Here is a 57671-nt window from a genome sequence, read left to right as displayed (position 1 = left end):
TGGCGGCGCTCGCGGAGTTCCTGCCGTTCGCGCGGGACATCGGCCTGCGGGTGATCGTCGCGCGCAGCGCGGGCGGCGCCGGGCGCTCGCTGTACGAGCCGTTCATGCAGCGGATGCGCGAGCTGGGCGGCCAGGGCGTGCTGCTGTCCGGCAACCGGGACGAGGGCCCGCTGCTGGGCACCGTCAAGCCGCAGGCGCTGCCGCCGGGCCGGGGCGTGTTCGTCTCGCGCCGGGTGACCAGCGGGCAGATGGTGCAGACGGGCTGGCTGCCGGCGCCCTGAGGGCCGGCCCTCTCGTGACGGAGCGTGTTCGAAGGGGTCGGGTCCTCGGATCCGGCCCCTTCCGGCGTCCCAGGTGCCGAAACGTTACCTAGATCTTTCCGCTGGAGGGCTGCGGTTCCCGTACCCGGCCCGGGGCTTGGGCGGGGCTGTCGAGGCTTCTGGCCGACCTGCCTCCGCATCCGGACAGCACCTTTGAATGCGCGCACGTAAACCGCCGTTCACCTTGGATTCCAGCGCGAGGAAGTGAAAGTAACAAGTCGGACATGCATAGTGATGACGGTTAGTGATCATCAGATCGCATGTTTATGCGCTTCATGGCAACGGATTCCGAAGCCCTTGTGCGATTGACTCGATCATTCCGGCCAAGGTTCCATGGCGGCCCGGGAGCGACAGGACCAGAAACCGAGCCAGTCAGCCAGCGGAGGCGATACCGCTCCCTCTCCAGGACCAGCACAGAGCCGATCGGATGCCTCATGACCGACACGCTTCGCCCGCCCGCCCCCGCGGCCCCCGCCGCGGCCCCCGCAGGCGCGCCCGACGCCCCGCCGCAGCAGCTCAAGCGCTCGATCGGCGTCGTCGGCGGCACACTGCTCACGCTGTCCTGCGTCACCCCGGCCTCCACGCTCTTCGTGATCGTCCCGGAGCTGTTCTCCAGCATCGGCAGCGCCACCGCGCTGGCCATCGCGATCGGCTCGGTGCTCTGCATCGCGGTCGCCTTCTGCTACTCCGAGCTCGGCACCCTGATCCCCAGCGCCGGCGGCGAGTACGCGATGGTCGGCACCCTGGCCGGACGCCTGGCCGGCTGGCTGGTCTTCGTGCTCTCGCTGATCGTGGTGATGATCGTCCCCTCGGTCATCGCCCTCGGCACCGCCGACTACCTCGCCCCCGTGCTGCACGTCGACAAGCCGCTGGCCGGCGCGGCCGTGATGCTCGCCGCCACCCTGGCCGGCCTGCTGGACCTGCGCGCCAACGCCTGGATCACCGGCATCTTCCTGGTCCTGGAGGTCATCGCGGCCGGCGTGGTGTCGGTGCTCGGCTTCGCCCACGCCAACGGCGGGGCGCCCAGCATGCTGCACGGCGTGGTCACCGGCGAGGACGGCGTCACCACCACGGTGAGCATCGGGGCGATCATCGGCGCCCTCGGCATCGCGCTCTTCATCACCCAGGGCTTCTCCACCGCCGTCTACCTCTCCGAGGAGCTGGAGAACCCGCGCCGCAACGTCTCCCGCACCGTGCTGTGGACGCTGGGGATCTCCGCCGCGATCCTGCTCGTCCCGGTCGCCGCCATCACCATGGGCGCCCCCGACCTGGCGACGCTGAGCTCCGGCGACATCTCCGGCATGGTCACCGCCTGGAGCAACTCCGCGGTCGGCACCTTCATCAGCCTCTGCGTCGCGCTGGCCATCATCAACGCCGGCATCGTCATGGTCATCCAGAACTCCCGGGTGCTGTTCGCCTCGGCCCGCGACAAGGCGTGGCCCGGCCCGGTCAACAAGGCCTTCGGCACCCTGGGCCGGTTCGGCTCCCCGTGGATCGCCACCCTGGCCGTCGGCCTGCCGGGCGCCGCGCTCTGCTACGTCAAGGGCGAGCTGCTCAGCGAGATCACCGGCGTCGCCGTCACCGGGATGTACCTGCTGGTCGCGATCGCCGCGCTGCTCTCCCGCCGCAAGCACCACAAGCACGCCGCCGCCTGGCGGATGCCGCTGTGGCCGGCCGTCCCGGTCGTGCTGATCGTGGTCCTCGGCTACGTCATCACCCAGCTGGACGTGGTCCCGCTGCTGTGGACCGGCGGCATCACCGCCGCCGCCACCCTCTACTGGCTGTTCTACCTGCGCCCCCGCCAGGACACCCACTGGGTGATCAGCCTCCCCGAGGACCAGCAGGCCTGATCCCCCCGAACCCCCACCCCTCCCCCACACGGCAGTGCCCCGGGCTCCCCCTGGCCCGGGGCACTGCCGCGTCCGCGGGCTACCGCTTGAGCTTCCACTCCGGGCCGGCCGCGATCGCCTTCAGCTGCTCGACGGTCAGTGCCGGCGCGGTGCGGGTGGACACGGCATTCGGGCCGCCGCTGCTGTAGGCGCTGACCGCCACCCGCAGGCCGTCCGGGTGCAGTGCCTCGGCCGTCCACTTCACCGGGTTGCCCGGCTGCTTGCGGACCTTCACCCGAGTCCCGTCGGGCGTGGTCTCCGACTCCCCGAACGGCTCGGTGTGCCGCGGGCCGCTCCAGTCCTCGACGTTGAGCTCCACCAGCGACGCGCCCCTGCCGTCGTTCACCACGACGTTCGCGAAGGAGTCGCCGGCGTCGGCCTCGCTCCGCTTGAGCCCCGCCGGGAGCAGCCCGGCGACGGTCGCGAGGATCTCCTGCCCGCCGTACGCCCCGCCGGCGCCGCCCGGCCCGTACGGAACCGGCTCCGCCAGGGCGGCGACCACCCGGTCCCAGAACCCGTCGGTGACCACCGCCCTGAGCTGCTCGGGGCTCAGCGGCGGAGTGGCCCGGGAGACCGGCACCCCCTTGCGCTGCGGGGCGTTCCACTCGCTCAGCTCGATCAGCCGGCCGTCCTTGCCGGTCACCCGGGCCGACCACCACTTGGTGTCGCCCCGGGGGCGCGGCTGCTCGTAGCCCTGGAAGAGGGTCAGCGCGCCACCGCCCGGCAGCGGGGTCGTGGTGCAGGCGTCGTAGGGGACCAGCTTCCGGTCGGGGCAGCCGCTGTCCGCCCGGCGCGGGTCGTTCTCGGCGACCCTGGCCACCGAGACGGTGATCACGGCCCTGCCCCGGCCGTCGTCGAGGACCAGCGAGGCCCCGGGGCTCCCGCCGCCCCCCGGCCGGCCGTCGACGTCGGTGCCGGAAGCCTCGGCCTCGCCGACCCGGCCCTCGGGCAGCATCGCCCGGAAGGCGGCGAGCAGCTCCCCGCCGCTGACCGCCGCGGGGCCGGAGGAGGGGGCGGAGGAGGCCGCCGTGGACGGCCCGGGGGCGGGTGCGCCGGAGTCCGGCGCGCTGCCGCTCGCCGCCGGGGCCGGCCCCGAGGCGGCCGGGGAGCCGCCGGTGAGATGGACGGCGCCGGCGCCCACCAGGGCCAGCGCGGCCGCGCCGCCCACCGTGGCGAGGGCCGACCGGCGCCGCCAGCGGCGGCGGCCGCGGGCCAGCCCGCCGGCCGCGAGCCCGGCCGGGCCCTGCGGGGGGAAGGCCTCGCCCGTGCGGGTCATCGCGCGGAGCAGATCATCCTCGAAGCTGTCGGAGGCGGACATGCGTGATCACCGTTTCCTTCGGTCACGGGACAGGGGCCGGTGGCGGACCCCCGCGGCGGGCGGTCGGATCGTGCCGTCAGCGGGCGGTCAGTTCGGCCAGCGAGTCGCCGAGCCGCCCGCGCAACCGCGCCAGCGCCCGGGAGGTCCGGGTGCGGACCGCGCCCGAGGACAGCCTCAGCACCTCGGCGGTCTCCTCGACGCTGCGGTCCTCCCAGTAGCGCAGCACCAGGACCGCCCGGTCCTGGACGGACAGCCCGCCGAGCGCGTCGAGCAGGGTGAGCCGCAGCGCCCCGTCCGCCTCGTGGCCCGCGGACTCGGGCAGCCGGTCGGTGGGGCGCTCGTCGCTGGAGCGGCGGCGCTTCTGGGCGAGGAACACCCGCACCATCACGGTGTGCGCGTAGGCGCCGGGGTTGTCGACCCGGTGGCGCCCGCCGGTCCACGCCCTGCGGCGCCACACCACGTACATCCGGCCGAGGGCCTCCTGGACGAGGTCCTCGGCCCCGTGGGTGTCCCCGCCGGTGAGCAGGCAGGCCGAGCGGTACAACCGTCCGGTGTGCCCCGAGACGAGTTCCAGGAACTCCGCGTCCTTCGCCGCGCGTGCGCCGCCGCTCCGCCCCATCCCCCCACGCCCTCCCCGCTCACCGCCGTCGACACTCCTTCGATGCGGTGACCGGGGCGGGATGTTACAGCCGGGCCCGGAGTTCTTCCCGGCGCCCGGCCGGGGCTCGCGTCAGATGCGCCGGCGGTGGTCGCGGAGCACCACGCCGCCGCCGATCAGCAGGGCGACCAGCAGCACGCCGATGCCCAGGACGTAGGTCGCGGTGCGGCCGTCGCGGTCGGCCTGGGTCTCGCCGAGGCCGAGCGGGCGCGGCACGATCGGCGCGGAGGCCAGATCGACCGGCGGGTCCTCCACCGGGCGGTCGGCCGGTGCGGCGGGCGCGGTGGTCACCGCCTTCACCGGGTCGACCACGCCCCAGCCGATGTACTCGTTCGCCTTGCGGTCGGTGCGCTGCGCGGTCTGCTCGATCCAGGCCCGCACCTGGCTGGGCTTCCAGTCCGGGTGCGCGCCGACCAGCAGCGCCGCCAGCCCGGACACGTACGGCGCGGCGAAGCTGGTGCCGTTGTCCACGCACTGCCCGCCGCGCGGGACGGTGGAGAGCATGTCGACGCCGGGGGCCGCGACGTCCACGAAGTCGCCGTACTGGGAGAAGTAGGTGCGCTCGTTGTTGCGGTCGGAGGCGCCGACGGCGAGCACCGTGCGGAACGCCGCCGGGTAGGTGTCGCCCTTCTGGCCGTCGTTGCCGGAGGAGGCGACCACCACCACGCCGCGGTTCTCCGCGTTGTCGATCGCGGCCTTCAGCTCCTCGTAGCCGACGAACCGGGTGTCGCCGGCGCCGCGCACGTCCTGGGAGATGTTGATGACCTTGGCGCCCTGCTGGACCGCCGAGTTGACGGCCGCGACCAGCGAGTGCACGTCGCCGTTGCCCTCGGCGTCGTTCTGCCGGATCGACAGGACGGTGGCGCCCGGGGCGATCCCGACGAAGCCGGTCCGCTCGCTGCGGGCGGCCGCGATGATGCCCGCGACCTTGGTGCCGTGGCCGACCCGGTCGTCCTTGCCGCCGCCCTCGACCTGCTTGCCCTCCTTGTCCTTGAGCAGCGAACCGCCGTCGAGGACCTTGTTGGCGAGCTGCGGGTTCTGGTCGTCCACCCCGGTGTCGATGACCGCGACCAGCACCCCGGCGCCGGTGACCGTGCCGCCCTGCCAGAGCTCGTCCAGCACCATCCGCTGGAGCGACCACGGCACGGCCTGCACGTCCTGGGCGTTCTTGCCGCACTCCCCCGCGGCCGCGATGCCCGGCCCGTCCGCCGCCGCCGGCACCGTCAGCGGGCCGCCCAGCAGCGCGAGTACGGCCGCCGCCGCGGCCGCCGTCCGGTACCTGACCACCGGCACCCTGCCACCCCTCATGTCGTCCACCTGGTTGCACGCTCGCGCGCCAAAGGCGGGTGCCCGCGAGGGGGCACCCGCCCTACGGCGCGCCGGTCCGGCGCGAGCCGTCAGCCGGTCCAGAGGGTGGCGTTGCGGCTCTCGGTGTTGTGGTAGCTGGTGGCCGCGTTGTCCAGCGACTTGGCGATCTGCTCCAGCACCTGCTGCAGGTGCTCGGCGCGCTGGTCCCACTTGGCCTGGTGGGCCTGGTAGCCCTGCTGGGCGGCGCCCTCCCAGCTCGCGGCGATCTTGGTGACGCCGCCCTTCAGCTCGTCCAGCTGCGCCTTGATGGTCTGCGCGGTCCGGCGGACCTCCGCGCTGGCGCTCTTGATGGTCTCGAAGTTGACGAGAATGTGGTCGGCCACGATGTCTCCTAGTCGAGGCTGCGCGGCACCCCGTCACCCGGGGTGCGCGTCGCGGGGTGAACGGACGGAGCCGAGGCTCAGGCGCCAGCGGCGGCGGAACCGAAGATCGCCTGCTGGTCGGCGTCGGCCTGCGAGTACTTCTGGGTCGTGAGCTCGATCGCGTCCTTGATGGCGCGCAGCGACTTGTTGAGCTCCTGGGCGTCCGTGTTGAACTGGCCCTGGAGGTTGGTGTACGCCGTCGCGGCCTGGCCCTGCCAACCGCTGGTGATGGAACCCACCAGGTTGTTGAGGCCGTTGATCTCGGTGTTGATCTTGTTGATGACCTCGTCCATGTGCTTGGCGAACGCCAGCATCTCCTGAGCGGTCGTCTTGAACTGACCCATGCTCTACCGTCCCCCATGAGACAGACCTCGTGGCCGGGGGTCGTTTTCCGGCCCCCGGGCATCACCGGTGTGATGTCCTGCAGCACTGTAGTCGGCACACGCAGCTCACCCAACACCGGGCGACGGGCAGTTACCAAGCCATGACATCGGGACCAATTCCTTTGCGCCGCGCGGGCAGAGGCTCCCCGGACGCCCCGTCACCCGGCCGGGCACGCTGCCGTCGGCCGGGCGTTCGGGCGGCGGTCAGGCGTTCTGCTGCTGCGCCGCGCTCTTGGCGTTGAGCGCCGGGCCGACCGGGACCAGGTTCGACCACTGCTGCGGCACCAGCGCGGGCTGGAGGCCCTGGTAGCCGAGCCGGGCCTGGTTGCCGCCGCTCTCCTCGGGCTGCGGCGGGCCGGACGGCGTCGCACTCGGCGCGGCGGGGGTCTTCGCCGCCCCGCCCTGGCCGGCCGGCTGCCCCGGCTGGGCCGGCGCGGTGGTCTGGCCGCCCTTGCCGCCCTCGCTGCTGGCCGGCACCGCGTAGCGCAGCCCGGTCTCGGTGATGAGGAAGTCGGTGCCGGACCCCTCCGCGGCGTTGTCCAGCGCCCGGTAGAACAGGCCGTGACCCGGTGTCACATGGGCAGTGGCCGCGCCGTTGCTGTAGCGGACCGGGTAGTCGGGACCGGCCCAGACGCTGCGCTTCGGCGTCCGGCCGTCCTCCGCCACCCCGTCGAAGGTGCTGCAGACCACCGGACGCGCGTCCTTCGGCGCCTTCCAGTTGTTGACCGGCGCGCCGGTGGCCGCCGGCCAGTCGGCGGCGCCCTCGGTCATCAGCGGCACATCGCTGTTGACCAGGGCGTGCTCGGCCGGGGTCAGCTCGTCGACCCGCGGGGTCCGGTTGGCGTCCTGGTTGTACAACGGCTGCAACAGGGGGTTCTGCCGGATGAGTTCCGCCTGGAACGGAGTGATCAGCAGCAGCCGGTCCTTGCCCACCACGTAGTACTTGTCGCCGAACCTGACCAGCCGGCCGATCTTGCGGTCCTCCGCGTTCTGCAGCGGCACGGAGGAGTTTGCGGCCCTGGTGTCCGGCACCAGGCCCTCGATCCTCGGGAAGACGATGTCGCTGCCCGGTGCCAGGGTCTCCAGCCAGTCCTTCTTCACCTTCTGCGGCACGGCGGTCGGCCCGAAGACCGCGCCCATCAGCTGGGTGCGGGTGGCGTCCGAATCGCCCGGGCCGCCGATCGCGTGCCGGCGGCCCTTGTCGTCCACCAGGAACAGCTTCGGCTTCCCCTGGCCCGTGCCCTGGCCGGACGCGGCGACCTGCGGGTCGTCCGCCTGCTGCACCAGCAGCGTCTGGCCGACGTCCAGCTTCCGGTCCTTCGCGGCGAGCGCCTCCGCGTCCGCGCCGCCCGCCACGAACACCGCCTGGCCGACGGTGCTGCCCTGCTCGTCGCCCGGGCGGTCGCAGACCGACCACTTCATCGGCCGGCTCGCGTTCTCCTTGCTCGGCAGCTTGTCCGGCGCGTACGGGATGCCGATCGTCGGACCGTGGTTGGGGTAGCGGTCCAGCACGCCGTCGTCGACCACCACGACCTTGGAGTCCACCGGCAGCACCAGCCGTGCCGAGGCCATGTTCAGCACCTGGTGCAGCCGCTTGGTCTTCCCGTCCCGGTCGGTCAGCACCACGTACCGGGTGGTGCTCTGCTTGCCCTGGACGATGTACTTGCCCTCGTCCCAGCCCACCGGCGCGCTCGGCTTGAACACCCCCCAGACACCGAAGCCGCCGACCACCAGCGCACCCACGATCACGCTCGGCAGGACCGCCTTGACCGGCCGCGGCGCGTCCTCGTCGCTCCCCCCGCCGCCGGGCAGCAGAAAGGCCGCGACCGTGCGCTTGCGGGCGAAGGTGTAGGCGTTCAGCTCGTCGCGGCGCGATGCCATCCTCGTCGTCTCCCCTGTCGGACCGTCCTGCCCCGTGTCCCGCACCCCCCGGGCGAGAACGCGCTCGAACCCTCTACGATGCGGCAGCAGACGGTGAGTACGGTACGGGTACGGTTCACGCACCGGCCAGCCGGGCCGCGACAACCGAACCAGAGAGGGGCACTCGGGGGATGCCAAGCCAGACCGCTCCAGGACGCCGGAGCACGGCACGGGGCAGTGATGAGCGCCGCTCGGCACGACGCGACCGGGCCGGCGCAGGCGGCTCCCCCGCCCCCGGCCGCACCCCGCGCCCGGACCGCTCCGGCGCCGCCGACGGCCGCGTCCCGGTCCGCGTCCACCCCCGCCCCGGACTGCTCGGCGGCCGGCTGAGGCTCCAGCAGCTCGTGCTGGTCGAGGTCGCGGTGGCGCTGGTCGCGGTCGGCTGGACGATCAGCCGCCCGGTCGCCGCCGGCTTCGGCGCCGTCGCCCTGGTGCTGGTCGTGCTCGCGATCGTGCCGCTGCGCGGACGCACCATCCCCGAGGCGCTGCGGGTGCGCGCCGCGCTCGGGGCCCGCCGCAAGCGCGCCCGGGCGCACGTCCCGGCGCCCGGCACCGATCCGGCGCTCGCCCCGGCCCTGGAACTCGAACCCGCCCTGCGCACCTGCACCCACGCCACCGAGACCGACCTCGGCGGGCGGCCGGTGCGCCGGGAGACCGGCATGGTCGGCGACGGCACCTTCCTCAGCGCCGTCCTGCTCGTCCAGGCCAAGGACCTGCCGCTGCGCCCGGCCCGCACCGCCCGGCCGCTGCCGCTGGACGTGCTCTGCTCCGCGCTGCGGGTCGACGACATCACCCTGGAGTCGGTCCAGCTGGTCCAGCACACCCAGCCGGCGCCCGCCCCGCACCTGCCCGAACAGTCGCTGGCCGCCCGCGCCTACCGGGAGCTCGCCGACGGCACGGCCACCCCCGCGCTGCGGCTCACCTGGGTGGCGCTCAAGCTCGACCCGGAACGGGCGGCCACCGCGGTGCGCGCCCGGGGCGGCGGCGAGCAGGGCGCCCGCAAGGCGCTCCAGCGGGTCACCGACCAGCTGGCCGGGCGGCTGAACGGCGCCGGCTTCAACGTCACGGTGCTCGACGAGCGCGAGCTGATCGCCGCCCTCGCCATCTCCAGCTGCGTCAACCCGCTGGCCACGGCCGGCCGCCAGGGCACCGGCAGCGGCGGCGGCAGCGGGCGGCGCACCCAGGAGACCAACCGGTTCTGGCGGGTCGACGACCGCTGGCACAGCACCTACTGGATCTCCCGGTGGCCGCAGCTCGGCCGCCCCGGCGGCGCCCCCGGCCGGATCGCCGTCCCCGACCTGGTCAACCTGGTCACCGGCGCGCCCGCCCTGGCCAGCACCTTCAGCCTGACGGCCGGGCACGGCACCGGCGGTTCGGTGGCCCTCAGCGGCCACGTCCGGGTGACCGGGCGCAGCGAGAGCGAGGCCGTCGACCTCGGCCGGCAGGTGGAGGCCCGGGCCCAGAGCGCCGGGCTCGGCCTGACCCGGCTGGACCTGGAGCAGGCCCCCGGTGTCCTCGCCACGCTGCCGCTGGGAGGTGCTTCCTGATGGCGTACCAGACCCAGCCCGTCGCCGCCCCGCAGAGCGGCGCGGAGCCGCAGCCCCGGGTCCGGCCCCGGCTGCTGCCCGGCTTCGGGCTGCGCGGCCCGCGCCGGGAGAAGCACGTGCTCACCCTCGACGAGCTGGCGGCGGTGTCCTTCCCGGTCGGCGACGACGGCGTGCTGATCGGCGAGGACGTGCACCAGGCACGCCCCGCCGTGCTCGGGCTCTTCCGGCCGAGCGCCCATGACCTGGTGCTGGTCGGCGGCCTCTGGACGGCGCAGGTCATCGCGCTGCGGGCGGCCGCCACCGGCGCGCGGATCGCCGTCGAGACCGCCCGTGCCCACCTGTGGGGCCCGATGGCACAGGCCGCGGGCGGCGGGCAGCCGTGCGTGACGGTCCACCAGCCCGGTCGGCTCGGCCCGCAGGGCGCCTCGGTCGGCTCCCCGGTGCTGGTGGTGCGCGACCTCGGCGCCCGCCCGCCGCGCAGCCGGCTCTCCGCCACGCCCTGGCAGACCGTGCTGACCCTGGTGCCACACCTGGGGCCGAACGCCGTGCGGGTGCTCAACGGCGCCGACCTGGTCGGGGTGCAGCGGGTGATGCCGGAGGAGGCCGAACTGATCGGCCGGGTGCTCTCGCTCGGTGCGGGCGAGGTGGCCGCACTGCCGTCCCTGTCGGACGACCTGACGCTGTGGACGACCCGGATGAACCGTCAGTACGTGCGGATCGTGGCCGGCCAGGCGGAACAGCAGGTCCTGGGCGGTCCGCGGCGCCTGGACTGACCCGCGGGGAGCCGGCCGCGGGCCGCGCCGGGGCCGTCCGCGGCCCGTCCGCGGCCCGTCCGGACTTGCGGCACCGCCTTCAGCCGGGGGTGGCCCACGGCCTAGGCTGTGAGACGGCAACGGCACCGCGAACAGGCGGCGGCGAACACGAGGGAGCCTAGGTGAGCAGCGATCGGGACGGCGTCTACGTCGGCGACAACGCGGCGGAGGACGACGACGACTGGTCCGACGCGCCCGACTACACTCCCCCGTCCTGGTACGTGCAGACGGACGCCGCGAGTGCTCCGGCGCCGGCTCCGGCAGCGGCCGCGCCGGGTGCCCCGGTGACGCCGCCTCCGGGCGGGGCGTCCGCTCCGGCGGAGACGCCGGCGGCCGCGCCCGTTCCGCCGCCGGCGCCTTCACCGGCGCCGGCCGTGGCGGCGCCGGCCGTTCAGGCCCAGGCGCCCGTCCAGGCCGTGCCGCAGCCGCAGCCGGTCGAGGGCGTCGCCGCCGCGCCCGTTCCCGCCCCTGCGCCGGGGCCCGCGCCCACGCCCGTTCCCGCGCCCACCGAGCCGTTCGCCGCGCCGCCGGCCGCGCCCGCCGCCCCGGCCGCGGAGCCCGTCCCGGCGCCCGCTCCGGCCGCCGCCCCGGCTCCCGCGCCCGCCCCGGCTCCCGGTCCGGCGCCGGGCCAGGGCTGGCCGCCGGCCGACCCCTCGGCGCCCCAGCCGTACCCGGCCCCCGCACAGCCGCAGCCCCATCCGGCGGCTCCGGGCCAGCCACAGCCCTACCCGCAGGACCAGGCCGCCTGGGCCGCCGCCCAGCAGGCCCAGCAGGCGGCGCAGCCCCAGCAGGCCCAGCCCCAGCCCGGGCAGCCGCAGCCCGGCCAGGTCGCGCCGCCCGCCGCCGCCGACCCGCGGGCCGGCGGCTGGCCGCAGCCCGGCACCTACCAGCAGCCGGCCCAGCCCCAGCCCGGCCCCCCGCAGTGGGGCCAGCCGCCGGCCGCGCCCGCCGCGTTCCAGCAGGCCGGCGCCCCGCAGCAGACCGCGCACGGCGCGCCGCTCGGTTACACCGCCGCCGTCGAGCTGTCCTCGGACCGGCTGCTGCGCAGCCAGCCGAAGCAGCAGCGCCAGCAGCCGCGCTTCCAGTTCGGCGGCAAGGCGGCGGCCGCGGAGAAGGCCCGCAAGCTGGAGATCATCCGCACCCCCGTGCTCAGCTGCTACCGGATCGCGGTGATCAGCCTCAAGGGCGGCGTCGGCAAGACCACGACCACCACCGCCCTCGGCGCCACGCTGGCGAGCGAGCGCCAGGACAAGGTGATCGCGATCGACGCCAACCCGGACGCCGGCACCCTCGGCCGCCGGGTCAAGCGGCAGACCGGCGCCACCATCCGCGACCTGGTGACGGCCATCCCGCACCTGCGCAGCTACATGGACATCCGTCAGTTCACCTCGCAGGACCTGCACTCGGGTCTGGAGATCCTGGCGAACGACGTCGACCCGGCCGTGTCGACCACCTTCAACGACTCGGACTACCGCCAGGTCATCGACGTGCTGGGCCGCCAGTACCCGATCATCCTGACCGACTCCGGCACCGGTCTGCTGTACAGCGCGATGCGCGGGGTGCTGGACCTCGCCGACCAGCTGATCATCGTCTCCACGCCCAGCGTGGACGGCGCCTCGTCCGCCTCCACCACCCTGGACTGGCTCTCCGCGCACGGCTACGCCGATCTGGTGCAGCGGTCCATCACGGTGGTCTCCGGGGTCCGCGAGACGGCCAAGATGATCAAGGTCGAGGACATCGTCGCGCACTTCCAGACCCGCTGCCGCGGCGTGGTCGTGGTGCCGTTCGACGAGAGCCTGGCGGCCGGCGCCGAGGTCAACCTCGACATGATGCGCCCCAAGGTCCGCGAGGCGTACTTCGACCTGGCCACCCTGGTCGGCGAGGACATCGTGCGGGCCCAGCAGGCCGCCGCCCAGCAGGCGAGCTGGCAGCAGGCGCCCCCGCAGCAGGCGGCCCCGCAGCCCCCGGCGCCGGGATACCCGCAGCCCCAGGGCGGTCCGCAGCCCCAGCCGCCGTACGGCCAGCCGTACCCGTACGGCTACCCGCAGCAGCCCGGCCAGCCCGGCGCCCAGCCCGCACCGGGCGCGCCCTGGGCGCAGCAGCCCGGCCAGACCCCGCCGCCCCCGGCCGGGTACGGCTACCCGCCGCAGCAGGGCGCCCAGCCGCAGCCACCCGTCCCGCCCGCCGCCGCCTCCCAGCCGCCGGTCCCGGAGTGGCAGCAGCCGCCCGCCCCGCCGGCCCCCGGCTACGGCTACGCCCGGCCCGAGGACGGCCGGCAGCCGCCGGCGGGCTACGGCTACCCGCCGCCCGCCCCGCCGCAGCAGTAGGAGCAGGAGCGCGAACGACGAGGGCCCGCCGACCGGGAGGTCGGCGGGCCCTCGTGCCGCTGCGGCGGCGCCGGTCAGCCGGCGTCGGTCAGCTCGCGGGCGCGCTTCACGTCGTCGGCCATCCGGTCCAGCAGCGCCTCGATGGAGTCGAACTTCTCCATCCCGCGCAGGTAGACCAGGAACTCCACCGCCACGTGCAGCCCGTAGAGGTCCAGGCCGACCCGGTCGATGGCGTACGCCTCGACGGTGCGCGCCGTGCCGTCGAAGGTCGGGTTGGTGCCGACCGAGATCGCGGCCGGCATCCGCTCGCCGTCGGCCGTCAGCCAGCCCGCGTACACGCCGTCGGCCGGAATCGCGCTGTGCGGCACGGTCTCCACGTTGGCGGTCGGGTAGCCCAGCTCGCGGCCGCGCTGCGCACCGCGCACCACCACGCCCTCCACCCGGTGCGGACGGCCCAGCACCTCCGCCGCCCCGGCCACGTCGCCGGACCCGACCAGCCGGCGGGTCAGCGTCGAGGAGAACGGCTCGCCGTCGCCCGCGGCGCCGCGCACCTGGAGGTCCACCACCTCGACGCCGCAGTCCGCGGCCCGGCCGAGCTCCGCCAGCAGCGCGACGTCGCCCGCCGCCCGGTGGCCGAAGCGGAAGTTCGGCCCCTCGACGACCAGGCAGGCGTGCAGCGCCTCCACCAGCACCTGCCGGAAGAACTCCTCCGGCGACTCCTGGGAGAACTCGGTGGTGAACGGCAGCACCAGGACCGCGTCCACGCCCAGTTCCTCGATCAGCTCCGCCCGGCGCGGCTGCGGGGCGAGCAGCGGCGGGTGGCTGCCCGGGCGGACCACCTCGCTCGGGTGCGGGTCGAACGTGACGACCACCGAGCGCACGCCCCGCTCGCGGGCGCGCTCGACCACCCGGTTGATGATCAGCTGGTGTCCGCGGTGCACCCCGTCGAACGAGCCGATGGTGACGACGCTGCGTCCCCAGTCATCGGGGATCTCCTCCAGGCCACGCCAGCGCTGCACCTGACCGCTCCTTGTTCCCTACGGTGCGTACCGTCGGTACGCTCAAACGCTCAAAACCCGAACCCCTATAGCGTGCCATGCGCCTCTCCCGAGTTCGGCACCGGAAGGCAACTTGGGCGCAGCACCCGCTGCCGGGGTCCGGCGGCGGGCGTCCGGAGCGCCCCGCCCCCGCCCGTGCGCTCGGCCTCCGCCGCCGCGTACTGCGGGTCCCGCCCGGCCGTCACCAGGGCGCGCAGCCGGTCCAGCCGGGGCCCCACCGGGCGGGCCGGACGCTCGTCCTGCGGCCAGCGCACCAGCAGCGCGGCGAACGCCGCCGAGCGGCTCGCGCAGCGCACCAGCAGCGGGTCGGCGTCCGGCAGCCCGGCCGCCGCCCGCACCAGCACCGCGCGGGCCCGGGCCGGCCGCTCGGCCGCGCAGTGCTCGGCCAGCCCGGCGACGGCGGCCGCCAGCACCTCCGGGTCCCCCTCGGTGGCCAGCAGGGTGTCCAGCAGCTCGCAGCGCAGGGCGTCCGCCACCGGGTCGGGCACCGGGCGGGAGAGCACCTCGGCGAACGGCCGGCGCACGGCCGCCGCGCGGGCCGCCAGGGCACTGCTCAGCAGCACCCGCAGCTCCAGCCGGGCCACCGGCCCCTCCACCACGCCGTGCGCCAGCCGGCGGCCCAGGTAGTCGACGGCGAGGGGACCGGCCAGCTCCGGCCGTTCGCGCAGCAGCCGGGCCGCCAGTTCGGCGGCGCACCGCACGGCCAGCGGCGCCCGGGCGTCGGCCAGCACCCGCAGCGTCCCGGCCACCGGCGCACCGGCCGGTCCCGCGCCGGCCGGCCCGCCCAGCCGGTCCGCCAGCGCCGCGAGGACCGGCTCCGGATCGCTCTCCAGCGCCGGGGCCAGGGCCCGCGCGGTCAGGAACCGGTCCTCGCCGCGCCGGTACACGGCCAGCGCCGCCGCCAGGTGCCCGGCCCGGCTCCGCGCGTCCCGCAGCAGCAGGGCGAGCGCGGCGCCGTGCAGGGCCGGCTCGTCCTCCCGGGCCAGCAGGGCGAGCGCGGTGAACCGCAGCAGTCCGGGGCCGGCGCCGCGGGCGTACGGGGCGGTGCGCAGGGCGTGCACCGCGGCGGCGACGTGCCGTTCCGGCCGGGGGTCGTGGCTCCAGCGGTCCACCGCCCGGCAGAGCGCCGACGGCTCCTCGACGGCCAGCACCGCCAGCAGCGCGTCCGCCCGGGGGTGCGCGGCCCCGGCCAGCGCCTCGGTCAACTCGTCCAGGGCCAGCGCCCGGTGCGCGAACAGCAGGTCGTGCGCCAGGTCGGCGACGACGGCCCCGGGCCGGCCGGGGAGGCCGCGCGGATCGTCGAACCAGGCGCACAGCAGCGGCACGACGCCCGCCGGGTCGGCACGCAGCCGGGCGGCCACCGCGGCGAGGAACGGCCGCTGCGGCCCGTCGGCGGCCACCAGCCTCCGGTACAGGCCGAGTTCCTGCTCCACAGGCAGCCCGAGGGCGGTCCAGAAGGCCGGACCGAACCCGCCCAGCCCCGGCACCGGCAGCCGCTCGAACCCGCCCGCGACGGCCGCCCGTTCGACGATCCGCTCGGCCAACTGCTCCAGCAGCGCCCGGTGTTCGCCGATGCCGGGGCTGTCCGCCAGGCCCGCGGTGAGCAGTGCACAGGCCCACCAGCCGGGCTCGCTGCCCGGCGGGCGCAGGTCCACGGCCCGCCAGAGCCGGTGCAGCCAGGGGTCCAGCGCCGTCGCGCCCCAGGTCTCGCCGATCCTGCGCAGCGCGGCGGCCACCGGGCCGATCCGGTGCCGCGGCACGACGGCGCGGCCGGCGGGCGCTGCGGGCCGCCGGCCGTCGGATGACGGCCCGGGGGTGTCCTCGGCCTCGCCGAGCAGCAGCCGCAGTGCCGCGTCCAGGTCCAGGTGCAGGCCCTGCAGCCAGTCGGCGAACTCCCCGTGCGCGAAGCGGTGACCGGGCCCGGCCGGGACGAACAGCCCCTCCGCCAGCACGGCCGCCGCCCATCCGCCGGCCACCGGGAACAGCTCCTCGAACGCGGCCCGGCCCAGGCCGCCCTCCCCGGCACCGAGCATCCGCCGGGCCGCCTCGTGCACCCGCCCGGCCACCGCCGCCGCCGTCCGCCGCACCCGCCCGGCCGTCTCCCCGGCCGGGCGGACCGCGCCGCGCCGGTGGGCCCCGGGCCGCCGGGCGCGGCCGTCCTCGACGAGCCGCCGGGCCACCCGCAGACAGCACAGGTCCAGGTGGGCGGCGAACAGCTCTCCGCGGCGCACCGGCTCCCCGCGCAGCCCCTCCGCCCACAGCTCCCCGGCCAGCCGGACCGCCAGGGGGTGCCGGGCGTCCGCGCCTTCCGGAGACCCCGGCGGCAGCCCGTACCGTCGGCGCACCCGGTCCGCCGCCCCGGCGGGCAGCGGCCCGAGCCGCCGGACCACCGCCCCCGCCGGCCCGGCCCCCGGCGCCAGCGCCGCCCAGCCCTCCTCCCCGCAGACGGCCAGCAGCCGCGCACCGGCCGCCGTCAGCCACCCCGCCGACGCCCGCAGCCAGTCCGCGTCCAGCGGCACCGGCGCCTCCTCCGGCCCGTCCAGCACCACCAGCAGCGGCCGACCGGCCGCCGCGCACAGGGCCGCCACCGCCGCCGCGCCGGGCGGCGGCACCTCCAGCCCGGCCGCCGCCACCACGAGCGCCCGCTCCACCGCTCCCGCGAGCGAGAGGTCCCCGGCCGTGAGGTCGGCGCCGCGCAGCCACACCGTGGGCCGCGGGCACCGCCCGCCGCCGCGCCGTACGGCCACGGCCGCCGCCTCGGTGCTCCGCCCCGACCCGGGCGCCCCCACCAGCGCCACCATCCCGGTGTCCGCCGCCCCCGTGCCCCCGAGCGCCCCCCACATCCCAGCGTCCGGCCCCGGCCACGCGCCCCCTGCCTGCGCCGCGCTCCCCGTCGCCGACAGCCCGGCCCACTCCACCAGACCGTCGGGGCGGTCCACCCGGTCCGCCGCCAGGGCGGCCACCCGGCCCGGGCCCGCGCTCGCGCCCGCGACCTGGGCGGCCGTCAGCCGGAGCACCCCGGCCAGGTTGAGCGCGCGCCCGTACCCGGGCACGTCCGCCGCATTGCGCGCCAGCACCTCGGCGAGCGCCGGACCGGCCGCGACGGCGCCCCGCACCGGGACGGCGGCCGGCGGCCCCGGCCGTCCGGGCACCCGCAGGCCGGGCGCCACCACGGCGACCACCGCGCCGCTGGCGGCGTCCAGCACCGGGGCCCCGGCCGGGAGCGCCGCCGCGTCCGCCGCCGAGGGCACGTCGAGCAGCAGCACGCCGTCGATCGGGTGGAAACGGCCGCCCTGCGGGTACACCGCCGCGGTGGTCCCGGCGGGGCCGCAGCGCAGCAGCGCCGTCCGCCCGTCCGCCTCTCCCCCGCCCGGCACCGGGACGGGCACCAGCAGGTCCCCGCCGCTCCCGTCCTCCGGCGGCTCCGCGAGGGGCAGCGGCGGGAGGGCCGGGCCGCCGGCCGGGCCGGGGCACAGCAGGGCGAGGCCGTGCCCGGGCAGCGCCCGGACGTGCTCCGGGCCCACCACCCTGGTCCGTCCGCCGCGCAGGTGGAGCACGATCCCGTCCAGGCCCGCGACGGCCTCGTGGGCGGTGAGGACGGTGCCCTGCCGGTCGACGGCGAAGCCGAGCCCGCGCAGCCGCCCCTCGGAGTCGCGGATCCGCAGCAGGGCGCGGCCCGCACCGCCCGCCGGGCCGGCGTCGTCGTCCTCCCCCGCAAAGCCCCTGAAGCCCCGCAGTCCCGGCATGCCCGCAGCCCTCCCCGCAGGGCCGGGCGGCCCGGGAGTGGACTCGTCGCGGCGGCCTGCGCGCCGCCGGGGAGCCTGCCCGGCGCGAGCGCGGACGGACCGCCCCCGCGCCGGTCACGACCGCCGTTCACTCCGCGCGCTCCCCCGTGCGGGTGAAACTCCTGCGGGCCCGCCCCGGCCCCGCGCGGCCCGGTCAGCCGACGAAGACGGCGACCGGCCGGGCCTGGCCGCCCTTCTCCTCCACCAGCGCCAGGAAGGTGCCGTCCGGCCCGTACACCGCGATCGGCCCGTCCACGCCCATCCCGGGCGCCTTCAGCCGGGCACCGTGCGAGAGCTGCTTCGCCTGGGCGGCGTCGAGGTCCCAGCGCGGGAAGGCGGCCGCCGCGGCCTCGCCGATCGGCAGCACCTCCAGCGACCCGCCGGTGCCGCCGGTGACCGACTCCTCCAGCTGTTCCAGGGTGCGCGCCGACTCCACCCCGTACGGGCCGACCCTGGTGCGCCGCAGCGCCGTGAGGTGGCCGCCGACGCCGAGCCCGGCGCCGAGGTCGCGGGCGAGCGCCCGGATGTAGGTGCCGGAGGAGCACTCCACGGTGACGTCCAGGTCGATCACCGGCGTACCGTCCTGCGCCACCGCCGCGCGCTGCCCGTGCACGGTGAACGCGTGGATGGTGGTCGGCCGGGCGGCGAGCTCGAAGTCCTCGCCCTCGCGCACCCGCGCGTAGGACCGCTTGCCGTCGATCTTGATCGCCGAGACCTTGGACGGCACCTGCATGATCTCGCCGGTGAGCGCCGCGATCCCGGCCTCGATCGCCTCGCGGCTCACCGCGTCGGCCGGGGTCGAGGAGGTGACCTCGCCCTCCCGGTCGTCGGTGACGGTGGTCTGGCCGAGCCGGATCGTCGCCTCGTAGGTCTTGGCGGTGAGCATCAGATGACCGAGCAGCCGGGTGGCCCGCTCGACCCCGATGACCAGCACACCGGTGGCCATCGGGTCGAGGGTGCCGGCGTGGCCGACCTTCCGCGTCCCGGCCAGCCACCGCAACTTGGCGACCACCCCGTGCGAGGTGATGCCCTCCGGCTTGTCGACGATGACCAGGCCGTCCGGACCGGTCCCTTTGCGCTTCATCAAGTTCTCTCTGTCAAAGCCCTACACACATCAACCGCACCGCAAAGCTACCGAAGCCGCGCCGCGGCTACCGAACCCGCAGCGCGGCCCGGAAGCGCTCCACCACCACGGCGACGTCCTCCCGGGAGGAGAAGCCGGCCGCGAAGACGTGCCCCCCGCCGCCCAGCCGGGCACAGGCGGCCGCGACGTCCACCGCGCCCTTGGAGCGCGAGGAGCCGCGCAGCGTGCCGTCCGGGTCCTGCTTGAGCACCAGCGCCACCTCGGCCTCGGCCGGGCGGCGCAGGATGTCGATCAGGCCCTCGATCTCCTCGACGGTCACGCCGAACAGCACCAGGTCCTGGTACGGCACCCAGGTCCACACCAGACCCAGCCCGTCCGCCGCCTGCGGCTCGTAGACGGCCCGGTCGAGCGCACCGGCCAGCACCTTGAGGTAGCCGAAGGAGGAGGTGTCCCACAGCTGCCGCGCAATGAGGTCGTGCCGGATGCCGGTGGCCAGCAGCCGCGCCGCCAGCTCGTGCGTCGCCGGGGTGGTGGCCCGGTACTTGAACGAACCGGTGTCGGTGGCCACACCGGTGTAGAGGCAGGTCGCCAGGGCCTCGTCCAGCTCGACGCCGAGCCGGCGCAGCAACTCGTCCACCAGGACGGCGGTGGCCGGGGCGCCCGGGTCGATCAGCTGGTGGGTCCCGAAGCCGGGGTTGGAGGCGTGGTGGTCGAGGACGGCCAGCACCGGCGCGGCGAAGGCCTTGTCGCGCAGCAGACCGAGCCGGCTCTCCGCCGCGACGTCGAAGCAGAGCACCAGCTCGGGGACGTCGGGCACCGCCGCGGCCGGCACGATCAGCTCCTGGCCGGGCAGGAAGGCCAGCGACTCGGGGACGATCTGCGGGTCGTCGCCGAAGGAGACCCGGACGTCCTTGCCGAGCCCGCGCAGGGCCAGCCCGGCCGCCAGCGCCGAGCCGAGCGCGTCGCCGTCCGGGCAGATGTGGCAGATCAGGTCGACCGAGCGGGCCCGCCCGATCTCCGCGACCACCTGCTGCCAGACCAGCTCGGACCCGCTCTCCTCAACACGCGGTCCCGGAAGCACCGCGAGGGCACCCTCCACCGTGTCGGTGGAGGACGCCCCCGCGGTCGAACCGGAACCGGCCGCCGAACCGGCCGCCGCCGGCTCACCCGCCATGACTACTCGTCCTCGTCGTCACGCTCGGACGCCGGAACCTTGTACGGGTCCGCGTCACCGGCGTAGGTCGCGCCCGCGGCGGTGGTGCGCACCGCGGCGTCGATGGCCCGGGCCCGGTCGAGCAGGTCGTCGATGTTCCGGGCGTTCTCGGGCAGGGCGTCCGCGACGAAGGTCAGCGTCGGGGTGAAGCGCACCCCGGTCTGCTTGCCAACCTCGGAGCGGAGCACGCCCTTGGCGCTCTCCAGCGCGGCGGCCGTGGCCTCACGCTCGGTGTCGTCGCCGAAGACGGTGTAGAAGACGGTGGCCTCGCGCAGGTCCCCGGTCACCCGTGCGTCGGTGATGGTCACGAACCCGAGCCGCGGGTCCTTGATCCGGCGCTCCAGGGTCTGGGCGACGACCACCTGGATGCGGTCGGCGAGCTTGCGCGCCCTTGCGGTGTCGGTCACGTTGCCTCCTCGTGCAGTGGGCCGGGTACTCGGGCGTGCTGCGCGCCCGTCGGGGCCCCTGCCCCAAAGTACCGGCCCGCGCCCAGCCTTGTGGGCGCTCTCGGTTCTGATCTGTGTGAGAACGGCGACTCACGCCGCCCGGCTCCACAGCTCTCATTCGTCGTCGTCGTTGTGGTAGCGCCTCCTGGCGGAGAGCAGCTGAACCTCGGGGCGGCCGGCGACCAACCGCTCACAGCTGTCCAGGACCTCGGTGACGTACCCGGCCTCGCCGGACACCACCGCCAGACCGATCTCGGCCCGGCGGTGCAGATCCTGGTTCCCGGTCTCCGCAGCGCACACGCTGTACTTGCGCTGCAGTTCGGCCACGATGGGCCGCACGATCGACCGCTTCTCCTTGAGCGAACGGACGTCGCCCAACAGCAGGTCGAAGGTGAGTGTTCCCACGAACATGTGTGACAGGTCAAGCCGACCTGGAAGGCCTCGGGGAGCGGCCCCGAACCGGACCGCTCCCCGGACCCTACACAGCAGGACCGGGGCCGGTCGACGGGAATTCCACCCGTCGACCGGCCCCGGCAGCCACCCGCTTACGCGCGCGGCTTCTCGCGCATCTCGTAGGTCTCGATGATGTCGTCGACCTTGATGTCGTTGAACGAGCCCAGGGTCACACCGGCCTCGAAGCCCTCGCGGACCTCGGTCGCGTCGTCCTTGAAGCGGCGCAGGCCCTCGATCGAGAGGTTCTCCGCCACGACCTTGCCGTCGCGCAGCAGGCGGGCCTTGGCGTTGCGGCGGATGATGCCGTCGCGGACCAGGACACCGGCGATGTTGCCGAACTTGGAGGAGCGGAAGACCTCGCGGATCTCCGCGGCGCCGAGGCGCACCTCCTCGTACTCCGGCTTGAGCATGCCCTTGAGGGCGTTCTCGATCTCCTCGATCGCCTGGTAGATGACCGAGTAGTACCGGACGTCCACGCCTTCCTTCTCGGCCGCGGCGCGCGCACGGCCCTCGGCGCGCACGTTGAAGCCGATGATGATGGCGTCCGAGCCCATCGCCAGGTCCACGTCGGACTCGGTGATGGCACCCACACCGCGGTGCAGGACCCGGAGCTCGACCTCCTCGCCCACGTCCAGCTTGACGAGGGCGTCCTCAAGGGCCTCCACCGAACCGGAGACGTCACCCTTGATGATGAGGTTGAGCTGCTCGATGGAGCCGGCGGCGATGGCCTTGTCCAGGTCCTCCAGGGACACCCGGACCCGACGCTGCGCGAAGGCGGCGTTGCGGTCGCGGGCCGAGCGCTTCTCGGCGATCTGGCGGGCGGTGCGGTCCTCGTCGACGACGATGAAGCTGTCGCCGGCGCGGGGCACCGAGGTCAGACCGAGCAGCAGCACCGGGCGGGACGGGCCGGCCTCGGAGAGGCTGTTGCCGTTCTCGTCCAGCATCGCGCGGACGCGGCCGTAGGCGTCGCCGACCACGATCGAGTCGCCGACGCGGAGGGTACCGCGCTGCACGAGGACGGTCGCCATGGCACCGCGGCCCTTGTCGAGGTGGGCCTCGATGGCGATGCCCTGCGCGTCCTGCTCGGGGTTGGCCCGCAGGTCGAGCGAGGCGTCCGCGGTCAGGACCACGGCCTCCAGCAGCTGGTCGATGTGCAGACCCTGGCGCGCGGAGATGTCGACGAACATGGTGTCGCCGCCGTACTCCTCGGCCACCAGGCCGAACTCGGTCAGCTGGCCGCGGACCTTGGTCGGGTCGGCGCCCTCGACGTCGATCTTGTTGACGGCGACCACGATCGGCACACCCGCGGCCTTGGCGTGGTTCAGCGCCTCGACCGTCTGCGGCATGACACCGTCGTTGGCCGCGACCACCAGGATCGCGATGTCGGTGGACTTGGCACCACGGGCACGCATGGCGGAGAACGCCTCGTGACCCGGGGTGTCGAGGAAGGTGATCGGGCGCTGCTCGCCGTTCACCTCGGTGACCACCTGGTACGCACCGATGTGCTGGGTGATGCCACCGGCCTCGCCGGCCACCACGTTGGACTTGCGGATGGCGTCCAGCAGGCGGGTCTTGCCGTGGTCGACGTGACCCATGACGGTGACGACCGGCGGGCGCGGGGCCAGCTGGTCCTCGTCGCCCTCGTCGGCGCCGAAGTCGATGTCGAACGACTCCAGCAGCTCGCGGTCCTCGTCGTCCCGGCTGACGATTTCGAGCTGGAAGCCCATCTCGTCGGCCAGCAGCTGCAGCGTCGCGTCGGAGACCGACTGCGTCGCGGTGACCATCTCACCGAGGTTGAACATCACGGAGACGAGCGCGGCCGGGTTGGCGTTGATCTTCTCCGCGAAGTCCATCAGCGAGGCGCCGCTCGACAGGCGAACGGTCTGGCCGTTGCCGCGGGGCAGCATCACACCGCCGACGGACGGGGCCTGCATGGCCTCGTACTCCTGGCGCTTCGCCCGCTTCGACTTGCGACCACGGGCCGGACGGCCACCGGGGCCGCGGCCGAAGGCGCCCTGCGTGCCGCCACGGGCACCCGGACCACCCGGACGGCCGCCGAAGCCACCCGGACGCGGGCCGCCGAAGCCGCCGCCGCCACCGGCACCGGCGCCACCCGGACGCGGACCGCCGAAGCCGCCACCGGCCGGACGCGAGCCCGGACCGGCCGGACGGCCCTGGAAGCCCGGACGGGCACCGCCCGGCGCACCCGGACGGCCGCCGGGGCCACCCGGACCACGGCCACCCGGGCCGGGACGCGGGCCCGGACCGGCCGGACGCTGCGGCATCATGCCCGGGTTCGGACGCGGCATGCCCGACGGGGTCGGACGCGGGCCGGCCGGACGCGGCATGCCGTCGGGACGCGGAGCACCGGCACCCGGGGCACCCGGAGCGGCCGGACGCGGCGCGCCACCGGGACGCGGGGCACCACCCGGACGGGGAGCGCCGGCACCGGGGGCACCCTGGCCACCCGGACGCGGACGGTCACCACCGGGACGCGGGGCACCGGCACCGGGGGCACCCTGGCCACCCGGACGCGGACGGTCGCCACCCGGACGGGGACGGTCGCCGCCCTGGCCGGCCGGAGCACCCGGACGGCCGCCCGGCGCGCCCGGACGGCGGTCGCCGGGACGGGCCATGCCGGTGGCACTGCCCGAGGTGAACGGGTTGTTGCCCGGACGCGGACCGGCCGGACGCGGGCCCGGACGGGCACCGCCGGCGGCGGGGCCGGCCGGACGCGCGGCCTGGGAGGCCGGACGCGGAGCCTGGGTCTCGGCGGCCGCGGGGGCCGGCGAGGAGAACTCGGCCGCCGGGGCGGCGGGCGCCGCGGGGCGCGGGGCCGGGCGCGGGCCCGGCGTCGGGCCGGACGCCTTGGGCGCGGCCGGAGCAGCCGGAGCGGCCGGCGCCGGGGCGGCGGCCGCGGGGGTCGGACGGGGACCGGGGGCCGCGGGGCGCGGACCCGGGGCACCCGGCTTGGGCGCACCCGCGGCCGAACCGGCCGCGGGCTGGGGCGCCGCGGGCTTCCGCGGGCCCGGCTTGGCAGCGGAGCCACCACCGGTGGGGGCAACGCCAAGCGCGTCAGTCAACTTGCGTACGACCGGCGCCTCGATCGTCGAGGACGCCGAACGGACGAACTCACCCAGCTCGGTGAGCTTGGCCATGACGGCCTTGCTCTCCAAACCGAGCTCCTTGGCGAGTTCGTAAACCCGGACCTTAGCCACTTCACTCCTGTCTATGAGTCCGGGGGTCTCGTCCGCCGGACTGTCGCTACTTCATGGGCGTACCCATCGCGTACTCATCGCGTACTCATCGAGTGCTCATCGCAATCTCGACCTACTTCCACATCGCGAGGTACCTGACTGGTGGCACGGCGTACGGCTGCCCGTGCGCCGTGCTTGTTGCGGTGGTTCTCCGCCGCGCGAGCGGCGGGCCGTCACGGGGAGCTGTCGCTCACCCGCTCCTCGATGAACTCGCGGAGCCGCCCGGTGTCGAGCGCGCCCTGGAGCCGGAAGGCCCGGGGGAACGCCCGTCGGCGGACCGCGAGGTCGAGGCAGGCCGGTTCGGGGTGCAGGTGTGCGCCCCGGCCCGGCAGTGCGCCACGTGGATCAGGGACGCAGACGCCCTCGACCGCCGTGACACGCAACAGCTGGTGCTTGGCCGCGCGCTTGCGGCAGCCCACGCAGGTGCGTTCCGGGCGTGCTCGGACATGCGTCCGGCCAGACGAAGGCAAGTCTACCCCTCCGAAGGGACATGGCGCCGCCCCGCCGGTCCCGGAGGGAACGGCGGGGACACTGCGACAACAACGACTACTGGGCCGCGGATTCCTGCTCGCCGCCCTCGGTGTCCGGCCGGATGTCGATCCGCCACCCGGTGAGACGGGCGGCCAGACGGGCGTTCTGCCCCTCCTTGCCGATCGCCAGCGACAGCTGGTAGTCCGGCACGATCACCCGTGCGGAGCGCTGGGCGGCGTCGACGATCTCCACACTGGTCACCCGGGCGGGGGACAGCGCGGCGGCGACCATCTCGCGCGGGTCCTCCGACCAGTCGACGATGTCGATCTTCTCGCCGTGCAGCTCGCCCATCACCGCGCGCACCCGGGAGCCCATCGGACCGATGCAGGCGCCCTTGGCGTTCAGCCCCTGGCGGCGCGACCAGACCGCGATCTTGGTCCGGTGGCCGGCCTCGCGGGCGATCGCCGCGATCTCCACGCTGCCGTCCGCGATCTCCGGGACCTCCAGCGCGAACAGCTTCTTCACCAGGCTCGGGTGGGTGCGCGACAGCGTCACCGACGCCCCGCGCACGCCCCGGCGCACGGCCACGACGTAGCACTTCAGCCGGGTGCCGTGCCGGTAGTCCTCGCCCGGGACCTGCTCCTGCGGCGGGAGGATGGCCTCCAGCTTGCCGATGTCGACCAGCACGTTCTTCGGGTCGTTGCCCTGCTGGACGACACCGGTGACGATGTCGCCCTCCTTGCCCGCGTACTCGCCGAAGGTCTGGTCGTCGGCGGCGTCGCGCAGCCGCTGCATCATCACCTGCATGCCGATGCTGGAGGCGATCCGGCCGAAGCCGCTCGGGGTGTCGTCGAACTCCTTCGGCTCGACGCCCTCCTCCAGCTCCGACGCGTCCTCGGTCGCCCACACCGTCACGTGGCCGGTCTTGCGGTCCAGCTCGACCCGGGCGCGGCGGCGCGAGCCCTCGGTGCGGTGGTACGCGGTGAGGAGGGCCGACTCGATCGACTCGACCACGAGGCCGAAGGGGATGTTCTTCTCGCTGACCAGCGTGCGCAGGGCACTCATGTCGATGTCCACGGCTACGCCTCCTCGTCTTTCGTCACGTTCTCGTCGAGCAGCAGCTCGTCGTCCTTGCGGTTGAACTCCACCTGGACCCGGGCCCGGGCGACCTCGCCGTACTCCAGCCGGCGCTCCTTGGGCCGGCCGCGGCCCTTCACCGGCTGCACCTCGACCAGCACGCCGTCCTCGTCCGCCTCCAGCACCCGCGCGACGATCTCGCCGCCGTCGACGAGGTGGATCCCGGCCAGCCGGCCCTCGGCGCGGATCCAGTGCCGCGGGGCGCTCAGCGGCCGCTCCGCGCCCGGCGAACCGACCTCCAGGACGTACGCGCCGGCACCCATCACGTCCGACTCGTCCAGGGCGTCGCCGACCACCCGGCTGAAGTCGGCGATGGTGTCCAGGTCCACGCCGCCGTCGGCGTCCACGTCGATCTGCACCTGGCGGCGGCTGCCCGCCTGGGTGACCTTGACGTCCTCCAGGTCCAGGCCCGCCTGCGCGGCCAGCGGCTCCAGCAACGCGCGCAGCCGGTCGATGTGGGTGGTGCTCATCCGGGTGGACTCCTCGGCCGCGTCTGCTGTTGTCGGAAGGTCGCCCCGCACCCCCGGCGCCGGTGCGGCGCGCGGCCGGGTCGCGGCAGCTCGGCCCAAAGCCTAGCCGGTGAACCCCCCAACCACCGATTCCGGCCCCGGGGCCGCCCCGACCGGTGCGAGCAAGCTCACACCGCCCGCACGCCCCCGGCGCGAACGCAATCCACGCCCACAGACGTAAGGATTCTGTAATCATTCACGCCATCGAGGGCAGGCGGGCAGGCCGTCCTCCCGTACACGCCCCGGAGTGACACCCATGCAGCCGCCCAGCCGACGGACCTTCCTCGCCCTCGGGCTGCTCCTCACTGCCGGCACGGCCCTCACCGCCTGCACCGACGGGCACGGCACCGACACCGCCCCGGGCGGCGACCACCGCCGCCCCGACCCCGACGAGCCGGTCCGCCTGCGCGCCGTCGCCGCCACCGACACCCTGCTGGCCGGCTACGACGCCCTCCTCCCCCAGGCCCCGCAGCTCCAGCCGCTGCGCGCCGAGGTCGCCCAGCACCGCGCCGCCCTCCAGCCCACCACCACCAGCCCCGCCACTCCCCCCACCACCACCGCCCCCGCCACCCTCGCCGAGCTGGCCACCCTCGAACGCCAGACCGCCCAGTCCCGCCTCGCCGACCTCGGCGCCGCCTCCCCCCAACTGGCCCGGCTGCTGGCCTCCGTCTCCGCGGCCGGCGTCCTGCACACCGTCGCCCTCGGCGACCCCGCCCCGGCCGCGGCCCCCGCCCCGGCCCCCTCCGCCACCACCGGCGAGCCGGCCACCCCCTTCCAGGACGCCCTGAGCGCCGAACACGCCGCCATCTACGGCTACGGCGTGGTCGGCGCCCGCCTCACCGACGACCAGCAGCGCACCGACGCCCGCACCACCCTGGCCGCCCACCAGTCCCGCCGCGACGCCTGGCAACGCCTCCTCACCGGCACCGGCGCCACCCCCACCGCCGCGGCCCCCGGCTACCAGCTCCCCTTCCCGGTCACCGACGCCCCCACCGCCACCCGGCTCGCCGCCCACCTGGAAACCCGCCTCACCACCGTCTACGCCGACCTGGTCGCCGCCGTCCCCGCCCCCCACCGCCCCCTCGCCGCCGACGCCCTGCGCGAATCCGCCCTCCGCGCCCACCACTGGGGCGCCACCCCCACCCCCTTCCCCGGCTTCCCCACCCCCGAGAACACCCCCACCCCCTGACCCAGCCACGCCCCACCGGGCCCACCACCTCACGCCCCACCGGGCGAGAGGGATGCGCTGCGGGAGGGGGCGGCGTAGGGGGTGGCCGCGGGGAGGGGCGTTGCGGGTGATTTTCCGACTGCCCACGGCGAACACCCCGCCCCCACCGTGTCGGCAGTCGGACACTCCTCCAGCCCCGGAGCCGACCCCGCACCCACCCTCCCGGGAGCCGCCCTGCACACCCCCACCCCGCGTCGCCACCCCGTCCCATCCCGCCCATAACCGACAATGGACCCGTACCGCCCCAGGGGACCCCCCACCGGAAGGCCACCATGTCGGCAGCACCAGGACCGATCACCGTCCCCGACTGGCTCACGCGAAGCGTCACCGCGACCCACCCCGCCGAGGCCCCCGCCTGGCTCGCCGGCCTGCCCGCCCTGGTCTCCGAGCAGCTGACCCGCCTCGCCCTCACCCTGGACCGCGTCCTCGACCCCGGCGGCACCCACAGCCTCGTCGCCTACGTCCACCGCGACGACGACCTCACCCCCGCCACCCTCAAGGTCTCCCTCCGGACCCCCACGAACGCCCACGAGCCCGAAGCCCTCACCGCCTGGGCCGGCCGGGGCGCCGTCCTCCTCCTGGACGCCCACCGGACCGCCACCTCCAGCGTCCTCCTCCTGGAACGCCTCCACGGCGAGATCCCCCTGCGCTCCCTCGCCGAGCCCAAGGCCATGCTGGAAGCCACCAGCCTCCTCCACCGCCTCTGGCTCCCCCTCCCCCCGGACACTCCCGCCCCCGGCCCGTCACTCCCCACCACCCCGACGCTCCCCGCCGAAGCCCCCGCCCTCCCCGACGAGGCCACCCCCCTCCTCACCGAGGCCGGGGAAACCGCCACCGCCCTCACCGCCTCCGCCACCGAGCGCTTCCTCCTGCACGGCGACTTCCACCACGGCAACGTCCTGGCCGCCGACCGCGCCCCCTGGCTGGCCATCGCCCCCCGCCCGCTGGCCGGTGAACGCGCCTACGACCTGGCCCGCCTCGTCCTCGACCGCGCGGACACCCTGGTCGGCTCCCCCGGCCTGCCCGGCGCCGTCCGCCGGCGGCTGCACCAGCTCGCCGAAGCCCTGGACGTCGACCGCGACCGCCTCCGCGGCTGGACCCTGGTCCGCGCCGTCGACCTCGCCCTGGCCGCCCTCGCCGCCGGCCGCCGCCCCGAGGCCGAGCTCTACCTGGAGTTCGCCGGCGCGCTCTGAGACGCCCCGCCCCCGCCGGTCCCCCGCAACGGCAAGGGCGCGCCCATCACCGCGTACCGCCGCTCGGTGTTGGGGAAGTGCACGGCCCGCGCGAGATCCCGGTACCCCAGCGCCCGGTAGAGCCGCCGCGCCGGCGTCTCGGCGTCGATCGCGGAAAGGATGCTGCGGTCCATCCCGGACCGCGCGGTGAGCGTGCGGATCAACGCCGAGCCGACCCCCCGCCCCTGGAACTCCGGCAGCACGTGCAGTTCGGTGACCGCGAAGACGTCGTCCAGCCAGTCCCCGTGCCCCCGGGCGACCAGGTAGGGCTCGATCACCGTGCTCCACCAGTGCTCACGGTGGTTGGGCATGCCGTACCCGAAGCCGACCAGCCGCCCCCCGACGAACGCCCCCAACGCGATCACCCCGGGCTGCTGCGCGTGCCGCCCGACGATGTGCAGCCGGACCATGACCTCCTCCGGCGTCAGCCCGAACGCCGCCGCCTGGACGTCCAGCGCCTGCGGAGCCCACGCCCCGAGATCGATGGCCTCGATCACCACCCCGCCCCCTCCTGCGCCCCCGGTTCCCCCGGCACCCCTCCCGGCGCCCCCGCCCCGCCGCTGCGCGTCCCGTTCCATGTCCCCCGCCCCTCAGAACAGCACGCTCATGAACGCCCCGACCTCCCGGAACCCCACCCGCCGGTACGCGGCCCGGGCCCGCAGGTTGTAGTCGTTGACGTACAGCGAGACCACCGGAGCCACCTCCCGCAGCGCGATGTCCAGCACCGCCGCCATGCCGGTCTCGGAGAGCCCCTGCCCCCGGTGCTCCGGCGCCACCCAGACCCCCTGGATCTGGCAGGCCCCCGCCGTGACGGCCCCGATCTCGGCCTTGAAAACGACCTCCCCGTCCTCCCCGAACCGGGCGAACGACCGCCCCGTGGAGACGAGTTCGGCGACCCGGGCCTGGTAGAGCAGCCCGCCGTCCCCGGCCAGCGGAGAGACCCCGACCTCCTCGGTGAACATCGCCACACAGGCCGGCATCAGGGTGTCGATCTCATTGCGCCGCACCCTGCGGACCAGCGGGTCCGGCCCGATCTCCGCGGACGGCACGCTCGTCGACAGCAGCGGCTGGTGCGCCCGGACCTCCCGGGCCGGCCCCCAGCTGCGCTCCAGCAGCGCCCACAGCGCCGCGGTGGGCCCGGCCGGGCCCACGATGGAGGAACAGCGGCGCCCCTGCCGCCGGGCACGCTCCGCGAAGGCCTGGACGGCCTGCGGACCGGCGTTGACCAGCACCAGGTTGGCCCCCGCGTAGCAGAGCGCGTCGAGGTCGCCGTTCTCGTCGTACCAGCCCCACATCTCTCCGCCGAGCCGCCAGGGATCGAGGCCGACGGCCTCCACCCGGGTGGCGACGAAGGCGTTGGCGACCGGGTCGCGGTGGAGGACGGCGAGGGCGTCGGCGAGGTCCGGTGGTTCCAGCACGCGGGTGGTCGCCAGGGCGCGGGCGGCCTGGAACGAGCTGGGGAGCATCACACCTCGATCGAGCATCGAGACAGCACCTTACTGAGACGACTCTGGCCGCACCCTACTCCGTGGCCCCACCCGGATACGGCCACGGGGCCGTCCGCGCACGGACGGCCCCGCTTCCGGAAGAACTGCGCGGACCTACCCGACACCGGGGTGGGTCACTCGCCGGCGGTGACGGTCGGCGCGCCGGACTCGGCGCCCTCGGCCTCCATCTGCTCGGCGATCTTGAACGCCTCCTCGATGAGGGTCTCCACGATCTTGGACTCGGGCACGGTCTTGATGACCTCGCCCTTGACGAAGATCTGGCCCTTGCCGTTGCCGGAGGCGACACCGAGGTCGGCCTCGCGGGCCTCGCCCGGGCCGTTGACGACGCAGCCCATGACGGCGACGCGCAGCGGCACGTTCATGCCCTCCAGGCCGGCCGTGACCTCCTCGGCGAGCTTGTAGACGTCGACCTGGGCGCGGCCGCAGGACGGGCAGGAGACGATCTCCAGGCCGCGCTGGCGCAGGCCGAGCGACTCCAGGATCTGGTTGCCGACCTTGATCTCCTCGGCCGGCGGGGCGGAGAGCGAGACCCGGATGGTGTCGCCGATGCCCTCGGCGAGCAGCGCGCCGAAGGCGACCGCGGACTTGATGGTGCCCTGGAAGGCAGGGCCGGCCTCGGTGACACCGAGGTGCAGCGGGTAGTCGCAGGCGGCGGCGAGCTGGCGGTAGGCGTTGATCATCACGACCGGGTCGTTGTGCTTGACCGAGATCTTGATGTCGCGGAAGTCGTGCTCCTCGAACAGCGAGCACTCCCAGAGCGCGGACTCGACCAGCGCCTCCGGGGTGGCCCGGCCGTACTTCTCCAGCAGGCGCTTGTCGAGCGAGCCGGCGTTGACGCCGATCCGGATCGGCACGCCGGCGTCCTTGGCGGCCTTGGCGATCTCGCCGACCTTGTCGTCGAAGGCCTTGATGTTGCCCGGGTTGACGCGGACCGCCGCGCAGCCGGCGTCGATCGCCGCGAAGACGTACTTCGGCTGGAAGTGGATGTCGGCGATCACCGGGATCTGCGACTTCCTGGCGATGATCGGCAGCGCGTCGGCGTCGTCCTGGGAGGGGACGGCGACCCGCACGATCTGGCAGCCGGACGCGGTGAGCTCCGCGATCTGCTGCAGCGTGGCGTTGATGTCCGAGGTCACCGTCGTGGTCATGGACTGCACCGAGACGGGCGCGTCGCCGCCGACCGGCACGTTGCCGACCATGATCTGACGGGAGACCCGGCGCTTGGCGAGCGGCTTGAGCGGCAGAGACGGAATACCGAGCGAGATCGCGGTCATGTGCGCAGGGTTCCCCGGGGTTGAGGTGTGGTCGGTGCGGCCGCCGCTGGGACGGCCGGGCCCGGGCGCGCCGACGATCGCGCGCCCGGGCTCCAACGGTACGGCACGGGAACGGGCGTCCGCGCACCCACCGGCCCACCGGCCTAACTGATCTTGACCGGGTTCACCAGGTCGGCCACCATCACCAGCAGCGTGAAGCCGATGAACACGCTGGCCACCACGTAGGCGACCGGCATCAGCCGGGCCACGTCGAACGGGCCGGGGTCCGGCCGGCGGAACAGCCGGGCGAACCGGCGGCGCACCGACTCCCAGACCGCGCCCGCGATGTGGCCGCCGTCCAGCGGCAGCAGCGGCAGCATGTTGAAGAGGAACAGCGAGAGGTTGATCCCGGCGAGCAGGTTGACGAAGTAGGCGACCCGCTGGCTGCCCGGGATGTCCAGGGCGAACACCTCGCCGCTGACCCGGGCCGCGCCGACCATGCCGATCGGCGAGTCGGCCTCGCGCGGGGTGCCGTCCACCACCGAGTGCCAGAGGCCGGGGATCTTGCCGGGCAGCGCGGCGAGCGACTTCACGCCGTTCTCCGCCATGTCGTACATCCGGTCGAGGGACTGTCCGAAGCCGAGCTGGACCACGCCGCTGGCCGGGGTGAAGCCGAGGAAGCCGGCCCGCACCGTCTCGCCCTTGACCGGCACGCCGTCGGCGTCGTACTTCTGCACGTCGTTGTCGGCGATGGTCGGGGTGAGGGTCAGCTGCTGACCACCGCGCTCCACCACCAGGTCGACCTTCTTGCCGGCCGACCGGCGGATGTCGTTCTGGAGCTGCTCGTAGCTGGTGATCCGGTCGCCGTCGAAGGAGACGACCTTGTCGCCCGGCTTCAGCCCGGCCTGGAAGGCGGGCGCCGCGGGGGCGTCCGCCGGGCAGGTGTCGGTCGGCTGGCCGGCCTTGACGATGCACTCCGAGACGGTGCCGATGGTGGGCACCGACATCGGGACGCCGAAGCCCGTCATCACCGTCAGGAAGAGCCCGAAGGACAGGATCAGGTTCATGAACGGCCCGGCGAACATCACGATCACGCGCTTCCACGGCCTGCGCGTGTAGAAGAGCCGGCTCTCGTCGCCCTCCTTGACCTCCTCGTAGGAGGCCTCCCGGGCGTCCTCGATCATGGTCCGCCAGGGCGAGGTGGAGCGCTGGGTGATCCGCCCGTCCGCGCCCGGCGGGAACATCCCGATCATCCGGATGTACCCGCCCAGCGGAACGGCCTTGAGGCCGTACTCGGTCTCGCCCTTCCTCCGCGACCAGACCGTCGGGCCGAAGCCGACCATGTACTGCGGCACCCGGATGCCGAACAGCTTGGCCGTGGAGAGGTGGCCGAGCTCGTGCCAGGCGATCGAGAAGAGCAGTCCCAGTACGAAGACCAGGATGCCGACCACCGTCATCACCGTTGCCACCGCTGCTCCTCCGTCATGCCGCTCCGCTCATCCTGTCGTCGTACCGGTCGTCCGGCGCTGCCGTCCGGGCGGACCCGGATCAGCCCGCGGCCAGCTCGCGGGCCCGGGCGCGCGCCCAGTCCTCCGCGTGCAGGACGTCCTCCACCGTCAGCGAAGTTCCCGCCGCGGGGCTGCCGTGCTCCGCCACGACCTTCGCCACAGTGTCCACGATCCCGGTGAAGGCCAGGCGCCCGTTCAGGAAGGCCTCCACGCACTCCTCGTTGGCGGCGTTGAACACCGCCGGCGCGGTGCCGCCCAGCGTGCCGACCTCGCGGGCCAGCTCCACCGCCGGGAAGGCGTCGTTGTCGAGCGGGAAGAACTCCCAGGTCGCCGCCTTGGTCCAGTCGCAGGCCGGGGCCGCGTCCGGCACCCGGTCCGGCCAGCCCAGGCCCAGTGCGATCGGCATCCGCATGTCCGGCGGGCTCGCCTGCGCCAGGGTGGAACCGTCGGTGAACTCCACCATCGAGTGGACGACCGACTGCGGATGGACCACGACCTCGATCCGGTCGAACGGCACGTCGTACAGCAGGTGCGCCTCGATCACCTCCAGGCCCTTGTTCACCAGGGTGGCCGAGTTGATCGTGACGACCGGGCCCATCGCCCAGGTCGGGTGCGCCAGCGCGTCCGACGGGGTGACGCCCGCCAGCTCGGCCCGGCCCCGGTTGCGGAACGGGCCGCCGCTCGCGGTCACCACCAGCTTGCGGACCTCGGCCCGGGTGCCGCCCGCCAGCGCCTGGAACAGCGCGGCGTGCTCGGAGTCCACCGGCACGATCTGCCCCGGCCGGGCCACCGCCTTCACCAGCGGACCGCCGACGATCAGCGACTCCTTGTTGGCCAGCACCAGCACCCGGCCGGCCCGCAGCGCCGCCAGCGTCGGGCGCAGGCCGATCGAGCCGGTGATGCCGTTCAGCACCGAGTGGCAGTCCATCGCCGCCAGCTCGGCCGCCGCGTCGGGACCGGCCAGCACGGCCGGCAGCGCCCGGCCCGCCGCCTTCGCCGCCAGCGCCTCGCGCAGCGCCGGCTCGGCCGCCGGGTCGGCCACCGCCACGGTGTGCACGCCCAGCCGCAGCGCCTGCTCGGCGAGCAGTTCCACCCGGCCGCCGGCCGCCGACAGGGCCACCACCCGGAACCGGTCCGGGTTGCGCAGGACCACGTCGATGGCCTGGGTGCCGATCGAACCGGTGGAACCGAGGATCACCAGCTCCCGGGGGCCGGAGGGGGTGTTCACCTCGGGGGTGAACCGCAGCTGCGGGTGGGCGAGCGAAGTCATGCGCCCATTGTGTCCTGCCCGGCTCCCCGCCCGGCACCACGGGACCGCTCCCGGGGCGCCGCACGCGCTCCGGGGCTACCGTCGGAACCATGCGCACCGTCATCGCCGGAGGCCACGGACAGATCGCCCTGCGTCTGGAACGGCTGCTCGCCGACCGCGGCGACCGCCCCGCCGGGATCATCCGCCGGCCCGGACAGGCCGACGACCTCGTCGCCGCCGGGGCCGAACCGCTGCTGCTCGACCTGGAGACCGCCAGCGCGCCCGAACTCGCCCGGCTGCTCGACGGCGCCGACGCCGTGGTGTTCGCGGCCGGCGCCGGACCGGGCAGCGGCGCCGCCCGCAAGCTCACCGTCGACCGGGACGCCGCCGTCCTGCTCGCCGACGCCGCCGAGCTGGCCGGCGTCCGCCGCTACCTCATGGTCTCCGCGACGGGCGCCGACGCCCGGGCCCGGTACCCCGCCGACGAGGTCTTCGAGACCTACCTGCGGGCCAAGGGCGCCGCCGACGACGCCGTCCGGGCCCGCACCGCGCTGGACTGGACGGTGCTGCGCCCCGGCCGCCTCACCGACGGCCCCGGCACCGGCCTGGTCCGGCTCGCCCCGAGCGTGCCGCGCGGGTCCGTCGACCGGCAGGACGTCGCCGCCGTGCTCGCCGGGCTGCTGCAGGAACCCGGCACCGCCGGGCAGACGCTGGAGCTGGTGTCCGGCAACGCCACCGTGGCCGAGGCCGTCGCGGCCGTCGCCGGCCACGCCTGACCCCGTCCGGGCCCCGGAGCACGCACGAGGGCCCGGCCGCGCGCGGCGGCCGGGCCCTCGTCCCAGGTCACTCTCAGAGGTCGAGGCCGGTCATGACCAGGACCTTCTCGACCGTGTAGTCGTCCATCGCGTACCGGACGCCCTCCCGGCCGACGCCGGAGTCCTTGACGCCGCCGTACGGCATCTGGTCGGCGCGGTAGGACGGCGCGTCGCCGATGATCACACCACCGACCTCCAGCTCCCGGTGGGCGCGGAAGGCGGTCTGCAGGTCGTGCGTGAACACACCGGCCTGCAGGCCGAACAGCGAGTCGTTGACGGCGGCGAAGGCCTCGTCCACGCCGTCCACCTTGTGCAGCGACAGGACCGGGCCGAACACCTCGGAGGTGGCCAGGATCGCGTCGGCCGGCAGCTCGGCGAGCACGGTCGGGGCGTAGGTCGCACCCTCACGGGTACCGCCGGTGAGCAGCTTCGCGCCCTTGGCGACCGCGTCGTCCACCCAGGACTCCACCCGCTTGGCGGCGTTCTCGTCGACCAGCGGGCCGACGTCCGTCGCGTCGTCGTTCGGGTCACCGGTGACCTGGGCCCGCACCTTGGCGACGACCTTCTCCGCCAGCGCGTCGTACACCGACGCGTCGGCGATCACCCGCTGCACCGAGATGCAGGACTGGCCGCCCTGGTAGTTGGCGAACATCGCGATCCGGGTGGCCGCCCAGTCCAGGTCCGCCTCGGAGGACCAGTCGGCGAGCACCACGGCCGCGGCGTTGCCGCCCAGCTCCAGGGTGGTGTGCTTGCGCGGCACCGAGTCCATGATCTGGTAGCCGACCTTGTCCGACCCGGTGAAGGAGATCACCGGCAGACGCGGGTCCTGCACCAGGGCCGGCATCCGGTCGTTCGGCACCGGCAGGATGCTCCAGGAGCCGGCCGGCAGGTCGGTCTCGGCCAGGATCTCGCCCAGCACCATCGCCGACAGCGGGGTCGCCGGGGCCGGCTTGAGGATGATCGGCGCGCCGACCGCGATCGCCGGGGCGATCTTGTGGGCGACCAGGTTCAGCGGGAAGTTGAAGGGGGCGATGCCCAGCACCACACCGCGCGGGAAACGGCGCACCACCGCGAAGCGGCCCGTGCCGCCCGGGTCGGTGTCCAGCCGCATGGTCTCGCCGTTGGTCCGGCGGGCCTCCTCGGCCGCCCAGCGGAACACCGAGACGGCACGGCCGATCTCGCCGCGGGCCCACTTGATCGGCTTGCCGTTCTCGGCGGTGATCAGCTGGGCGAGCTCCTCGGTGCGCTCGGCCAGCCGCCGGGCCACGTGGTCCAGGGCGGCGGTGCGCACGTGCGCCGGGGTCGCGGCGAACACCGGCAGCGCGGCGACGGCGGCCTCCAGGGCCTCCTCGACCTGCGCCTCGGTGGGGATGCTCACCTTGCCGACCAGGCGGCCGTCCCAGCTGTTGTGCACCTCGAAGTCGGCGTCGCCGCTCGCCCGGCGGCCGGCCAGCCAGAAATCGTACGTGGTGGTCACCGTGGTACCGGCCCTCTCCTCGTCGTCCTCACGACCCCACGGACGTGGAGCCAGAACCGAGGGTAGGGCGGCCGGCACGCCGATCGGATTGGACACCGAGTAGCGTTCGCCCCCGCGCCCACTCCACCGCGTCCAGCCCCCGGCCGGGGGCGTCCTCCCGCTCCCCGGTCACTCCTCGCCGGACCGCAGCGCCAGCCAGAGCTCCATCCGGACGTCCGTGTCGTCCAGCGACCGGCCCAGCAGCTCCTCCACCCGCCGCATCCGGTAGCGCAGGGTGTGCCGGTGCACCCCGAGGTCGGCCGCCGCCGCGTCCCACTGCCCGTGCCGCGACAGCCACGCCCGCAGCGAGGCCACCAGATCGCCGCGCGCCGTCCGGTCGTGCTCCCGCAGCGGCCGCAGCAGGCCCTCCGCGAAGGCCGTCACGGCGTCCTCACCGAGCAGCGGCAGCAGCGAGCCCGCGCCGACCTCCTCGTGGTCCACCGAACGCCGCCCCCCGCGCAGCGCCACCGCCAGCGCCCGCTCGGCCTGCGCGTGCGCCGTCCCGGCGTCCTCCAGCGCGGCCGACGCCGAAACGCCCAGTGACAGGCCCTCGTGCTCCTCCACCGCCCCCAGGCACGCCCGGTGCACCGCGCCGTTGTCCAGCGCCAGCACCATCAGCCGTGCCCCGTGCGCGCCGTCCTCCCGCGCCACCAAGAGCTTCTCGCCGACCCGCGAGCCGGCCTGCTCGGCCCGGTCGCCCAGCTCGCCCAGCGCCTCCCCGGCCTCCGTACCCTGGGCCGCCCCGGCCACCAGCACCCGGACGGTCCCCTCCGGCAGCCCGCCGAACAGACCCGCCGCCACCTGCCGCGCGGTCGCCACCTCACCCGCCAGCACCATCCGCAGCAGGGCCGCGCCCATCTTCTCCTCGGCCTGCCGCAGCTCCCGCGACCGCTCCAGGGTCAGCGTCAGCAGCGCCACCGCCGCGTTCAGCACGTACCGCTCGGTCGGCGTGATCCGGTCCTCGGTGCCCACCGCCAGGAACCCCCGGGCCCGCCGGTCCGCACCCAGCGACTGGACCACCACGTAGTCCTCGTCCGCCGTGTCTATCCCCGGTGCGCGCCCCTGCAGCGCGGCACTCGACGGCGCCGGCCGCCGACGCAGCCGGTCCACCTCCGCCGCCAGCCGCCCGGCCCGGCGCGCCGCCCAGTCCGGCGCCACCACCGACAGCGCCCCCGAGCCGTCGTACAGCGCCGCCCAGCCGCCCAGCCGGGCCGCCAGCCGCCGCACCACCGCCGTCGTGCCGTCCTTGCCCAGCGCGGCCCGGGTCAGCTCCTCCTGCGCCTCGAAGCTGGTCGTCACCGCCTCGTACTGCTCCGCGGCCAGCGCCGCCGACACCACCTTGCTGATCGCGATGAACGGCGTCGGCTCCGGCACCCGCAGCAGCGGCAGCCCGCGCTGCGCCGCCGCGTCCACCAGCGGCTGCGGCACCTCGGTGTGCGACAGACCCACCCCCAGCCCGAGCCCGACCACCCCCGCATCGGCCAGCCGGTGCACGTACGCCTGCAACTGGGCGGCGGTACGGCCCAGCTTGATCCCGGTGGTGAGCAGCAGCTCGCCACCCTCCAGGAACGGCGTCGGGTCGTCCAGCTCGCTGGTGTGTACCCAGCGGACCGGCCGCTCCAAGTGGTCCGCACCGGCGAGGACCGTCAGATGGAGCGAGGTGTTGCGGACGACGGAGGCAAGTGTGGGGGGCATGGCACCTTCGAGGGAACGACCCGACCGCGCCGCTGCGGCCGGGCGAGAGAGGGCTGGGGGTCCTGGGGGGAATCCCACTTCTCATTATGGACGCCCCGGACAACCCACACTGCCGAATCCACCTCGAAGGCGAGCTTCCTCTCCTAGTTCCTGAGATCCACCAGCAGCGGCGGCACTTGCTCCCCCGACACCGCCGTCAACGACAGCACCGCGTGCCCGGCCGGCAGCGCGTGCGCCAGGTCCGACGGCGACCACCGCAGCCGCTCCACCTCCCGGGTGGTCACCGACTCCGTCTGCGCGGTCGTCCCCGACAGCGCCTTGCGCCCCAGCCGCCCGGCCCGCCGCACGATCCCGCCCGAGGTGTCCGGGGCCAACGTCACCGCCGTCTCCCGCACCAGGTGGGTGCCCCAGGCCTCCGAGAACAGCCGCCCGTCCCACGGCGCGATGCCCGGGAACGCCGCCCGGCAGCCCACCGCCCCGAACAGCGGCGCCCGCAGCGCCTCCGGCAGGTCCACCAGCGTCCGCAGCAGCAGCACCACCCCGGCGTTCGCCCCGCGCAGCCGCTGCAGCCCCCGCACGATCCCGGCGTCCAGCGCCGCCGAGGCGTCGTCCACCACCAGCCCGGCGAACAGCGAACGGTCCCCGCGGGCCCCCGCGGCCTGCACGAACTGACCCACCAACAGCCGCGACAGCATCCGCGCCGCCTCCGGGTGGCTGCGCTCCGGCAGCTTCACCCGCACCCGCAGCGGATGGTCCAGCACCCGCATCGCGAACGGCGGGCGGCCCGTGCCGTCGGTCGCGAACACCCCCTCGAAGGCCGGCCGGTCCAGCAGCGCCAGCCGGTCCGCCAGCAGCGCCCCCGGGTCGTCCGCCCGGCCGCGCTGGCGCTCCCGGTGCTCCAGGTCCCGCTCGTACGAGCCCAGCCGGCCCGCCGCCCGCAGCCCCTTCACCAGCGACTCCAGCGCCTCCGGCTCCCCGGCCAGCAGCGCCCGCAGCTCACGCACCCCCGGGTAGCGGCCGAACGCGGCGTGGAACGGGCCCACCATCTGCTGCAACGCCGTCCGCGCCGACTCGGCGCGCGCCGTCAGCTCGTCCGGCAGCAGCGCCTCCGCCAGCCGCGCCGCCGCCTCGTCCGGGTCCTGCGCCGCGCCGTACAGGTCCAGCCCGTAGCGGGACGCGGCATGCCCCGGGGCGATCACCACGTCGTACCAGTCGTCCGGCCCGAGGTCCGCCTCCGCCGACCCGATCACCACCGCGCACGCCGTCCCGGCCAGCGCCTGCAGACAGAGCGCCTCCGCCACCGGCCGGGCCAGCCGCGCCGTCTTCCCCGTCCCCGCCGGGCCCACCGCCAGCAGCGAGGTGCCCAGCACCACCGGGTCCAGCGCGAAGCCCGCCGCCCGGTGGGACTGCGGGTTCTTCGGCACGTCCTGCGCGGTGCCGAGCCGCACCTGGGCCAGCAGCAGGTCGTGCCGCTCCGCCCGCCCCGGCAGCTCGCGCGCCTCCGAGGGGTGCGCGAACGCGGCGGCGCCGCGCAGCGCCACCTGCTCGACGAAGGCGGGCAGGAAGGCCCGGTCCGCCTGGGCCGACTCCCACGCCCGCTGGATCCGCACGTAGTCGACGTCCCCGACCGCCTCGCCGTCCAGCCGCCCGGCCGCGACCGCCGCCCCGCCCTGCCGCAGCACCGCCCACGGATCCCGCTGCCGCACCACCTCCGCCTGCTCCTCCACGGACGCGGGCTCCTCCTCCGTCACCGTCCGCGACAGCAGCGGCACCGCGTACCGCCGCCACACCTCCGGCCACCGGCCCATCCGGCCGAAGACCTTGATGACGATGGCGATGGCAATGGCGTTGACGACCAGCAGCGTGAACATGGCCCCGGCCTCCGAAGGCTCGGCGAGGGGGCCGATCCCTGTCTGGCGGCCGAACCACACCAGCAGGTACATCAGCAGCTGGGTGCCGTAGAGATAGGCGAACCACCCCACCACCGCGTTCAGCCCCGCCCGCAGGAGAAGGGGCCAGGTGGGCACCTTGGCGGCCTCGGCCCGCTCGGGGTCGAGCTGCCGGTAGCCCTGGCGGAAGACGCCCGGGGCCGCCTCCGGGCGGGGGGCGGCGACCCAGGTGGCGAGGTCGAAGGCCGCGCGGGCCGGGGGGCGCGGGTGCGGCATCGTGGTGGGCGGGGTGTGTGGGGTGGCGGTGGTCCGCTCGCTGTGGCTCCGTGTCCCGTCCAGTCCCATGTACGGCCCCGCTCCCTCGCCCGCCGGCCCGACCGCCGTCGGTGCCGCCCATACCCATGCCACCGCCCCGGCGACACGCCCGCGCTCAATGTAGTGGAGCGCGGGCCGCCGGTCGTGGCGCCGAGCGCGCTGGCCGCCCCGGACAAGTCGGACGGCCCACTGCTACCGAGTGGCGCATGCCCGCCCGGAGAGCGCCGCCGTAGCCTGCGAACTACCGAGCCGAGAAGTCTGGAGAAACCCATGAGCGCCGCAACGCCGCTCCCGCAGGAGCGCCGCCTGGTCACCGCGATCCCCGGTCCGAAGTCGCAGGAGCTGCACGCCCGCAAGCTGGGTGCGGTGGCGGCCGGCGTCGGCACCACCCTGCCGGTGTACGTGTCCCGCGCCAACGGCGGTGTGCTGGAGGACGTGGACGGCAACTCGCTGATCGACTTCGGCTCCGGCATCGCCGTGACCAACGTCGGCAACAGCGCCGAGGCCGTCGTGGCGAAGACGACCGAGCAGCTGGCCGCCTTCACCCACACCTGCTTCATGGTGACCCCGTACGAGGGCTACGTGGCCGTGGCCGAGCAGCTGAACGAGCTGACCCCGGGTGACCACGAGAAGCGCACCGCGCTGTTCAACTCCGGCTCCGAGGCCGTCGAGAACGCGGTGAAGATCGCCCGCGCCTACACCAAGCGCCAGGCCGTCGTGGTGTTCGACCACGGCTACCACGGCCGCACCAACCTCACCCTGGCGCTGACGGCGAAGAACATGCCGTACAAGCAGGGCTTCGGCCCGTTCGCGCCCGAGGTCTACCGGGTGCCGGTCGCCTACCCGTACCGCTGGCTGACCGGTGCCGAGAACTGCGCCGCCGAGGCCGCCGCGCAGGCGATCGACACCATCAACAAGCAGATCGGCGCCGAGAACGTCGCCGCGATCATCATCGAGCCGATCCAGGGCGAGGGCGGCTTCATCGAGCCGGCCAAGGGCTTCCTGCCGGCGATCGTGGAGTTCGCGAAGGCCAACGGCATCGTCTTCGTCGCGGACGAGATCCAGACCGGTTTCTGCCGCACCGGCCAGTGGTTCGCCTGTGAGGACGAGGGCATCGTCCCGGACCTCATCACCACCGCCAAGGGCATCGCCGGCGGTCTGCCGCTGTCCGCGCTGACCGGCCGCGCCGAGATCATGGACGCCGCGCAGACCGGCGGCCTGGGCGGCACCTACGGCGGCAACCCGGTGGCCTGCGCCGCCGCGCTGGGCGCCATCGAGACCATGAAGGAGCAGGACCTCGTCGGCAAGGCGCAGCGGATCGGCGAGATCATGCTGGGCCGCCTGCGTGCCATGCAGGAGAAGTTCGACATCATCGGCGAGGTCCGCGGCCGCGGTGCGATGATCGCCGTCGAGCTGGTGAAGCCGGGCGGCAAGGAGCCGAACACCGAGGCCACCGCCGCCATCGCCAAGGCCTGCCACGCCGAGGGCCTGGTCGTGCTGACCGCCGGCACCTACGGCAACGTGCTGCGCTTCCTGCCGCCGCTGGTGATGCCGGAGCACCTGCTGAACGAGGGCCTGGACATCCTCGAAGGCGCGTTCGCCGCCCTCTGAGCCGGCCCGCGGCCCCGTCGCCGCACCGAAGACCCGCCGGAGGGATGTCCGGACAGCGCTGATCGGCCCGTGGGGACCTCGTCCCCACGGGCCGATCGGTTTCGAACCCGGCGTGACGCCACCGGCGCGGACGGTGAAGATGGTGTGCGGAATCGCTGAAGCTCCTCGGCCCGGCAAGGACCTTGACGTAGTGTCATCACAGATGGACAGCGAGCCCCACCCACGGGCGGATCCGTCCGCGGCACCGTCCTGCGGGACGGTTCCGCGCGAGGGCCGCGAGGACAACCAGGCCGTCCCGTCCGGGGCGGTGCACACCGAAAGCCGATCGACCGGCCGTCCGACCCACACCCCCCGGGGCGCACGGAGCGGCGATCATCAGGGCCGCCCCGGAGCTCTCCCCCCTGCTCCGGGGCGGCTGCCTCGCGTCCTCGCCCGTCCGGCGGTGCCGGTGGTCCTGGGGGTGCTGCTGCTGGTGGTGTCCTGGCAGGTCGCGGCGGACGGGCCGCTGCTGGGCCTGGACCGCTGGACCCAGCACGCCGTCCGGGAGGTCCGGCACGCGCTGCCCGGCACGCTGCTCGACCACCTCGGCGAGGCGCTGTCCGACCTGGGCGGCGGCCCGGTGGCGGTGTCCGTGCTGCTGCTCGGCGCGGCGGTGGCGGCCGGGCGGGAGCTGCGGGCGGGCTTCGCGCACTGGTGGCTGCCGCTCCCGGTGGCGGTGCTGACGGCCGGGGCGATCCCGCTGCTGGTCGTACCGGCGAAGGCGTGGTTCGCGCGCCCCGGCCCGTCCGGGCTGCCACTGGCGGCGGACCAGTGGGGCTGGTACCCCTCCGGCCACACCGCGACCGCCGCGCTCGGGTACGGGGTGGCGGCGCTGCTGCTCGCCCGGGCGGCCGGCCCCCGGACGCGGCGGCTGCTCGCCGCCGGGGCGGCGCTGCTGGTGGCCGGCGTCGGACTCGGGCTGGTGTGGAGCGACTACCACTGGCTGCTGGACGTGGTGGCCAGCTGGTGCGCGGGCGGCCTGGTCCTGTGGGCCCTCGCCCGGTGGCCGCTCACCGGCCGCGCCGGCCAGGACGCGGGCGACGGCCCCCCGGGGGCGGCCTAACCCTCCGCCGGGGCCTCCTCGTTGCGGTGGACGTGGCCGGGCTCGCCGTTGTCGCGGTGCCACTCGACGACCAGTTCGTCGCGGGTGCCGAAGCGGACCAGGTGGCGGCCGACGACGTCCTCCAGGCCGGGCAGGTTCTCGGTCGCGCCCTCGACGGCGAGCAGCAGGGCGTCGGGGGCGGCCTCCAGCGTGGCGGTGCCGGCGCCGAAGACGAGGGTGCCGCGGCCGGTCTCCTCGGACCAGTCGGCCTGGATCTTGCGGCCCATGTGGGCGGCGAGCTGCTTGGCGTAGCGGGCGGAGCGGTCGGTGGCGACGCGGGCTTCGGAGCGGGGCACGGGCCCTCCAGGATCGGGGGAGGGAACTTAGGGTGCCCTCACTTGTTGTCCACGCTAACCCAGATGCTGAGCCTTGCTCAACATGTTTCCGGGCGCCCCGGGACCGGCCGATACCCTGGGGCGGACACCAGCCGAGGAGAGCCGCCCATGACCACCACGCCGACCGACGACGCGGCGAGCTCCTCCCCCGCGCCGGACCCGGCGGCGGCCCCGGACACCGCCGCCGAGCTGGCCGACGCGATGACGCGGGCGATCAAGCGGATCCGCCGCCGCACCAGCGAGCGGCTGGAGCCCTACGGGATCACCCCCGGTCAGGGCCGCGCCCTGCGGGCCCTCGCGCACGCCCCCGGCTGCGAGCTCCCCGACCGCGCGATGCGGCTGAGCGACCTGGCCGACCGGCTGCACATCGCCCCCCGCTCGGCCACCACGGTGGTCGACGCCCTGGAGGAGGCCGGCCTGGTCGAGCGGGCCCCGGACCCGGCCGACCGCCGCGCCGTGCGGATCCTGCTGACCGCGGCCGGCCGCTCGGCGGTGGAGCGGATCGGGCTGGTCCGGCACGAGGTCGCCCAGGAGTACTTCGGTCCGGTCAGCCCCGCCGAGCAGGAGGCGCTGCTGCGGGCGCTGCGGACCGCCGAGTCCGCGTCCGCGGCGACCGCCGCCCCCACCGCCCCGCCGCGCCGGACAGCGCCCCCGGACGCAGCGCGGTGACGCCGATCCCGGCGACCACCAGCACCGCGGCGACGGCGTCCCGCGGGCCGACCGACTCGCCGAGCAGCAGCCACGCCGAGGACATCCCGAACACCGGCACCAGCAGCGAGTAGGGCGCGACGGCGGTGGCGTCGTAGCTGCGCAGCAGGTAGCTCCAGGCGACGAAGCCGAACAGGGTGGAGACCAGCCCGACGTAGCCGATCGCGCCGAGTCCGGCGAGGCCGATCCCCCGCAGGGCCCGCAGGTCGGCCTCCGGGCCCTCGACCAGCAGCGAGAGGCCGAGCAGCGGCAGCGGCGGCACCGCGCTGACCCAGACCATCCAGCGCAGTGCGTCCGGCGGGGCGGCCTTGCGGGTGAGCACGTTGGACAGCCCCCAGGCGGCCGCGGCGAGGACGAGCAGGGCGAAGGCGCCGAGCGGTCCGCCGAGGCCCCGGTCGACGGCGATCAGGCCGATCCCGGCGAAGGCGACGGCCAGGCCGGACAGCCGCTGGCCGCCGGGCCGCTCGCCCAGCAGGACAGCGGCGAACAGCGCGGTGAAGACGGCCTGCCCCTGGAGCACCAGGGAGGAGAGGCCGGCCGGCATTCCGGCGTGCATGCCGAGGAAGAGCAGCCCGAACTTGACCACCCCGAGCACCAGGCCGACCGCGAGCACCCACCGCAGGGCGACCTTCGGCGGGCCGACGAGGAAGACCGCCGGGACGGCGACCACGGCGAACCGCAGGGCGCAGAACAGCAGCGGAGGGAAGTTCTCCAGACCGACGTGGATGAGGACGAAGTTGAGGCCCCAGACGGCGGCCACCAGCACGGCCAGGGCGATGTGACGCGGACTCATGCCGCCGGTGCTGCCGCCGCCGGGGGCGGCCTGCGGGGATGCGCTCATGGGACGAGGATGGCCGCCGGGCACCGTGTAGCACCAGCGATGAATGCTAAGGGCAACGCTTTAGCATGGCTTCATGATGGATCTGGGGCGCCTGCGGGCGCTGCACGCGGTGGCGGTGCACGGTTCGGTCGGCGGGGCGGCCGCGGCCCTCGGCTTCACGCCGTCCGCCGTCTCCCAGCAGATCGCCAAGCTGGAGCGGGAGACCAGGACGGTGCTGCTGGAGCGTCAGGGCCGCGGGGTGGTGCTGACCGACGCGGCGCGCGAGCTGGCCGCCACCGCGCAGACGGTGCTGGGCCTGGTGGAGCGGGCCGCGGTGCGGTTGGAGGAGCAGCGCGGCCAGGCGGTCGGACGGCTGCTGGTGGCCGCCTTCGCGACCGGGGCCCGAGGGCTGATGCCGGGGGTGCTGGCCGAGCTGCGCGAGCGCTGCCCGGGCCTGGACGTGCGGCTGCTGGAGTGCGACCCGTACCCGGCGGCCGAACTGGTGGCCCGCGGCGAGGTCGACCTGGCGCTCGTCCAGGACTGGCCGACGGTGCCGTTGCCGGTCCAGGACGGCCTGTCCCGGCTGGATCTCGGCGAGGACCCGGTGGACCTGCTGCTGCCGGCCGGCCATCCGCTGGCCGGGCTTTCGGTGGTGCCGGAGGACCGGCTGCGCGGGCAGCGCTGGACCAGTGTGCCGCCGGGCAACATCTGCCACGACTGGCTGGTCCGGACGCTGCGCGAGGCCGGCGAGGAGCCGGACGTCCGCTACCAGGTCGGCGAGTTCGAGACGCAGATCGCGCTGATCGCGGCGGGGCTGGGCGTCGGGCTGGTGCCGCGGCTGGGCCGGGGCGCGCTGCCGCCGGGGGTGGTCGCCCGGCCGGTGGTGCCGGAGCCGGCCCGGCGGGTCTTCGCGCTCTGGCGTTCCCAGGCCTCGCGGCGGCCGGCGATCACCGAGGCGCTGGCCGCGCTGCGGGACCACTGGGACGCCCGGAACGGCTGACCGGCCCGAGTGGGGCGGGCGGCGGTGGCGGGGGACCGACGCGCTCGCCGCGGCGTCAGCCGGCGAGGCCGATCACCAGCCACATGAAGCCCACCCCGCCGAGGGTGCACAGCAGCGTGGTCCGCGAGGGGTGCGGGCTGTGCGCCTCGGGCAGGATGTCGGAGGTCGCCAGGTAGAGCAGGAACCCGGCGAAGAACCCCAGGTAGAGACCGAGCAGGTGCTCGGAGATGGTGAACAGCAGGGTGATCGCGGCGCCGGTGACCGGCGCGAGCGCGTCCGCCGCGAGCAGGGTCAGCGCCCGCCGCCTGTTGTTCCCGTAGAGCCGGGTGATCGTGTACGTGTTGAAGCCGTCGGCGAAGTCGTGCGCGACCACGGCGATCGCCACCACCGTCCCGACCGTCGTCCCGGCCTGGAAGGCCGCGCCGATCGCGAAGCCGTCCATGACGCTGTGGCCGACCAGGGCGAGGGCGGCGGTCAGGCCGACGCCCTGGTGGCCGTCGACACCGGACCGGGCCCGGCCGTGGTCGTGCCCGTGGGCGTGGGCCTGCGCGGGTCGTTGGCCGTGGGTGTGCTCGGCGTACTCCGCCTCGTGGCCGCGGTGGATGGCCACCGCCCGCTCGACGATGTGGATGGCCAGGAATCCGGCCGCGAACATCAGCAGCGCCTGCGGCACCCCGTGGACCTCCTCGGGGGCCTGGTGCAGCGCCTCCGGGAGGAGGTCGAAGGCGACGACCCCGAGCATCAGCCCGGCGGCGAATCCCAGTACCAGGTGGCGGCGGTCCCCGGTGCGCTGCGCGACCCAGCCGCCGATCAGCGTCATCAGGAAGGCCCCCGCGGCGACCAGCACCGCGGTCACCGCTGCTCCCCCGTGACGGGCCGTCTGTCCACGCGTCTCCCCGTGTTCCGCCGTCCCCGGGCCGGGCGCCCGGCGCTGCCGGACGGCCGTGCCCCCAAGCGTCGTGCAGACCGCGCACCGGTGCCCGCCGGACGGGCCGTCGGGGTGAGCCGACGGCCCGGTGGTGCCCGGCGTCCGGCGCCCCGGTCGAACGCCCCCGGTTCAGCGCCCGGCGGCGAGCGGCAGACCGAGGTGGGTGCGCGCCAGCTCGCGCACGCCGTCCCCGTCGACCAGGTGGATGTGCCGGTGTCCGTCCTCGGCGGTGAGATCGAGCGCCCCGTCGGTGAAGTGGCCGGTGGTCAGCCGCAGTCCGCGCTCGGCGGACTCCTCGCGGACCGCCTCCGCGAGCGTGCGGATCTCCTCCTCCCCCACCGCTGCGGCGCCGCGCGAGGCCCAGACCACCCAGCGGCCGGGCAGCGCGCTGCCGGCCGGCCCCTCACCGGTGGCGACCAGCCCGGCCTGGCCGCGCAGCCGTACGCTCCACTGGCCGAGCCCGCCCAGGGTGAGCAGTTCACGGACCAGCTGGGCGAACTCGTTCGCCGACAGGTCCGGCGCGGCCGGGACGGTGGCCGACGCCTGCGCGGCCGGTTCGACGCCCGCCCACCCGTACGGGTCGGGGCTGACGGCGGCGCCGAGCTGGCGCAGCCGGACCAGGGCCTCGTCCTGTTCGGCGTCCGCGTAGACGCCCTCGCCGTCCGGCTCCTCGTCCGGGTCGGCGGGCGGCAGCAGCCTGGTGCGGGCCAGCGCGTCGCGGTCCGCGTCCACGCTCACCAGGCAGAGCGGGCCGGCCCCGCCGGGCTCGCGCAGCCAGCCGTTGAGCACCACCCCGGCGAGGATCTCGTCGGTGTCAACGGCGTCGGCGGCCTGCAGGGCGCGCAGGGCCAGCCGGGCGACCAGCCGCAGGTAGTCGGCGGCCCGGTCGGCCGGCGGGCGCGGCACCGGGAGGATCTCGCCGTCCGGGCCGAGCCGGTAGCCGGTCAGCGAGGGCACCACGTCGAGGGCGGGCAGGTCGAGGTCGAGCACGGCGGTGCGGGTCAGCGGCCGGTAGACGGCCCGGCAGGGCGCCGGCAGGTCCTGGGTGTGGGTCTCGGCGGCGGCGAGGGCCCTCTCCAGCAGCGACTCGACGGCGGCCGGCTCCGCCTGCCGGTAGGCGCGGCGGCACTCCTCCAGGGACTCGTTGTACTCGCGCACCGCGCGCGCCCGGGCCTGTTCGGCCTCGTCGTGGGCGCGCCGGGACTCGTCGGCGACCGGGTCGGCGGCGTCGGCCTGCCGGGTGCGCCATTCGCGCAGGGCGCGCTGGTGGGCGAGCCGGGCCTGGGCCAGCTCGCGCTGGTAGCCGGAGTCGAGCAGCCGGCGGGACGGGGCCTCGTCCGGGTCGGCGGCGGGAGGCTGCTCGGGGGCGAAGTCCTCCCAGCGGGGCTCCGGGTCGTCGGTGCCGGCCGCCGCGGCCGGCCCGTCGGCCGGGTAGGGGCGCGGCTCGTAGCGGCGCAGCTGGCTCTCGAAGTCCATGGCCGAGACGGGCAGCGCGGCCCGTCGGAGCAGGTCGGCCAGCCGCTCCTGCTCGGCCTGGACGGTCTGCGTGCGGTGGTGGGTGAGCGCGGCGGCCCGGGCGTGGGCGGCGACGGCCTCGTCGCCGCCCACGCCCGGCGGACCGTCGGGTGACGGGCCGTCCGGGGAGGCGTCCGGGGCAACGGCGGGCGGGGCGGACGGGCCGTCGTCGTCCGGCTCGACCCCGAGGTCGCGGAAGACCGAGGCGAGGAAGCCCGGTTGGGGGGCCGTGAGAGCACCGTCGGACTGGCCGTCTGCTGAGTACTGCATCGGTGGTCGTTCCCCCAGGCTCGTCCGGCGGCTGCCCGGGGGCGGTCGGCAACCGTCGGCCACCCCGAGGCCCGCCCCCTTCCGGACATTGTCCACCGAACGGGCGCACCGGTCAGCCAAGCCTCTCAGTTGGTCTTGGTGTTGGTCAGGTGCAGGCCGATGTAGCCGACATAGATCCGGCCACTGCCCGAACAGTCGTCGAGGTAGTGCAACCGGGGTGCGGTGCGGCCGCCGCCGATCCGCAGATGCGCGCCCATGAACGCGCGCCGGGAGGCGTCCACGCACTCCGGTACCGGGAGCATCCGCTCGCGTTTCCACTTGGCGTGGCTGTGCACCGTCCGGGACTCGCCGCGCACCGCCTTGCGGGGCGGGAAGCGGTGGCAGCCCGCCGGGGTCCGCTCGCACCACTGCTTGAAATCGCCGCCCGCCTGGCCGCGCACGGCCGCCTCGGCGTACTCCTGGAGCGCGGTGAGGCCGTCCCAGGTGAGCCGGGCCCAGCCGCCGCCGGCGCAGCGCAGTTCGTCGAGGGCGAGCGCGGCCTTCTGGTCGCCGGTGAAGGTGAGCAGGGGGAACTCCCCGAGCCTGGCCATCAGTTCGGTGAAGGTGAGCGGGACGCCGCCGCGGCCGCCGGACGCTCCGGCCCGTCGCCGGCCGGCCCTGCGGGCGGGTGCGGCCGGGACGGCGGGCGCGCCCGCACCACCCGGTACGACGCAGAGCCGGCCGCCCGACAGGCAGCCCTGGCCGGAACCGGCCGCCCGCCCGCCCGCCGCACCGGCCGGCAGGGCCTTGGGCTTCGGCCGTTCGTGGTGGCGTTCCCGGCGGAGCTCGCGCCGCGCCGGGTGCCCGGCCCGTTCGCGCTCCTCCCGCCCGTGGGCGGGCGCCGGGACCGCGGGGGCGGGGACCGGAGCGGGGTCGGGCGCCGGAGCGGGAGCCGGGGCGGGGCGGGTCGGCCGCAGGACCGGGACGTCCGCCAGCACCGGCGGCAGCGGCCGTTCGGCGGCGAGCCGGCGCGGCTCGCGGGCCAGCAGGGCGCCCGCGCGCCGCGGGTCCTCCTCGATCCGGTTCCGCGCCAGCACCGGGTGCCGGCGGCCGTCCCGCCGCGAGGCCGGGTCGACCTCGGGCAGGTAGGTGCGCACCGCGCCGCCGTAGACGGCGTGGTACTCCAGGGCGACGTTGAACCTGGTCCGGGCGTCGGCGTCGAGGACGTACAGGCCCGCCAGGCCGGGCAGCTGGTCGCAGAGCGGGGCGACGACGTCCGCGAGCCAGCGGCCGGCACCGAGGCCGGCCGGCACACTGGCCACCACGACGGGCATCCGCCGGTCCGGGTCGCAGAGTTCGTCGACCAGCCGGTCGACGCCGGCGGCGGTGAGCACCCGGGGCGCGGCCGCCACCGCGGCGGGGCCGTCCGCGGCGTCCAGCAGGGGCAGCAGGGTGCGGACCACCTCGGGCACCGGTACCCGCCCTGGCGTGCGGACTCCGCCGCCGGTGGTGTGGGTCGAGGCCTCCAGCCGCAGCCAGGTCGGCCCGGCGGGCCCGGTCGCCACGGTGAGGGTGAGCCGGTCGGTGCCGTGCGGGGCGGGGGTGGTCACCCGGCGGCGGTCGTAGCGGCCGCCGGACGGCGCGCCGTCGAGCGGTCCGCCGTCGCGGTCCAGCAGGACGCGCTCGCCGAGCCGCAGCCGTTCGGCGGGGGACGCGCCCGGGCCGGGGCCGGCGACGGATCCCGGGCCCGCGGCGGATCCGGGGGGCGGGGGCTCCTCGCTCCATTCCTGCTTCAGCCAGCCGGCGAGGCACTGGTCCGCCAGGGCGAGGGCGTCGGTGTGCGGGAGGGCGGTGGTGACGGTCATCCGGTAGGGCGTCGTGGGGCCTCCGGGGCCGGGACGACCGGCCTGGGCGGGCAGCGACGACGAGGATCGTTCCGAGGTCATGCACATTCCTCCGGGGTTCGGTGGTGGGGTCCCGTGTCCTCCATCGATGGGTCATTGGTCCGGTTCGCCGGACCTGTGCCCAGGAAACGCCATGGCCCGGAGCGGAAGTTCCAACTCCGGGCCACGTCACTACATTCGGGTGAATCTGCTCAAGCCGTCCGCCGCGGACGACGAGGATCTGCTGGGCCCCGGCCCCCTGCCGCGGCCGGGTCAGTCGGCACCGTGCCCGGTGCCGCTGCGGCACCACCCGGGCACCACCCGGGCACCGGCACGGGCACCGCGAGCGGGCGGCCCGCCGGCGCCTCGTAACGGGCGATCAGGACCACCGGGACGGTCCCGTGGTTGTGGCCGACGTGGATGTGCACCGGCCCCGCGTGCTCCACCAGGCAGTCACCGGCCCGGCTGACCTCCACCCGGCCGTCGTGCAGGGTCCGGGTGAGCGTCCCGGCGAGCACCACGACGTCGACCCGGCCCGGGTGGTAGTGCCAGCCGGTGCTGTCCCCCGGGCCCAGGGTGATGGTCCGGACGACGGGCATCGCGCTCTCGGCTCCCTGCTCGGCGGAATCCGACCAGGCTAGGCAGGGCGCCGGGGCCCCGGAACCGGGCGGCCGGAACCGGCCGGAAAGCTGTCCGGAAACCCGGCACGGCTCAGACCGGCACCTCGACGTAGGTACGGCCCGCCGCCACCGCGGCCGACGTCCCGCCGGTCGCCTCGGCCAGCCAGGTGTGGAACGCCGCGACCTCGGGCTCCGGCACGCCGACCTCGATCCGCACCCCGGCCGCCTCGTACGCCAGGTCGCTCACGGTGAACCCGGCCGCCCTCAGGTCGTTCTCCACCCGCCCGGCCCGGGTGTGGTCCGCCGTCACCGCCAGCAGCGCGACCGGCCGCCGCTCCAGCAGCCCGACCTCGTCCAGCGCCTCCGACACCGCGCCCCCGTAGGCCCGCACCAGGCCGCCCGCGCCGAGCTTGATCCCCCCGAAGTACCGGGTCACCACCGCCACCGTGTCGGTGACGCCGCGCCGCCGCAGCACCTCCAGCATCGGCACGCCCGCCGTCCCGCCGGGCTCGCCGTCGTCGCTGGAACGCTCGCGGCGCTGCTCGTCGCCGACCACGAAGGCGGTGCAGTTGTGCCGGGCGTCCCAGTACTGCTTGCGGATGCCCGCGATGAACGCCTGGGCCTCGTCCTCGTCGGCGACCCGGGCGAGGTGGCAGATGAACCGGGACTTCTTGATCTCCAGCTCGTGCGTGCCCGCGCCCCGGATGGTCAGGTACGGCCGGGGGGTCGGCTCCGGTGTGGCGGACATGGCGCGGCGGTTCTCCCGGAGGGCGACGACGGTGGCGGGCGGTGCGGCCCGCGCCGCACGACAGCGCGCCGGGGACCGCTCCGCCAGCCTAAGCCGTGTCCGGCCCCCGCCCGGCACCCGGCCGCCCGGCACCCGGCCGCTCGACGGCCGCCGCCGGCCGCGCCCGGCGACGGCCCGCGAGCGCCTCCAGCCGCGCGCGGTCCAGCCCGGTCGCGGCGCCGGCCTCCGCGGGGTCCACCGCCCCGCAGTCCAGCCCGCGCAGCAGGTACCCGCCGAGCGCCCGGGCGGTCGCCGGCTCGTCCAGGACGTCCCCGCCGGTCCGGTGCACGTACGCGGCCAGCCGGGCGACGGCCGGGGCGAGGCCCTCCCGGTAGAAGGAGAAGACCGCGGCGTAGCGGGTCGGCAGGTGCGCCGGGTGCATGTCCCAGCCCTGGTAGTAGGCCCGGGCGAGCGCGCGGCGGACCAGGCCGTGGTGGAGCCTCCAGGCGGCGTGCACCTGGGCCGTCGTCCCGGCCGGGACGACGTTGGTGGAGCCGTCGGAGAGCCGGACCCCGGTCCCGGCGGCGGCCGCCTGCATCACCGCCTTGGCGTGGTCGGCGGCCGGGTGGTCCGGGCCCTGGTGGGCCGCGGCGACCCCGCAGGCGGCGCTGTAGTCGAAGGTGCCGTAGTGGAGTCCGGTGAGCCGCCCCTCGGCCGCCCCGATCATCCGGGCGACGGTGGCCCGCCCGTCCGGCCCGAGGACCGCCTGGGTGGTCTCGATCTGGAGCTCGAAGCCGAGCCGGCCGGCCGGCAGCCCGGCGGTGCGCTCGAAGTCCTCCAGCAGCCGGACCAGCGCGGTGACCTGCTCGGCGTAGGTCACCTTGGGCAGGGTGAGCACCAGCCCGGCGGGCAGTGGGCCGCGCTCCAGCAGGGTGACGAGGAAGAGCTCCAGGGTGCGGATGCCCCGGTCCCGGACGGCCGCCTCCAGGCACTTCACCCGGATGCCGACGAACGGCGGGGCGGTGCCGTCGGCGACGGCGGCGGCGACCAGTTCCGCCGCCCGGACGGCGGCCGCGTCCTCCTCCGCGCCGGGCCGCGGGCCGTAGCCGTCCTCGAAGTCGATCCGCAGGTCCTCGACGGGCTCGCGCTCCAGCTTGGCCCGCACCCGGCGGTGCACCTCGGCGAGCAGCGCGTCGTCCGGGACGCCGAGCGCGCGGGCCAGCTCCGCCGAGGTCCCGGCGTGGGCGTCGAAGGCCTCCAGGGCCCGCCGGCCCCAGGTCCGGACGGTGTCGGCGGCGAAGGCGTCGGCCGGCACGTAGACGGTGTGGACCGGCTGGCGGGCGCCCGGATCACCCGGGTAGCGACGGGCCAGGTCCGCGTCGACGGGCGCCAGCAGCGCGTCCACGGCGGCCCGGGCGGCGGCGGAGAACCCCGCTGCACTCCCCGGCCCGGTCCCGCCCGTCCCGTCCTGCAACATCCGTCCCCCCTCGGGCGGGCTCGCGCGCGGCTTCCCGCGCCGGTCAGTCCCTTCCGGACGCGGCGTACCGGCCGCGCAGCTCCGGAAGGAGCGCTTCGATGTCCTTGGGGTGGACCGAGCCGTCGGGACGGCTTCCGCTCACCCCGTGGTGCTCGGTCAGCCAGGCCGCCAGCCGCTGCGGGTCCGGCTCGTGCTCGAAGGTCTCGATGTAGCTCACCAGCCCCTCGAAGGCCTGCTCGGGGTCCAGCCGGTAGACGCCGGGACGCGGCGCGGGACCGAACGGGCGCTGCGGGCGCTCCGCGGCCTCCGGCACCTCCCGCACGGCCCCGGGCCCGGCGTACTCCGGCTCCGCGAACTCGGGCTCGGGCTCGGCGAAGCCGGCCTCGGCGAACGCGGGCTCCGGCGGGAAGCCGGGCTCCTCGGCGTACTCGACGGGAGCGCCCCGGCCGGCCGCGGCCTGCTGCGGCTGCTCCCCGGCGGGCTCGGTGGGGCGCGGGGCCTTGAACCACGGCGAGACCTGGCTGGGCACCCGGCCGCCCGGGGCCCCGTCGCTCGGGTGCCCGGTGGTCCGCACGGCCCGCTCGGTCCACACGTTCAGCTCCTCCTGCGGCTGCGGCGCGGCCGGCGGCTCCTCCCCCGCCGGCTCCTGCGCGTCACGCAGCCGTACGGCGGCCAGCCGGGCGAGCACCTCGGCGGGCGCCAGCTCGGCCTGGACCGGCGACTGCGGCGGTTGCGGCGACTGCGACTGCGGCTGGGGCTGTGCCGGGAGGTCCGTCGGCGCCTTCGCCGGTCCCGGCTGCCCGCCGTTCCCCGCCTGCGCCGTCTGCGCCGTCCGTTCGGCCGGCACGAGGGCGACCGCCGCCCGGCTCTCCGCCAGGCCCCGGGCCTCCTGGGCGGTGAGCGCCTCCGCACGCGCCGAGGCCGCGGCCTCGGCCTCCCGGCCCTCCTTCGCCTCGCGCGCCGCCTGCGTCTCCTCGTCCATCCGCTCGAACACCGCCGGGTCCAGCGGCACCCCGTACTTGGCCAGCTTCAGCGGCAGCAGTGCTTGGATCGGCGCCGAGCGGCGCCAGCCCCGCCCGTACCGGAACCGCAGCTGCGCCCGGTAGACCAGCCGGTTCTGCTCCAGCCGCACGACCTCGTCGTACGAACGCAGCTCCCACAGCTTCATCCGCCGCCAGAGCCGGAAGGTCGGCACCGGGGAGAGCACCCAGCGCATCACCCGGACCGACTCCATGTGCCGGTCCGCCGTGATCGCCGCGATCCGGCCCACCGCGTGCCGCGAGGCCTCGACCACGACCACGAAGAGCAGCGGAATGACCGCGTGCATGCCCATTCCCAGCGGGTCGCCCCAGGAGGCCGCGGCGTTGAACGCGATCGTCGCGACGGTCAGCAGCCAGGCGGTCTGCCGCAGCAGCGGGAAGGGGATGCGCAGCCAGGTCAGCACCAGGTCCAGGGCCAGCAGCACGACGATGCCCGCGTCCACCCCGATCGGGAAGGCGTAGGAGAAGGCGCCGAACCCCTTCTCCTCGGCCAGCTCCTTGACCGCGTTGTACGAGCCGGCGAAGCCGATACCCGAGATGACACAGGCCCCGGCGGCGACCAGGCCGAGCAGGCCCCGATGGGCCTTGGTGAGCGATGGGCGTGCCATTACGTCTATCAACCCCTGGATGTCGGCTGCGGCCGTACGCTGCCCCGGCTGCCGGTTCCCGCGTGTCGGGGCGCCGGACGGCTGAGGCACCTCCGGGCTCGGCCCACCGGAGTTTACTCGTACACCTGTCCCAGCGTTCTCGCAGCCCGGACCGTCACCGCCGCCGCAAACCGGGGCCCGGTCAGGCGGCCCGCCCGGCGGTGCCGTTGAGGTACGCGAGCACCGCCATCACCCGGCGGTTGGCGTCCTCGGCCGGGGCGAGTTCGAGCTTGGTGAAGATGTTGGCGATGTGCTTGGCGACCGCGCCGTCACTCACCGTCAGCCGGGCGGCGATCGCCGAGTTCGAACAGCCCTCCGCCATCAGCTCCAGCACCTCCCGCTCGCGGGGCGACAGCCGCTGCAACGGCCCGGGGCGGCGGGAGGTGGTCTGCATCAGCTTGGCGATCACGTCCGGGTCCATCGCGGTGCCCCCGGCCGCCACCCGGCGGACCGCGTCGATGAACTGGTCGGCGGCGAACACCCGGTCCTTCAGCAGATAGCCGATCCCGCCCGTGCCGTCGGCCAGCAACTCCCGCGCGTAGAGCTGCTGGACGTGCTGCGAGAGCACCAGCACCGGCAGGCCGGGGATCTCCCGCCGCGCCTTGAGGGCCGCCTGCAGGCCCTCGTCGGTGAGCGTCGGGGGCAGCCGGACGTCGACCACCGCGACATCGGGACGGTGCGTCAGCAGGGCGTCCAGCAGCTCCGGGCCGGTCTCGACCGCGGCGGCGATCGTGAAGCCGTGCGCTTCCAGCAGCCGGATCAGGCCTTCTCGAAGGAGGTAGAGGTCCTCGGCGAGGACAACTCGCACGGCAGCTCCAGGGTGATGGTGGTCGGACCGCCCGACGTACTGTCGATGGCGAGGACACCGTCGAAGGTACCCAATCGGCGTTCGATCCCGCGCAGTCCGGTCCCCCGGGCGGGATCCGCCACTCCGACCCCGTCGTCCGTGACCGTCACCCGCAGCCGGCCCGCCCGGTACAGGATGTCCACCCAGACCTGCTCGGCACCCGAGTGCTTGGCCGCGTTCGCCAGCAGCTCGCAGATGCTGAAGTACGCCGTGGCCTCCACCGGGGCCGGCGGCCGGTCCGGCAGGCTGACGCAGACCTCGGTCGGCAGCGCGCAGTCCAGCGCCAGCGCCCTTACCGCGTCGCCCAGTCCGCGCTCCGCCAGCACCGGCGGGTGGATGCCGCGCACCAGGTCGCGCAGCTCCTGGAGCGCCCGCGCCGAGGACTGCCGGGCCTCGGAGAGCAGCTCGCGCGCCGCCGCCGGATCGGTCTCCATGAGGTGCTCGATCGTGCCCAGCGTCATCCCGATCGCGACCAGCCGGGCCTGCGCGCCGTCGTGCAGGTCCCGCTCGATCCGCCGCAGCTCCGCCGCCTGGCTGCCGACCGCGTCGGCCCGGGTCTCGGTCAGCTCGGCCACCCGCCGGGTCAGCTGGGCGTGGGTGGCCCGGCCGTCCTGGTCCAGCACCCGCCGCGCCACCTCCGCGTACACCCGCACCGCGTACGGCGCCAGCAGCACCCCCAGCGCGCTCAGCGCGAGGCCCAGCAGGGCGGAGAACAGCGCCGTCACGGCGCCGGTGGGGTTCGGACCGTAGGACTGGTAGCTCAGCACCGCCACGGCCAGGTACGTCACGCCACCGGCCAGCAGCCCCGCCACCACCGCCCCGAGCACCACCACCAGCGGCGGGCTGATCACCAGCCAGAGCATCTCGGCCCGGGTCGCCCGGTCCCGCACCGCCCAGTGCAGCAACTGCGCGAACCGGGCCACGCTGTGGGAGCGGTGGTAGGAGTATCCGGTCCACCAGTGACCCCGCTCGTCCGCCTCCAGCGCCGGACGCGGACTGTCGGAGACCGGCAGCCGGACCCCGTACCAGTCGGCGAGCCGTGCCCGCGCCCGCCGTGCGGAGGGCCGCACGAACATCCCGGCCAGCGCCAGCCCCGCGACCACACCGGCGACCAGCGCGAACAGCGCCGCCGGGTAGTAGGCGTCGAGCATCCACGCGACGGTCGCGCCGGCGAACAGCGCACCGACCACCGGCACCACCACGACCGGCACCGCTCCCAGCACCAACAGCGCCACCCGGGCCAGCCCCAGACCGCCCGCCGCGAACGCCTCCTTGGCCCGGACACGCACGCCGCCGCCCATGCTGATCCGACTCTCCGTTGCCACGACCGCTCCTGTTGCTGTGCCGCTGATGATGCCGGCGCCGCAGGCCGGCCCCGATCGTCCTGACCCAGTCTTCCGGGACGCCCGCCCGGGTGCACTGGCCGTCCCACCCGACTTCAGGTGGTGCTAGGTCCACCTCTCTCCTGGACGCCTGTCCCGGCCCAGCTTCCGGGCGCCGAAGTCCGGACATGCGAAAAGCCCCTGCCGGTATCCCCGGCAGGGGCTTCTCAGAAGAATTGTTCGGCGGCGTCCTACTCTCCCACAGGGTCCCCCCTG

The 57671-nt window shown here is 75.3% G+C and carries 46 protein-coding genes and 1 pseudogene (1 of these 47 running past the window's edge); 12 read left to right on the top strand and 35 right to left on the bottom strand.

Translation table 11 applies throughout. The annotated features are described in order from the left end of the window. Positions 1–281 carry the end of a type VII secretion protein EccCa gene (gene eccCa, locus ACF1AK_RS34135; protein WP_391502706.1) on the top strand. 3667 nt of this gene lie to the left of the window's left edge, so only the last 281 of its 3948 coding nucleotides appear in the window; its start codon lies beyond the left edge, outside the window; it ends in the stop codon at positions 279–281. Between the two features lie 473 nt (positions 282–754). Then, entirely contained in the window at positions 755–2170 is a 1416-nt protein-coding gene (locus ACF1AK_RS34130) for an APC family permease (protein WP_391502705.1), read from the top strand. A 79-nt stretch (positions 2171–2249) separates the two neighbouring features. On the opposite strand, the gene ACF1AK_RS34125 is transcribed toward ACF1AK_RS34130, so the two are convergent. From ACF1AK_RS34125 to ACF1AK_RS34100, 6 genes are all read right to left on the bottom strand, one after another. Continuing rightward, positions 2250–3527 (bottom strand): hypothetical protein, encoded by a 1278-nt coding sequence (locus tag ACF1AK_RS34125; RefSeq protein ID WP_391502704.1) that lies wholly within the window; start codon positions 3525–3527, stop codon positions 2250–2252. Positions 3528–3603: 76 nt separating this feature from the next. Next, on the bottom strand, positions 3604–4146 hold the full coding sequence (locus ACF1AK_RS34120) for a SigE family RNA polymerase sigma factor (RefSeq protein WP_391502703.1): 543 nt from the start codon (positions 4144–4146) through the stop codon (positions 3604–3606). A gap of 111 nt (positions 4147–4257) precedes the next feature. Next, entirely contained in the window at positions 4258–5493 is a 1236-nt protein-coding gene (gene mycP, locus ACF1AK_RS34115; protein ID WP_391502702.1) for a type VII secretion-associated serine protease mycosin, read from the bottom strand. An 89-nt stretch (positions 5494–5582) separates the two neighbouring features. Then, entirely contained in the window at positions 5583–5876 is a 294-nt protein-coding gene (locus ACF1AK_RS34110) for a WXG100 family type VII secretion target (RefSeq protein WP_391502701.1), read from the bottom strand. Between the two features lie 77 nt (positions 5877–5953). Further along, the gene (locus ACF1AK_RS34105) at positions 5954–6259 is read right to left on the bottom strand and encodes a WXG100 family type VII secretion target (protein WP_380292285.1); all 306 of its coding nucleotides are present in this window, start codon (positions 6257–6259) and stop codon (positions 5954–5956) included. Positions 6260–6502: 243 nt separating this feature from the next. Further along, complete coding sequence (locus tag ACF1AK_RS34100) at positions 6503–8179, bottom strand: type VII secretion protein EccB (RefSeq protein WP_391502700.1); 1677 nt, start codon at positions 8177–8179, stop codon at positions 6503–6505. A gap of 170 nt (positions 8180–8349) precedes the next feature. Between ACF1AK_RS34100 and eccE the strand changes: the two genes are divergently transcribed. The 3 genes from eccE (at position 8350) to ACF1AK_RS34085 (ending at position 12904) form a co-directional block, all read left to right on the top strand. After that, positions 8350–9765 carry a type VII secretion protein EccE gene (gene eccE, locus ACF1AK_RS34095; protein WP_391502699.1) on the top strand — a complete coding sequence of 472 codons (1416 nt, stop codon included), beginning with the start codon at positions 8350–8352 and terminating at the stop codon, positions 9763–9765. Beyond that, entirely contained in the window at positions 9765–10538 is a 774-nt protein-coding gene (locus tag ACF1AK_RS34090; protein ID WP_391502698.1) for a hypothetical protein, read from the top strand. The genes eccE and ACF1AK_RS34090 overlap by 1 nt, the downstream gene beginning before the upstream one ends. A 161-nt stretch (positions 10539–10699) precedes the next feature. Beyond that, positions 10700–12904 carry a MinD/ParA family protein gene (locus ACF1AK_RS34085; protein ID WP_391502697.1) on the top strand — a complete coding sequence of 735 codons (2205 nt, stop codon included), beginning with the start codon at positions 10700–10702 and terminating at the stop codon, positions 12902–12904. A 74-nt stretch (positions 12905–12978) separates the two neighbouring features. Here the strand turns inward: ACF1AK_RS34085 and ACF1AK_RS34080 are convergent, their stop codons facing one another. The 10 genes from ACF1AK_RS34080 to rimP all read right to left on the bottom strand — a co-directional run bounded on the left by ACF1AK_RS34080 (position 12979) and on the right by rimP (position 26278). Then, positions 12979–13923, bottom strand: coding sequence for a bifunctional riboflavin kinase/FAD synthetase (locus ACF1AK_RS34080; RefSeq protein WP_391502696.1), 945 nt, complete (start codon positions 13921–13923; stop codon positions 12979–12981). Between the two features lie 65 nt (positions 13924–13988). Beyond that, a complete protein-coding gene (locus ACF1AK_RS34075; RefSeq protein WP_391502695.1) occupies positions 13989–17708 on the bottom strand; it encodes a serine protease in 3720 nt (1239 codons plus the stop codon). A 193-nt stretch (positions 17709–17901) separates the two neighbouring features. After that, the gene (gene truB, locus ACF1AK_RS34070) at positions 17902–18831 is read right to left on the bottom strand and encodes a tRNA pseudouridine(55) synthase TruB (protein ID WP_391502694.1); all 930 of its coding nucleotides are present in this window, start codon (positions 18829–18831) and stop codon (positions 17902–17904) included. A gap of 67 nt (positions 18832–18898) precedes the next feature. Then, positions 18899–20005, bottom strand: coding sequence for a bifunctional oligoribonuclease/PAP phosphatase NrnA (locus ACF1AK_RS34065; protein ID WP_391502693.1), 1107 nt, complete (start codon positions 20003–20005; stop codon positions 18899–18901). Positions 20006–20007: 2 nt separating this feature from the next. Then, the gene (gene rbfA, locus ACF1AK_RS34060; RefSeq protein WP_350571237.1) at positions 20008–20451 is read right to left on the bottom strand and encodes a 30S ribosome-binding factor RbfA; all 444 of its coding nucleotides are present in this window, start codon (positions 20449–20451) and stop codon (positions 20008–20010) included. Positions 20452–20604: 153 nt separating this feature from the next. Next, entirely contained in the window at positions 20605–20901 is a 297-nt protein-coding gene (locus ACF1AK_RS34055; RefSeq protein WP_350554301.1) for a DUF503 domain-containing protein, read from the bottom strand. A 134-nt stretch (positions 20902–21035) separates the two neighbouring features. Further along, positions 21036–24161, bottom strand: coding sequence for a translation initiation factor IF-2 (gene infB, locus ACF1AK_RS34050; RefSeq protein ID WP_391502692.1), 3126 nt, complete (start codon positions 24159–24161; stop codon positions 21036–21038). A 212-nt stretch (positions 24162–24373) separates the two neighbouring features. Further along, positions 24374–24619, bottom strand: coding sequence for a YlxR family protein (locus ACF1AK_RS34045; protein ID WP_375969135.1), 246 nt, complete (start codon positions 24617–24619; stop codon positions 24374–24376). Positions 24620–24746: 127 nt separating this feature from the next. Next, positions 24747–25748, bottom strand: a complete 1002-nt coding sequence (gene nusA / locus ACF1AK_RS34040; protein ID WP_391502691.1) for a transcription termination factor NusA — start codon at positions 25746–25748, stop codon at positions 24747–24749. A gap of 2 nt (positions 25749–25750) precedes the next feature. Then, entirely contained in the window at positions 25751–26278 is a 528-nt protein-coding gene (gene rimP, locus ACF1AK_RS34035; protein WP_391502690.1) for a ribosome maturation factor RimP, read from the bottom strand. A gap of 295 nt (positions 26279–26573) precedes the next feature. Here rimP and ACF1AK_RS34030 point away from each other — a divergent pair, with 295 nt between their 5' ends. Then, a complete protein-coding gene (locus ACF1AK_RS34030) occupies positions 26574–27506 on the top strand; it encodes a ferritin-like domain-containing protein (protein WP_391502689.1) in 933 nt (310 codons plus the stop codon). A 311-nt stretch (positions 27507–27817) separates the two neighbouring features. Next, the gene (locus ACF1AK_RS34025) at positions 27818–28738 is read left to right on the top strand and encodes an aminoglycoside phosphotransferase family protein (RefSeq protein ID WP_391502688.1); all 921 of its coding nucleotides are present in this window, start codon (positions 27818–27820) and stop codon (positions 28736–28738) included. On the opposite strand, the gene ACF1AK_RS34020 is transcribed toward ACF1AK_RS34025, so the two are convergent. The 5 genes from ACF1AK_RS34020 to dxr all read right to left on the bottom strand — a co-directional run bounded on the left by ACF1AK_RS34020 (position 28711) and on the right by dxr (position 34316). Then, on the bottom strand, positions 28711–29277 hold the full coding sequence (locus ACF1AK_RS34020) for a GNAT family N-acetyltransferase (protein WP_391502687.1): 567 nt from the start codon (positions 29275–29277) through the stop codon (positions 28711–28713). The genes ACF1AK_RS34025 and ACF1AK_RS34020 overlap by 28 nt on opposite strands. 90 nt (positions 29278–29367) lie before the next feature. After that, entirely contained in the window at positions 29368–30243 is an 876-nt protein-coding gene (locus tag ACF1AK_RS34015; protein WP_391502717.1) for a GNAT family N-acetyltransferase, read from the bottom strand. Between the two features lie 155 nt (positions 30244–30398). Next, positions 30399–31559 (bottom strand): flavodoxin-dependent (E)-4-hydroxy-3-methylbut-2-enyl-diphosphate synthase, encoded by a 1161-nt coding sequence (gene ispG, locus ACF1AK_RS34010; RefSeq protein WP_350554285.1) that lies wholly within the window; start codon positions 31557–31559, stop codon positions 30399–30401. Between the two features lie 143 nt (positions 31560–31702). Continuing rightward, a complete protein-coding gene (locus ACF1AK_RS34005; RefSeq protein WP_391502686.1) occupies positions 31703–33007 on the bottom strand; it encodes a M50 family metallopeptidase in 1305 nt (434 codons plus the stop codon). Positions 33008–33086: 79 nt separating this feature from the next. After that, complete coding sequence (gene dxr, locus ACF1AK_RS34000) at positions 33087–34316, bottom strand: 1-deoxy-D-xylulose-5-phosphate reductoisomerase (protein WP_391502685.1); 1230 nt, start codon at positions 34314–34316, stop codon at positions 33087–33089. An 89-nt stretch (positions 34317–34405) separates the two neighbouring features. Between dxr and ACF1AK_RS33995 the strand changes: the two genes are divergently transcribed. Beyond that, complete coding sequence (locus ACF1AK_RS33995) at positions 34406–35071, top strand: NAD(P)H-binding protein (protein ID WP_391502684.1); 666 nt, start codon at positions 34406–34408, stop codon at positions 35069–35071. Between the two features lie 73 nt (positions 35072–35144). Here the strand turns inward: ACF1AK_RS33995 and ACF1AK_RS33990 are convergent, their stop codons facing one another. The 3 genes from ACF1AK_RS33990 to ACF1AK_RS33980 form a co-directional block, all read right to left on the bottom strand. Next, positions 35145–36587 (bottom strand): aldehyde dehydrogenase family protein, encoded by a 1443-nt coding sequence (locus ACF1AK_RS33990; RefSeq protein WP_391502683.1) that lies wholly within the window; start codon positions 36585–36587, stop codon positions 35145–35147. A 168-nt stretch (positions 36588–36755) separates the two neighbouring features. Next, positions 36756–38321, bottom strand: a complete 1566-nt coding sequence (locus ACF1AK_RS33985) for a PucR family transcriptional regulator (RefSeq protein WP_391502682.1) — start codon at positions 38319–38321, stop codon at positions 36756–36758. Positions 38322–38464: 143 nt separating this feature from the next. After that, the gene (locus ACF1AK_RS33980) at positions 38465–40555 is read right to left on the bottom strand and encodes an ATP-binding protein (protein ID WP_391502681.1); all 2091 of its coding nucleotides are present in this window, start codon (positions 40553–40555) and stop codon (positions 38465–38467) included. A 240-nt stretch (positions 40556–40795) separates the two neighbouring features. On the opposite strand from ACF1AK_RS33980, the gene gabT reads away from it, so the two are divergent. After that, on the top strand, positions 40796–42136 hold the full coding sequence (gene gabT / locus ACF1AK_RS33975) for a 4-aminobutyrate--2-oxoglutarate transaminase (RefSeq protein ID WP_391502680.1): 1341 nt from the start codon (positions 40796–40798) through the stop codon (positions 42134–42136). Between the two features lie 442 nt (positions 42137–42578). Beyond that, entirely contained in the window at positions 42579–43238 is a 660-nt protein-coding gene (locus ACF1AK_RS33970) for a phosphatase PAP2 family protein (protein ID WP_391502679.1), read from the top strand. Here the strand turns inward: ACF1AK_RS33970 and ACF1AK_RS33965 are convergent. Then, the gene (locus tag ACF1AK_RS33965) at positions 43235–43573 is read right to left on the bottom strand and encodes a DUF2218 domain-containing protein (protein WP_391502678.1); all 339 of its coding nucleotides are present in this window, start codon (positions 43571–43573) and stop codon (positions 43235–43237) included. The genes ACF1AK_RS33970 and ACF1AK_RS33965 overlap by 4 nt on opposite strands. Positions 43574–43636: 63 nt before the next feature. Between ACF1AK_RS33965 and ACF1AK_RS33960 the strand changes: the two are divergent. After that, positions 43637–44035 (top strand): annotated as a pseudogene (locus ACF1AK_RS33960) (MarR family winged helix-turn-helix transcriptional regulator); the annotation flags it as partial. Positions 44036–44159: 124 nt separating this feature from the next. Here ACF1AK_RS33960 and ACF1AK_RS33955 read toward each other — a convergent pair. After that, entirely contained in the window at positions 44160–45113 is a 954-nt protein-coding gene (locus tag ACF1AK_RS33955) for an EamA family transporter (RefSeq protein ID WP_391502716.1), read from the bottom strand. A gap of 121 nt (positions 45114–45234) precedes the next feature. Between ACF1AK_RS33955 and ACF1AK_RS33950 the strand changes: the two genes are divergently transcribed. Beyond that, positions 45235–46140, top strand: a complete 906-nt coding sequence (locus tag ACF1AK_RS33950; protein ID WP_391502677.1) for a LysR family transcriptional regulator — start codon at positions 45235–45237, stop codon at positions 46138–46140. A gap of 55 nt (positions 46141–46195) precedes the next feature. Here ACF1AK_RS33950 and ACF1AK_RS33945 read toward each other — a convergent pair whose 3' ends face one another. From ACF1AK_RS33945 to ACF1AK_RS33905, 9 genes are all read right to left on the bottom strand, one after another. Then, the gene (locus ACF1AK_RS33945) at positions 46196–46960 is read right to left on the bottom strand and encodes a ZIP family metal transporter (protein ID WP_391502715.1); all 765 of its coding nucleotides are present in this window, start codon (positions 46958–46960) and stop codon (positions 46196–46198) included. A 237-nt stretch (positions 46961–47197) separates the two neighbouring features. Further along, a complete protein-coding gene (locus tag ACF1AK_RS33940) occupies positions 47198–48853 on the bottom strand; it encodes a restriction endonuclease (protein ID WP_391502676.1) in 1656 nt (551 codons plus the stop codon). Between the two features lie 125 nt (positions 48854–48978). After that, complete coding sequence (locus ACF1AK_RS33935; protein ID WP_391502675.1) at positions 48979–50778, bottom strand: hypothetical protein; 1800 nt, start codon at positions 50776–50778, stop codon at positions 48979–48981. 149 nt (positions 50779–50927) lie between these two features. Continuing rightward, positions 50928–51314 (bottom strand): cupin domain-containing protein, encoded by a 387-nt coding sequence (locus ACF1AK_RS33930; protein WP_391502674.1) that lies wholly within the window; start codon positions 51312–51314, stop codon positions 50928–50930. Positions 51315–51426: 112 nt separating this feature from the next. Then, complete coding sequence (locus ACF1AK_RS33925; RefSeq protein WP_391502673.1) at positions 51427–52083, bottom strand: YigZ family protein; 657 nt, start codon at positions 52081–52083, stop codon at positions 51427–51429. A gap of 88 nt (positions 52084–52171) precedes the next feature. Continuing rightward, a complete protein-coding gene (locus ACF1AK_RS33920) occupies positions 52172–53539 on the bottom strand; it encodes a DUF6986 family protein (RefSeq protein ID WP_391502672.1) in 1368 nt (455 codons plus the stop codon). Between the two features lie 43 nt (positions 53540–53582). Further along, positions 53583–55187 carry a DUF2637 domain-containing protein gene (locus ACF1AK_RS33915; RefSeq protein WP_391502671.1) on the bottom strand — a complete coding sequence of 535 codons (1605 nt, stop codon included), beginning with the start codon at positions 55185–55187 and terminating at the stop codon, positions 53583–53585. Positions 55188–55368: 181 nt separating this feature from the next. Beyond that, positions 55369–56034 (bottom strand): response regulator transcription factor, encoded by a 666-nt coding sequence (locus ACF1AK_RS33910; RefSeq protein WP_350571626.1) that lies wholly within the window; start codon positions 56032–56034, stop codon positions 55369–55371. Continuing rightward, positions 55986–57398 carry a sensor histidine kinase gene (locus ACF1AK_RS33905; RefSeq protein WP_391502670.1) on the bottom strand — a complete coding sequence of 471 codons (1413 nt, stop codon included), beginning with the start codon at positions 57396–57398 and terminating at the stop codon, positions 55986–55988. The genes ACF1AK_RS33910 and ACF1AK_RS33905 overlap by 49 nt, the downstream gene beginning before the upstream one ends. Positions 57399–57671 lie beyond the last annotated feature (273 nt).

This window comes from Kitasatospora sp. NPDC015120, from assembly GCF_043080305.1.
Classification (GTDB): domain Bacteria; phylum Actinomycetota; class Actinomycetes; order Streptomycetales; family Streptomycetaceae; genus Kitasatospora.
The sequence above is the reverse complement of the archived record's forward strand: the minus strand, read 5'-3'. Positions and strand labels throughout refer to the sequence as shown.

Coding starts and splice junctions, on each gene's coding strand:
- ACF1AK_RS34055 (WP_350554301.1), bottom strand. CDS start 20,901: ATGTTCGTGGGAACACTCACCTTCGACCTGCTGTTGGGCGACGTCCGT.
- ACF1AK_RS33920 (WP_391502672.1), bottom strand. CDS start 53,539: ATGTTGCAGGACGGGACGGGCGGGACCGGGCCGGGGAGTGCAGCGGGG.
- ACF1AK_RS33935 (WP_391502675.1), bottom strand. CDS start 50,778: ATGACCTCGGAACGATCCTCGTCGTCGCTGCCCGCCCAGGCCGGTCGT.
- ACF1AK_RS33985 (WP_391502682.1), bottom strand. CDS start 38,321: ATGCCCCCCACACTTGCCTCCGTCGTCCGCAACACCTCGCTCCATCTG.
- ACF1AK_RS34130 (WP_391502705.1), top strand. CDS start 755: ATGACCGACACGCTTCGCCCGCCCGCCCCCGCGGCCCCCGCCGCGGCC.
- ACF1AK_RS34025 (WP_391502688.1), top strand. CDS start 27,818: ATGTCGGCAGCACCAGGACCGATCACCGTCCCCGACTGGCTCACGCGA.
- ACF1AK_RS34015 (WP_391502717.1), bottom strand. CDS start 30,243: ATGCTCCCCAGCTCGTTCCAGGCCGCCCGCGCCCTGGCGACCACCCGC.
- ACF1AK_RS34100 (WP_391502700.1), bottom strand. CDS start 8,179: ATGGCATCGCGCCGCGACGAGCTGAACGCCTACACCTTCGCCCGCAAG.
- ACF1AK_RS34120 (WP_391502703.1), bottom strand. CDS start 4,146: ATGGGGCGGAGCGGCGGCGCACGCGCGGCGAAGGACGCGGAGTTCCTG.
- ACF1AK_RS33980 (WP_391502681.1), bottom strand. CDS start 40,555: ATGGGACTGGACGGGACACGGAGCCACAGCGAGCGGACCACCGCCACC.
- rimP (WP_391502690.1), bottom strand. CDS start 26,278: ATGAGCACCACCCACATCGACCGGCTGCGCGCGTTGCTGGAGCCGCTG.
- ACF1AK_RS33995 (WP_391502684.1), top strand. CDS start 34,406: ATGCGCACCGTCATCGCCGGAGGCCACGGACAGATCGCCCTGCGTCTG.
- eccE (WP_391502699.1), top strand. CDS start 8,350: ATGCCAAGCCAGACCGCTCCAGGACGCCGGAGCACGGCACGGGGCAGT.
- ACF1AK_RS33915 (WP_391502671.1), bottom strand. CDS start 55,187: ATGGCACGCCCATCGCTCACCAAGGCCCATCGGGGCCTGCTCGGCCTG.
- dxr (WP_391502685.1), bottom strand. CDS start 34,316: ATGACTTCGCTCGCCCACCCGCAGCTGCGGTTCACCCCCGAGGTGAAC.
- ACF1AK_RS33950 (WP_391502677.1), top strand. CDS start 45,235: ATGATGGATCTGGGGCGCCTGCGGGCGCTGCACGCGGTGGCGGTGCAC.
- ACF1AK_RS34125 (WP_391502704.1), bottom strand. CDS start 3,527: ATGTCCGCCTCCGACAGCTTCGAGGATGATCTGCTCCGCGCGATGACC.
- ACF1AK_RS33925 (WP_391502673.1), bottom strand. CDS start 52,083: ATGTCCGCCACACCGGAGCCGACCCCCCGGCCGTACCTGACCATCCGG.
- ACF1AK_RS34075 (WP_391502695.1), bottom strand. CDS start 17,708: ATGCCGGGACTGCGGGGCTTCAGGGGCTTTGCGGGGGAGGACGACGAC.
- ACF1AK_RS34065 (WP_391502693.1), bottom strand. CDS start 20,005: ATGGCGGGTGAGCCGGCGGCGGCCGGTTCGGCGGCCGGTTCCGGTTCG.
- gabT (WP_391502680.1), top strand. CDS start 40,796: ATGAGCGCCGCAACGCCGCTCCCGCAGGAGCGCCGCCTGGTCACCGCG.
- mycP (WP_391502702.1), bottom strand. CDS start 5,493: ATGAGGGGTGGCAGGGTGCCGGTGGTCAGGTACCGGACGGCGGCCGCG.
- ACF1AK_RS34030 (WP_391502689.1), top strand. CDS start 26,574: ATGCAGCCGCCCAGCCGACGGACCTTCCTCGCCCTCGGGCTGCTCCTC.
- ACF1AK_RS34105 (WP_380292285.1), bottom strand. CDS start 6,259: ATGGGTCAGTTCAAGACGACCGCTCAGGAGATGCTGGCGTTCGCCAAG.
- ACF1AK_RS33930 (WP_391502674.1), bottom strand. CDS start 51,314: ATGCCCGTCGTCCGGACCATCACCCTGGGCCCGGGGGACAGCACCGGC.
- ACF1AK_RS34090 (WP_391502698.1), top strand. CDS start 9,765: ATGGCGTACCAGACCCAGCCCGTCGCCGCCCCGCAGAGCGGCGCGGAG.
- truB (WP_391502694.1), bottom strand. CDS start 18,831: ATGAAGCGCAAAGGGACCGGTCCGGACGGCCTGGTCATCGTCGACAAG.
- ACF1AK_RS33955 (WP_391502716.1), bottom strand. CDS start 45,113: ATGAGTCCGCGTCACATCGCCCTGGCCGTGCTGGTGGCCGCCGTCTGG.
- ispG (WP_350554285.1), bottom strand. CDS start 31,559: ATGACCGCGATCTCGCTCGGTATTCCGTCTCTGCCGCTCAAGCCGCTC.
- ACF1AK_RS33940 (WP_391502676.1), bottom strand. CDS start 48,853: ATGCAGTACTCAGCAGACGGCCAGTCCGACGGTGCTCTCACGGCCCCC.
- ACF1AK_RS33945 (WP_391502715.1), bottom strand. CDS start 46,960: ATGACGCTGATCGGCGGCTGGGTCGCGCAGCGCACCGGGGACCGCCGC.